This window comes from Mangrovimonas sp. sgz306409 (genome assembly GCF_059735265.1).
Genome location: NZ_JCAPEU010000002.1, coordinates 519042 through 572606 on the forward strand (window position 1 = coordinate 519042; position 53565 = coordinate 572606).

39 protein-coding genes (1 of these 39 cut by a window edge) are annotated in these 53565 nt (G+C 39.8%); 26 read left to right on the forward strand and 13 right to left on the reverse strand.

What is annotated here, in order from left to right:
* On the forward strand, positions 1 to 23 hold the 3' end of the coding sequence (locus AC6I5C_RS05685) for a zinc-dependent alcohol dehydrogenase (RefSeq protein ID WP_076662175.1). 994 nt of this gene lie to the left of the window's left edge; 23 of the gene's 1017 nt are visible here — the last part of the coding sequence; the start codon falls outside the window, past its left edge; it ends in the stop codon at positions 21 to 23.
* Between the two features lie 80 nt (positions 24 to 103).
* Here AC6I5C_RS05685 and AC6I5C_RS05690 read toward each other — a convergent pair whose 3' ends face one another.
* The 11 genes from AC6I5C_RS05690 to purH form a co-directional block, all read right to left on the reverse strand.
* Entirely contained in the window at positions 104 to 1231 is a 1128-nt protein-coding gene (locus AC6I5C_RS05690; protein ID WP_497904318.1) for a DUF6515 family protein, read from the reverse strand.
* A 19-nt stretch (positions 1232 to 1250) separates the two neighbouring features.
* Complete coding sequence (locus tag AC6I5C_RS05695) at positions 1251 to 1982, reverse strand: DUF2092 domain-containing protein (protein ID WP_497904319.1); 732 nt, start codon at positions 1980 to 1982, stop codon at positions 1251 to 1253.
* Positions 1983 to 2204: 222 nt separating this feature from the next.
* The gene (locus AC6I5C_RS05700) at positions 2205 to 3356 is read right to left on the reverse strand and encodes a BamA/TamA family outer membrane protein (protein ID WP_497904320.1); all 1152 of its coding nucleotides are present in this window, start codon (positions 3354 to 3356) and stop codon (positions 2205 to 2207) included.
* 53 nt (positions 3357 to 3409) lie between these two features.
* Positions 3410 to 4570: a hypothetical protein gene (locus AC6I5C_RS05705; RefSeq protein WP_497904321.1), complete on the reverse strand. Its 1161-nt coding sequence runs from the start codon at positions 4568 to 4570 to the stop codon at positions 3410 to 3412.
* 26 nt (positions 4571 to 4596) lie between these two features.
* Positions 4597 to 5208, reverse strand: coding sequence for a DUF502 domain-containing protein (locus AC6I5C_RS05710; RefSeq protein ID WP_497904322.1), 612 nt, complete (start codon positions 5206 to 5208; stop codon positions 4597 to 4599).
* Between the two features lie 150 nt (positions 5209 to 5358).
* The gene (gene rodA, locus AC6I5C_RS05715; protein WP_497904323.1) at positions 5359 to 6636 is read right to left on the reverse strand and encodes a rod shape-determining protein RodA; all 1278 of its coding nucleotides are present in this window, start codon (positions 6634 to 6636) and stop codon (positions 5359 to 5361) included.
* A gap of 3 nt (positions 6637 to 6639) precedes the next feature.
* Entirely contained in the window at positions 6640 to 8580 is a 1941-nt protein-coding gene (gene mrdA / locus AC6I5C_RS05720; protein WP_497904324.1) for a penicillin-binding protein 2, read from the reverse strand.
* Positions 8577 to 9083 (reverse strand): rod shape-determining protein MreD, encoded by a 507-nt coding sequence (locus AC6I5C_RS05725; protein WP_076662167.1) that lies wholly within the window; start codon positions 9081 to 9083, stop codon positions 8577 to 8579. Before AC6I5C_RS05725 ends, mrdA begins: the two co-directional genes overlap by 4 nt.
* Positions 9076 to 9864 (reverse strand): rod shape-determining protein MreC, encoded by a 789-nt coding sequence (gene mreC, locus AC6I5C_RS05730; RefSeq protein ID WP_316931770.1) that lies wholly within the window; start codon positions 9862 to 9864, stop codon positions 9076 to 9078. The genes AC6I5C_RS05725 and mreC overlap by 8 nt, the downstream gene beginning before the upstream one ends.
* A 49-nt stretch (positions 9865 to 9913) precedes the next feature.
* A complete protein-coding gene (locus AC6I5C_RS05735) occupies positions 9914 to 10942 on the reverse strand; it encodes a rod shape-determining protein (protein WP_053975958.1) in 1029 nt (342 codons plus the stop codon).
* 191 nt (positions 10943 to 11133) lie between these two features.
* A complete protein-coding gene (gene purH, locus AC6I5C_RS05740) occupies positions 11134 to 12666 on the reverse strand; it encodes a bifunctional phosphoribosylaminoimidazolecarboxamide formyltransferase/IMP cyclohydrolase (RefSeq protein ID WP_053977045.1) in 1533 nt (510 codons plus the stop codon).
* Between the two features lie 212 nt (positions 12667 to 12878).
* On the opposite strand from purH, the gene AC6I5C_RS05745 reads away from it, so the two are divergent.
* Positions 12879 to 14129, forward strand: a complete 1251-nt coding sequence (locus AC6I5C_RS05745) for an ABC transporter permease (protein ID WP_497904325.1) — start codon at positions 12879 to 12881, stop codon at positions 14127 to 14129.
* 8 nt (positions 14130 to 14137) lie between these two features.
* Here the strand turns inward: AC6I5C_RS05745 and AC6I5C_RS05750 are convergent, their stop codons facing one another.
* Positions 14138 to 14593, reverse strand: coding sequence for a GAF domain-containing protein (locus tag AC6I5C_RS05750; protein ID WP_497904326.1), 456 nt, complete (start codon positions 14591 to 14593; stop codon positions 14138 to 14140).
* Positions 14594 to 14683: 90 nt separating this feature from the next.
* Here AC6I5C_RS05750 and xrtF point away from each other — a divergent pair, with 90 nt between their 5' ends.
* The 12 genes from xrtF to AC6I5C_RS05810 all read left to right on the forward strand — a co-directional run bounded on the left by xrtF (position 14684) and on the right by AC6I5C_RS05810 (position 28579).
* Positions 14684 to 15244: an exosortase family protein XrtF gene (gene xrtF / locus AC6I5C_RS05755; protein WP_497904327.1), complete on the forward strand. Its 561-nt coding sequence runs from the start codon at positions 14684 to 14686 to the stop codon at positions 15242 to 15244.
* On the forward strand, positions 15228 to 15656 hold the full coding sequence (locus AC6I5C_RS05760; protein ID WP_497904328.1) for an exosortase F system-associated membrane protein: 429 nt from the start codon (positions 15228 to 15230) through the stop codon (positions 15654 to 15656). Before xrtF ends, AC6I5C_RS05760 begins: the two co-directional genes overlap by 17 nt.
* A gap of 57 nt (positions 15657 to 15713) precedes the next feature.
* Complete coding sequence (locus AC6I5C_RS05765; RefSeq protein ID WP_497904329.1) at positions 15714 to 16127, forward strand: HYC_CC_PP family protein; 414 nt, start codon at positions 15714 to 15716, stop codon at positions 16125 to 16127.
* A gap of 79 nt (positions 16128 to 16206) precedes the next feature.
* The gene (locus tag AC6I5C_RS05770; RefSeq protein ID WP_497904330.1) at positions 16207 to 18441 is read left to right on the forward strand and encodes a TonB-dependent receptor; all 2235 of its coding nucleotides are present in this window, start codon (positions 16207 to 16209) and stop codon (positions 18439 to 18441) included.
* A gap of 27 nt (positions 18442 to 18468) precedes the next feature.
* Complete coding sequence (locus tag AC6I5C_RS05775; protein ID WP_076662160.1) at positions 18469 to 18822, forward strand: heavy-metal-associated domain-containing protein; 354 nt, start codon at positions 18469 to 18471, stop codon at positions 18820 to 18822.
* A gap of 204 nt (positions 18823 to 19026) precedes the next feature.
* Positions 19027 to 20517 carry a sodium:solute symporter family transporter gene (locus AC6I5C_RS05780; RefSeq protein ID WP_497904331.1) on the forward strand — a complete coding sequence of 497 codons (1491 nt, stop codon included), beginning with the start codon at positions 19027 to 19029 and terminating at the stop codon, positions 20515 to 20517.
* Positions 20514 to 22013, forward strand: a complete 1500-nt coding sequence (locus AC6I5C_RS05785; RefSeq protein WP_497904332.1) for a class I adenylate-forming enzyme family protein — start codon at positions 20514 to 20516, stop codon at positions 22011 to 22013. The genes AC6I5C_RS05780 and AC6I5C_RS05785 overlap by 4 nt, the downstream gene beginning before the upstream one ends.
* Before the next feature lie 2 nt (positions 22014 to 22015).
* Positions 22016 to 22960, forward strand: a complete 945-nt coding sequence (locus AC6I5C_RS05790; RefSeq protein WP_497904333.1) for an alpha/beta fold hydrolase — start codon at positions 22016 to 22018, stop codon at positions 22958 to 22960.
* Positions 22961 to 22963: 3 nt separating this feature from the next.
* Positions 22964 to 24388 carry a hypothetical protein gene (locus AC6I5C_RS05795; protein ID WP_497904334.1) on the forward strand — a complete coding sequence of 475 codons (1425 nt, stop codon included), beginning with the start codon at positions 22964 to 22966 and terminating at the stop codon, positions 24386 to 24388.
* 148 nt (positions 24389 to 24536) lie between these two features.
* Positions 24537 to 27023 carry a TonB-dependent receptor gene (locus tag AC6I5C_RS05800; protein ID WP_497904335.1) on the forward strand — a complete coding sequence of 829 codons (2487 nt, stop codon included), beginning with the start codon at positions 24537 to 24539 and terminating at the stop codon, positions 27021 to 27023.
* Between the two features lie 10 nt (positions 27024 to 27033).
* Positions 27034 to 27816 (forward strand): alpha/beta fold hydrolase, encoded by a 783-nt coding sequence (locus AC6I5C_RS05805; protein WP_497904336.1) that lies wholly within the window; start codon positions 27034 to 27036, stop codon positions 27814 to 27816.
* Positions 27809 to 28579 carry a 3-hydroxybutyrate dehydrogenase gene (locus tag AC6I5C_RS05810; RefSeq protein ID WP_497904337.1) on the forward strand — a complete coding sequence of 257 codons (771 nt, stop codon included), beginning with the start codon at positions 27809 to 27811 and terminating at the stop codon, positions 28577 to 28579. The genes AC6I5C_RS05805 and AC6I5C_RS05810 overlap by 8 nt, the downstream gene beginning before the upstream one ends.
* A 67-nt stretch (positions 28580 to 28646) precedes the next feature.
* On the opposite strand, the gene AC6I5C_RS05815 is transcribed toward AC6I5C_RS05810, so the two are convergent.
* The gene (locus tag AC6I5C_RS05815) at positions 28647 to 29366 is read right to left on the reverse strand and encodes an NUDIX hydrolase (protein ID WP_497904338.1); all 720 of its coding nucleotides are present in this window, start codon (positions 29364 to 29366) and stop codon (positions 28647 to 28649) included.
* A gap of 373 nt (positions 29367 to 29739) precedes the next feature.
* Here AC6I5C_RS05815 and AC6I5C_RS05820 point away from each other — a divergent pair, with 373 nt between their 5' ends.
* From AC6I5C_RS05820 to AC6I5C_RS05875, 12 genes are all read left to right on the forward strand, one after another.
* Complete coding sequence (locus AC6I5C_RS05820) at positions 29740 to 31236, forward strand: xylulokinase (RefSeq protein WP_497904339.1); 1497 nt, start codon at positions 29740 to 29742, stop codon at positions 31234 to 31236.
* Positions 31237 to 31238: 2 nt separating this feature from the next.
* Positions 31239 to 32564: a xylose isomerase gene (gene xylA, locus AC6I5C_RS05825; protein WP_497904340.1), complete on the forward strand. Its 1326-nt coding sequence runs from the start codon at positions 31239 to 31241 to the stop codon at positions 32562 to 32564.
* A 40-nt stretch (positions 32565 to 32604) separates the two neighbouring features.
* Positions 32605 to 35736 (forward strand): SusC/RagA family TonB-linked outer membrane protein, encoded by a 3132-nt coding sequence (locus AC6I5C_RS05830; protein WP_497904341.1) that lies wholly within the window; start codon positions 32605 to 32607, stop codon positions 35734 to 35736.
* 10 nt (positions 35737 to 35746) lie between these two features.
* Complete coding sequence (locus AC6I5C_RS05835) at positions 35747 to 37354, forward strand: RagB/SusD family nutrient uptake outer membrane protein (RefSeq protein ID WP_497904342.1); 1608 nt, start codon at positions 35747 to 35749, stop codon at positions 37352 to 37354.
* Between the two features lie 21 nt (positions 37355 to 37375).
* A complete protein-coding gene (locus AC6I5C_RS05840) occupies positions 37376 to 39274 on the forward strand; it encodes a hypothetical protein (RefSeq protein WP_497904343.1) in 1899 nt (632 codons plus the stop codon).
* A gap of 149 nt (positions 39275 to 39423) precedes the next feature.
* Complete coding sequence (gene galB, locus AC6I5C_RS05845; protein WP_497904344.1) at positions 39424 to 41898, forward strand: beta-galactosidase GalB; 2475 nt, start codon at positions 39424 to 39426, stop codon at positions 41896 to 41898.
* 50 nt (positions 41899 to 41948) lie between these two features.
* A complete protein-coding gene (locus AC6I5C_RS05850; RefSeq protein ID WP_497904345.1) occupies positions 41949 to 44822 on the forward strand; it encodes a TIM-barrel domain-containing protein in 2874 nt (957 codons plus the stop codon).
* Positions 44823 to 44876: 54 nt separating this feature from the next.
* Complete coding sequence (locus AC6I5C_RS05855; RefSeq protein ID WP_497904346.1) at positions 44877 to 47123, forward strand: glycoside hydrolase family 3 C-terminal domain-containing protein; 2247 nt, start codon at positions 44877 to 44879, stop codon at positions 47121 to 47123.
* Positions 47124 to 47140: 17 nt separating this feature from the next.
* Positions 47141 to 48577, forward strand: coding sequence for a cellulase family glycosylhydrolase (locus AC6I5C_RS05860; protein WP_497904347.1), 1437 nt, complete (start codon positions 47141 to 47143; stop codon positions 48575 to 48577).
* Between the two features lie 9 nt (positions 48578 to 48586).
* Positions 48587 to 50116 (forward strand): alpha-L-fucosidase, encoded by a 1530-nt coding sequence (locus AC6I5C_RS05865; protein WP_497904348.1) that lies wholly within the window; start codon positions 48587 to 48589, stop codon positions 50114 to 50116.
* Between the two features lie 9 nt (positions 50117 to 50125).
* Positions 50126 to 52078 (forward strand): sialate O-acetylesterase, encoded by a 1953-nt coding sequence (locus AC6I5C_RS05870; RefSeq protein WP_497904349.1) that lies wholly within the window; start codon positions 50126 to 50128, stop codon positions 52076 to 52078.
* Between the two features lie 430 nt (positions 52079 to 52508).
* Positions 52509 to 53565: fibronectin type III domain-containing protein (locus AC6I5C_RS05875; RefSeq protein WP_497904350.1), on the forward strand; the 1057-nt coding region annotated here is incomplete at its 3' end.

Sequence of the window (53565 nt, forward strand, 5' to 3'; positions counted from 1 at the left end):
AAGTAATTGTAGACAGTATTTAATCGTTACTCTAAAGTATCGTTAAAATAAAAATCGGTGGTTTCAATAGAGAAACCACCGATTTTTTATGGAAGCAATCGTATTATTTTTCTTCTGTAGTGACATCCACTATTTCATACATATTTTTGCCGTCTACTTGTATCGGCTGGTAGTAGGTGTCTCCATATTGTACATAAGTAATGTCCCCTATTTTAACTTCTTCACCGCCTTCCGGTAATCCAGGTACAATGGTGCCCGCAGTAGCGGGAACTACCACATAACCTTCGGCATTTTTTTCATAAAAAGCGCCTCCGTAGTAATAATTGTTAGTGTTATTAACCGTGACAGTTTGAGCTTCTTGTGGAATGGAAGGGACTTGGGCGCCTACAGGAGCTTGTACTGCCACAAAGCCTTCTTCGGTTTTGAGGTAGTAGGTGCCGTTGTCATAATGATATTCTTCATGGTCATCAGTGGCAGCATCAATAATACTTACAACAATGGCGGTCGTGGCTAAAGTAGTTACAAAATAGCCCCAAGGATGCCAATAGCTTCCCCAATAAAACGGACGGAAAGGGTGGTAATAGTAAGGATGGTAGGAATAGTAAAAGTGACCTCCGTAATGATGAGGAGGTCTATGATAAGGCCTAGAGTTGTGGCGTACATAGGTGTTGTGGTGGTTCCTATTATTTACGTTAATATTAATATTGGTATTCCCGCCAGGGCGATTGTAATTGTTTCCTGGCCGATTATTATTGTTCCCAGGTCGGTTCGCATTATTATTTGGCCTGTTATTGTTGTTATTTCCAGGACGATTGTTGTTAGCGTTGTTGGTTCCTGGTCTATTGGTGGTATGGTTTTTTACATTGGATGTAGGGCGGCTCGTTGAGGTTGCAGGCCTGGTGGTTGTAGGTATATTGGTTGTGGGTTTGGTGGTAGTAGGTTTACTCGGGGTTTTGGTACTGGTACTAGGCCGTGTGGTAGGTCTGGTTGTGGTGTGACCCCCATTGATAGTGGGTTTGGAAGTGGTAGGTCGCGTAGAGCGATTGACTTTTGGGGTGGAAGCAGGCCTGCTTCTACTTGGTGTTGCTCTAGACATAGAATGTCCCCCTCCGGCAGGTCGGTGGTTGAGGCGTTGCGCAAATAGATTGGAAGGCAAACTAAGGGCTACTAACAAGGCTAAAGCGCTTAGATAGGATTTTATAGTGGAAGAAATTACAATAGATGGTTTCATAATAAAAGGCATTGCGAGATTATAACTTGGACATAACACTAATAAGTTTGGAATTGGCCGGAGCTGAAAAAACAAAGGTTTCATCGGGAATGACAGGGCTTAGGTTCCAGTTGCTAAAAACACTTTCGTATTGACGGTTGTGCTCATCTTTATGGGTAATTAAAAAGCGCTTGGGCATATTGGGCGCATTTTTGGATACCCAAATTTCAACCTTCATTTTGTCATTGTCGGCAATAACATGGTCGCAATTTTCACCTTCTACCTTAGAAGAACCTTTGTATTTAACAGATTGGAAGTCGTCTAAAATATCATCTACAAAATGAGGGTAAAAAAAATCGGCTGAAGGAAACTCAAAGTCGAAGCGTTTGTGCATGTCATCAATCATTTCTAATGTGGTATTGGGGGTTTCCAAGGTGATATAGTTATTTTCATCATAGGAATAATAGGTTAGGAAAGAACCGTCGTACCAATAGCCTTTATGACCAGTATCTCCTTGTATTTGTATGAGTAATTTGTCGGGCCCCGAGAATTGGACATCACTGCTCCGGTGATATTTTACAAGTTTGTTATCGGCATTGAGGGTGTCTATTGAGTTTTTTACATGGACACTGCAAGAGGTCAATTCACTAATGGCGTCCGTCATTTTATCCAATACGCGCACGGCTTCGGCGTCGATATCTTTGGCTTTTTGAGCATGCCCTAACAATGGAAGGGTCATAAGAATCATTACTAATAGAAGTACTTTTTTCATAATAAGAAGCTTGCAATTGAAAATAAACACGTTGGTTCTTGAAGTGGGGCTATGTCTTCGAGGACATTGGAATTTTAAAGGTACTTAAAAATTGTCAATTATTACAAGATATTTTGAAGGTAAATTATTGTTAATCAAAAAGATATGTGAAGCCTGATTCTTTTGTGTTTTCTGAATATATGGAGGCTAACTTCACTCAATATACTTTGTATGGAATTCAACTTAGAAGGCTTCCGTAAAGTTGAAATACAATCCAGAAGATTCCCTTCCTATACCAAAATCAATTCTAACATTCATGCGGGGTTGCACCTCAAAACGATACCCGATTCCAAAGTTTGGAATCCACTCTTCAATACTATCGGGATTATAGGCAATGGTACCAGATCCCAACCATGTCACCACGCCGTGTTTGCTCATGTTTCCGTCGTTCTTTAAAAACATATGGCGCCATTCCGCTAGAAAATATAGACCCGTACGGTCTCTATAATGTCCTTCAATATAACCTCGTAAACCATCGCCGCCGCCTAATTTGGTGAGTTCTTCATAAGGGATGTCGCCACTACCAAATCTACCGTAGAGTTTAAGGGCAATGGTGTTTCCCGGCCGATGGATCTGTTGGTAGGTCCTAAAGTCTAGCTCGTAGATGTTATAATCGTTATCACCTCCCAAATAATCCCCATAAAAACCTGCGGCAAAATTGAAGAAGTAGCCTTTATAGGGGTTTACAATAATGTCCCTACTGTCATAATTCAAGGTGAAAGTTAAGCCCGCATTAAAATTATCGGGTCCAAATTGATTGTAGTAGGCATCTTCGTCCATAACAGGGTTGGTTTCCAGAACCTTGGTAGAGTTAAAGTCGAATCCTCCACCAACATATAAATGCTTTATGGGCTGGTACATGATCAATGGTTTGATAATAAATTTTTGACGCTTAAAGGCTGTGGTGGAATCGCCTTCTTCCAATTGTTTGATATTTGAAAAACCTACTCCGAAATAATTGTCATTAGCCACGGAAAATTTGGCCAAGATATTCGCACGAAGTTTGTCATGCAGCCAAAAGGTCCTAAGGTTGGAGTTAAAGCCAAAATTACCCTTGGTACTTATAAAGCCCATAAAAGGGATGGATGAACGCTGTATCAGGCTGTCCTTTCGATTAGTTTTAAAGGTGTAGATCATCCCCGCACCAACCAATAGTCCATTTTCTGGGGTATAGCCGGGACCAGCAATAATGCTCAAAAATGGACGTCCTTGGGCAATAGCACTGTCTTTCTTTTGTTCCCTTTTTTCCATGTACCCTTTAATGCCTTTGTGCTGACCTTGTATCTGTATGACAAACAGAAAGGAGAGAATTGCAAATAGAAATTTTTTGTGCATAGCGTTAAATTTTAAAATTCAAAGCAAATAGGGTTATGGCATAAAAAGGGGTTTTATTGTAATAGTTCTTTATAGGATCTTTTTTTGATTCCAAAGCGGTATTGCAAGCCTGTCATTAAAAAGCGTTGGGAGTCTGCCACACCATATTCGCCACGTAACATCCAATGTTTGTTAAGTTGAAAATTGAAACCAAATTGAAAGGTGATGGATTGAACAAGTTCTTTACGAATAAAATAGTTAAAACTAGTTCTAAACACACCGCTATCATTTACCCGTTCCTGAATAGTGGTAAGGGCTTGGTTTTGGGCCTGTAATTTTATTTTCTGGCCCGGTGGTGTGGTTGGGTTGTCTATCAGCTCTTGGTTTGCTGCAATTTTATCCTCCACTTTTTGGTTAAAAGTGGCATCCAGATCTGGGAATACTTCATTGAGGTTGATTTGGCCACTGCTACCATCGGCACCTACAAAATCGCGGTACATCATTCCTATATAGGGAGCTATAAAAATGTCTTTTCTGCGTTTGCTTAACCTGAAGGAGTGTCCTAAGCGGGCAGAAAGGGTTAAATAGCCAATCTGGTCTTTAAGCAGGTCGGTATCGGTACGCGAATAATTTAAATCGATGCTGGAGAAGTAACGGTTCCATCCAAAAACCAGGGTTGTTCCTACCCCATAGGCTAGCGCGTCAAACTCAACTTCTGAGGAAAACTCAGGCAACTGAAGCATGATTTCACCGGTATCGTCTTTCCAGGTGGGTTGCAAACTTACATTGGTGCCTCCTTTTACAACAGAGAAGAGGGTGTATATGTTCAAAAAGGGCAGTACCCAAGCATCGGCCCTAAAATTGGCTCCGTTGGTGGTACCATTTACTTCTTGAAAATTTAAGGTTTCGGAATTGATAATTCCCGATAAATCTGTATCGCCAACCAAAAGTTGGAATTCGGTAATTTTCAAATCCACAAAGGCATTCACGTAATTAACATTTAAGCCGAAGGGCAATTGCATTTGGTCTGCCATTCCCCGCTCCTGAACTTTTTGTCCCCAGACGGGTAACACATAAGGGTAGGTGTTGGCAATGATACTATCTTGTGTTGTTTGATTGGTATAGGAATCTTGGGCATTACTTTTCATATTCCCAAAAACAATTAAGAAAAGAGCGGTCAAAAAGATATTTTGAACACAGAAAGGGGTATTGTTGGATAAAATTGTGAGGGTCATGGATTCTTGAATTTTTTGTTTGTGGCTTATGTTGTTTTTGAGGCTTTGATGGAAGAAAGTAATTGGCTGAAATCTGGGCACTTTCCAAAATCATGTAAGGCATTCATGGCTTGTTTCATGGTGATGGGATGATACTCGCAATTTGATTTCAGTATATATTTAATTTGCCCGGCATCCATTTTAGGAGCGTCTGGCAAATAAAGAGTAAGGTAAGAATGATGGGTGTCATCGGTTATAAAACCAATGGTGTAATGGGTGTCTTCTTTAAGGAGGACAGCTTTCCATGCACCTGAACTTTCTAACGTGTTTTCATCCAAAAGACGGTATTTGAGCATTTGGAAAGCAGGGAAATGAAAAAACAGCCGTTGTTCGGTTTTGGGGCTCCATTGGGTTAGGAATCCTCTCTGGAGCAACAGCCCCACTCCTGCGCAAATTAGGAAGAGCAACACTAGGCTCATCAAGGTCACCGAAGCGGTTCCAAACACCGAATGCAGATCAAAAATATTGGAAAGGGCTTTTGCTAAGGGCAAAATTAGTTTTAGGGCCTTTCCAAATAACATGATCAGGATAAGCGTAGGGACCATAAAAAACAAACCTCCAATAAAGATGCTTTGTGAAGATTTTTTTATGAATGACATAGTGCTGATTCTTAAGGTGATACATAAATGTACGAAAAAGATTTAAGAACCCTAAAGAATTGTATGTCAGTAATTACGACGTAAAAAGGGAAGTTGTCAGTTTATTTTACAAACTACTTGTATTTATTGGGATTGAAGCACTTATAATATTTACCACTCATTGATTTTGTTGGAGTCCAATTTTATGAAAATGAACAGTAAAATAGTGAAACCCCAAAGCCCAGAACCTCCGTAACTGAAAAAAGGCAGCGGGATACCCACGGTGGGGATGAGCCCCATAACCATTCCGGTATTAATGGTGAAATGGACAAATAAAATGGAAGCTACACAATAGCCGTAAACTCTACTAAATTGACTCTTTTGCGATTCGGCGAGGTAGAGTATTCTTAAGATAAGCGCAACAAAAAGGACGACTACCATAGTGGTGCCAGCGAATCCCCATTCTTCTCCAACGGTGCTAAAAATGTAATCGGTGTGTTGCTCTGGAACAAATTTACCAGTAGTACGGGTACCTTGTAAATAGCCCTTTCCTGTTAAGCCTCCAGAACTGATGGCTTTTTCAGATTCGTTGAGGTTGTAGAGAATGGTCCGTTTCATTTGTTCCAATTTGTCTGGGTCTTTTTCCAAACGTAACCATAGACTGATGCGGTCCTTTTGATGGGGTTTTAGAACGTGGTCATAAAAATTCCGTACCGCAAAAGAGAAGCCAATGCAAAGCGCCAAAATGGTCAAAGGTATTAATATGGAGGCTTGTTTCTTTCGCTTATAAAAATAGAGTCCCAAAATAATAAGAGCAGAGAATAGGGAAGTGGGCAGTACTCCAAATTTTAAGGATAGCACTGATAGTAGCATGATGATGACACCAATAATCAAATAAATTTGTTGAATCCCTTCTCTATAAAATACAAAAAAGAAAGAGGCGTAAACAATGGTGCTACCCGCATCATTTTGTAGAAGGATCAATAATGCCGGTATAAAAATAATGGCAATGGTTTTTAATTGGTCTTTAAGAAATTTCAAGTTAGTCTGTAGGTCACTAATGTGCTTCGCTACAGCCAACGAAGTTGCGAATTTTGCGAACTCACTTGGCTGTAAGGTCATCCCGCCAATACCATACCAAGAGGTGGCGCCATTAACGTTTTTTCCAAAGACAAATAGACCTGCCAAGGAAATGAGGGATACCAAATAAATGACACTGGCAAAACGTTCATAAAACTTGGCTTCTATGGAAAGGATGATTACAATGAGGACCAAGGTCATCATGATAAATATAAGTTGTTTACCATAAGGCTGGTCCATGTCAAAGTAATTGGTAATGTCTCCCATATGCGAAGCAGACATGATATTGAGCCACCCAAAGCCAACCAAAATCAAAAAAAGTATGATCGTTATCCAATCGAAACGTAATCCTATATTCTCTCTATGCATGCTTTATGGGTTCCATGTTGGGGGTATGGTGATGTCGTTGTCTGAATCAGGCTTGTCGCGATAGTTCTCTATCACCTGAAGGGTGGTATGCCCATTTATTTGGAAAGGTTTTCCAGAATAAGGTTTGCTATATTCGTTTTCCAAACTGTGTGTTAAAATCCAATTTTCCATATCGGTTCGGGAAATAGTGCCTTTCAAATATTTTTCAATCATAAGGCTGGCAATACGTCCGGCAAAACGACTTCCCCAATAACCATTTTCTACAAATACAGCGATGGCGATTTTTGGATCGTCTTTCGGGGCAAAAGCCACGAATATGGAATGGTCTGTCAACTGGGTTTTAACCCCATCTATTTTGGTGAAGTTCTCAGCAGTCCCCGTTTTTCCACAAATCTCTATTCCAGGAACCTGTAAAGTCTGGGCTGTTCCTTTGTTGTAAACGTCAAACATTCCTTGAATGACCGGTTCAAAATGTACTTTGTCGATTGTGGTATTATGCCGGGTAAGATATTTACTGTCTATAGTATCGTTTTCAATCTTTTTAATGATATGCGGGGTGTAAAAATACCCGCGATTCCCTATAGCGGCGGCCATATTCGCTAATTGGATTGGAGTTGTCAAAACTTCTCCTTGTCCAATGGCATTAGATAGGGTAAAAGTGGTGTACCATCTATTTTTGCCATAAGCGCGGTCATAGGTGGAGGCATCAGGAATTTTACCTGGCTGACCAATACGTAGGTCATACCCTAGGTAATCTCCTAATCCAAAACTTTTAACATGGTTACTCCAAACATCCATGCCTTGGGCGGGAGTTTCATATTTGTCCATAATGCGTCTGTACACATTGGCAAAATAGGAGTTACAGGATTTGTAAATTCCAATATCCATATCGGAAATACCGGAGTGGCCGTGACAGCCCATTTTTCTGTTCCCATAGCTATAACCATGATTACAGGTAAACCGGTCTCTAGGTGTTACCACACCTTCTTGAAGGGCGATAAGAGCATTAATGACTTTAAATGGAGACCCAGGTGGGTACATGGCTTGGAGTCCGCGATCTAAAAATGGTTGCGATAAACTGTCTAGATAAAGCTTGTTGAAGTTTTTGGAACGGTCTCTACCTACCAAAAGATTGGGGTTGTAGCTTGGAGCCGATACCATGGCCAAGATTTCACCACTGCTGGGTTCTATGGCAATAATTCCTCCACGCTTGTATTTCATCAACAGTTCTCCATATTCCTGAAGTTTGGAATCGATGGTAATGGTAATGTCCTTTCCGGGTTGGGGTAAGGTATCGTAGATGCCATCTTTGTATGGACCAATGTTTCGGTTGAAACGGTCTTTTTGTATAAATTTAATACCTTTTACACCTCGCAAGACTTCTTCGTAGGAAAATTCAACGCCTTGTTTCCCAATAAGGTCACCCATTTTGTAGTAAGGCTGTTTTGCGATTATAGCATTGTTCACTTCCCCAATATCCCCCAGAACATTGGCGCCAACTGAAGTTTGGTAATCTCTAAGAGATCGTTTTTGGATGTAAAAGCCCTCAAACTTGCGCATTTTTTCCTGAAGAATAGCGTAATCTTTTTTGGATAGTTGCGGTACAAAAACCGAAGGAAGCCTTGGCGAATAGTGATAGGCCTTGTCATAAAGACGGGTAAAATCTTCCTTGGTAATTTTTAAAAGTTCACAAAATTCTAGGGTGTCCAAAGGCTCCACTTCTCGTGGAATAACCATGACGTCATAAGACGGTTGGTTGGCAACCAATAAAATGCCGTTTCGGTCGTACACATAACCTCGTTTGGGGTAATCGTATACCTTTCTAATGGCGTTGTCTTCAAAGAGGTTGTAGGCAGTTTGGTTATAGATCTGTAAGTAAAACAACCGGGCAATAAAGATAATTCCAACAAGGAGCACCGTTGAAAAAAGTAATAATTTTCTCATCTACGTTTTCTGCTAAATAATACCGTAATCAATAGGCTTAGTATTATAGTAAAAATACTTGAGAATAACGTCTTTTGCAGGACTAAAATTATTTTTGAAATGTTAAAAACTTCCAAAGAAAACATCATAAAATGATGGATTACGGTACCAATGGAAAAATAGACCAAACGACGTCCAAATTCTGTCTGACTGAATTTGATGCTTTGGTGTTCATAAATCATCCCAAATGAGAACTTTAGGATCGCTGGCCTGATAAACGCTAAGGTGACACACGCAGCTGCATGGATGCCTCCGGAATCCGAAAAAATATCTACCAATAGCCCTAATAGAAAACTTAAGAAAATGATAAGTGATCTATTGGCTCTTACCGGGAATAGGAGGATAAATAAGATATAGGGATACGGATTGATGTATTCCAAAAAGTTAACATGATTAAGCACCAATACCTGCACCAATAGTAAGGAGACAAACTGGATAATTATATTTACATTACTGTTATTCATCTACCGATTGTTCCAAGGTTTTAATTTCTTCTGCATCGGTATTCTCGATGATATATACATGACCAATGTTAGTCATGTCATTAAAAAGTTTCACATCTATGGTATAGGTGTCCCCACTTATATCCGTGGTAAAGGAATCTATGGTTCCAATGGGGACGCCTTTCGGGAAAATAGTAGACTGTCCTCCTGTAATGATGGTGTCGCCAACCGCTACCGGGGCAAACTTAGAGATGTCTGTGAGTTGTACCAATTCATAGGATTTGGTATTCCAAACCAAAGACCCAATGTGATTGGAGTTTTTTAGCTGTGCGTTGATTTTACTCTTGGTATTCAATATGGAAAGTACCGTAGCATATTTATTGGAGGTATTTTCAATAATACCCACAATGCCTTGTGAGGTAACCACCCCAAAATCCTGTTTCACGCCATCACGCTCTCCTCTGTTGAGCATTAGGTAATTTTTGGTAGCTGAATAACTGTTTTTATAAACTTTTGCCGGAATAAACCGAAATACCCCTCCATAAAAGGAAGTATCCTTTTGGAACTCTTGAGTGGTATCGGCAATTTGTGAATTGTATAGTAAGGTTTTTAATCTTACGTTTTCTTCCACCAATTGTTCGTTTTCGGTCTTTAGGTTAAAATACTGTCCAATACCATGGGCGCGTTTATAAATGCCGCCAGTAAAGAAGTTGGCGGAGCTAATAAATTTACTTTTATGGTAGGAGTGGGACTGAATTGTTAAAGCAAGCGAGATACCAAATAAGAGCAAAAACAAAAGCACGATTTTGTTGCGTATAACAAAGTTGATGATTTGCTGCATCTAGTATTCCTTATTTTATCAATACACTTTTAAATCTAGGTAGGTTTTTAAGTGTAATTCCTGTTCCTCTTACAACGGCACGCAATGGGTCTTCGGCGATGTAAACCGGTAAATCTGTTTTAAGTGATAAACGTTTGTCCAATCCTCGTAGCATACTTCCTCCACCTGCAAGATAGATACCGGTGTTGTAAATATCGGCTGCCAATTCTGGTGGGGTTTGGGAAAGGGTTTCCATTACGGAATCCTCAATTCTCAAGATGGATTTATCTAAGGCCTTAGCAATTTCTCTAAATGAAATTTGTACCTGTTTAGGTTTTCCTGTTAACAAGTCACGTCCTTGAACGCTCATGTCGTCTGGAGGTAATTCCAAATCCTCGGTAGCAGCACCAATCTGGATTTTTATTTTTTCGGCAGTACGCTCTCCAACGTAAAGGTTGTGTTGCGTACGCATGTAATAAATGATGTCGTTGGTAAATACGTCACCCGCAACTTTTACCGATTTATCACATACAATTCCTCCCAAAGCAATCACCGCAATTTCCGTGGTTCCTCCACCTATGTCCACAATCATGTTTCCTTTTGGTTGCATGATGTCAATACCAATACCAATGGCAGCGGCCATCGGCTCATGGATCAAATAAACTTCTTTTCCATTTACACGTTCACAGGATTCCTTTACCGCACGCATTTCTACTTCTGTAATCCCAGAAGGGATACAAACTACCATGCGTAGGGCTGGAGAAAACAGCTTCTTTTTAAGCGCAGGAATGTTCTTAATAAACATACTTATCATCTGCTCAGAGGCATCAAAATCGGCAATTACCCCATCTTTTAGTGGGCGAATGGTTTTGATGTTTTCGTGTGTTTTACCTTGCATCATGTTGGCTTCTTTTCCAACGGCAATGATTTTTCCAGATACACGGTCTCTGGCAACTATGGATGGGCTGTCTACAACAACTTTATCGTTATGTATGATGAGTGTGTTTGCTGTTCCTAGGTCTATAGCTATTTCTTCAGTAAGGAAATCAAAAAATCCCATGTGCTATTTTGTAATTATTTGGGTTTATATCTATCTGCTTTTTCACATTGTTGTAAATGTAATAAAACTTGCTAAATATACAGCCTTTAATTGGTATTCTAATTATATGTAAAATAAAAGGCACTCATGTGGTACGGAGACCTACAGGAGTGCCAGTTTTTATGATAAATTTCCACAAAGTGGACGCTTTATTAGTGCTTAAAGTGACGTGTTCCTGTAAATACCATGGCCAAACCATGCTCGTTGCAGTAGTCTATGCTCAATTGGTCTTTGATGGAACCTCCTGGTTGAATTACAGCTGTAATTCCTGCGTTATCTGCAATCTCTACACAGTCTGGGAATGGGAAAAATGCATCACTTGCCATTACCGCTCCTTTCAAATCGAAGTTGAAAGATTGCGCTTTGTGTATAGCTTGGTTAAGAGCGTCTACACGGCTAGTTTGTCCCGTTCCGCTGGCACACAATTGCTTGTTCTTTGTCAATACGATTGTATTGGATTTGGTGTGCTTACAAATTTTGGAAGCAAAGATCAAATCGTCAAGTTCGGCATCGGTTGGTGCTTTGTCCGTTTTGGTTTCAGTACCCTCTTTAGTGTCGGATACATTGTTGCGGTCTTGCACCAAAACACCGTTAAGACAAGTTCTAACGTGAGTTTGGGCCAATTCAGCATCATTCTGTACCAACAGGATACGGTTCTTTTTACCTTTTAAAAGTTCTTCAGCTTCCGCAGTGAAACCTGGAGCAATTACTACTTCACAGAACAATTGGTGAATTTCTTCGGCTGTAGCCAAGTCAATTTCTTTATTGGCAATCAAAACACCTCCAAAAGCAGAAACTGGATCTCCAGCCAAGGCATCTACATAAGCTTGGTGAAGGGTGTCGCGTTGTGCCAAACCACAAGCGTTGTTATGTTTTAAAATGGCGAAAGTTGGCGCGTCATTTTTAAATTCATCCATTAAGTTAACGGCAGCGTCAACATCCAAAAGGTTGTTGTAGCTTAATTCTTTTCCGTTAAGTTGGGTGAACATGGCGTCGAAATCACCGTAGAAGAATCCTTTTTGGTGAGGGTTTTCTCCGTAACGCAATACTTTACCTTTTGTTTCACTTACTTTAAGGGCTGGGATTTCAAGTTCTTGGTTGAAGTAGTTGAAAATGGCAGAATCGTAGTGGGAAGATACGTTGAAAGCTTTGGCTGCAAAACGGATGCGGTCAGCTTCAGAAGTTTCTCCTTTTTTGGTTTGTAACAATTCCAAGAATTCAGCATAGTCTTCAACGGAAGATACACAAACTACATCGGCGTAATTTTTGGCTGCAGCACGGATCAAGGAAATTCCTCCGATATCAATTTTTTCGATGATATCTTGGTGTGCGGCTCCAGAGGCTACAGTTTTTTCAAATGGATACAGATCAACAATTACTAAATCGATTTGAGGGATGTTGAACTCAGCTAGCTCGGTTACATCGCTCTCGTTGTTCTGACGGTTCAAAATACCGCCAAATACTTTAGGGTGTAAAGTTTTTACACGTCCTCCCAAAATAGATGGGTAAGAGGTCACATCTTCAACAGGGACAACATCTATCCCAAGGTCTTTAATGAAAGTTTCAGTACCTCCAGTAGAATAAATGGTTACGTTTTGGGCGTGAAGCTCTCTCACGATTGGTTCCAAACCTTCCTTGCTAAAAACGGAGATTAATGCCGATTTAATAGTTTTGTCAGTATTCATTTTGTTCTTGTTTAGTTTCCTTTTCTTACGGAAATGACAGTTATTTTTGTAGGCTTCCATCCCAATTGAAAGCCTCATTTTTTTTAAAGTGCAAAAATACACATTCTTAAAGAAATTGCCACCTATTTGTGGAGGGTTTATTTTAGTTTTTTTGTAACACAAATACGTTAAAAACGTCCTATCTTTAAATCAGTAAAAAATCATCTCTATAAATGCTGCTTTACCTAAGGTTATTAAAAGAAAGTTTTGGATTTGCCTTAAATGCCCTTCGTAACAATAAACTCCGTACTGCCCTGTCTTTGTTGGGAGTTACCATTGGGATTTTTTCAATCATTGCCATTTTGGCTGCGGTAGATTCTTTAGATCAAAAAATCCAGGAAGACCTCTCAGGGTTGGATAAAAATACCATGTACATTACCAAATTTTCTTTTGGGCCAACCGATGTGCCTCGATGGCAACGCGAAAGATATCCGCAAACGGGCTATGATGACTATGAATTTATAAGAAGAAATGTTCCGGAAATAGCGGCCTGTGCTTTTGTGATTTTTGGAGGTAATGAAACCATACGGTATGAAGGGGAAACGGTTTCTGGCGTAAATATTACTCCAGTTACCAACGAGATTTATGATATTGAGAATTTAACCTTGGAGAAAGGCCGTTTTTATACCGAATCCGAATCTGTTACAGGGTCGCCGGTAATTGTATTGGGCTATAACTTGGCAGAGAGTTTGTTTGGAACCATAAATCCTATCGGGAAACAAATTCGTGCCTATGGGCGAAAATTGACTGTGATAGGGGTGCTGAAAAAGTTTGGGAACAATTTTGGGGATTCCCCGGATGAAAAGGCATGGGTGCCGGTAAATTTTGTGAGACGCTTTCAAACTGGAGGTGTCGATGGTGTTCCTGGAGCAGTTATTGTAAAGCCTGAAAAAGGGATAGATTTGGGTGGCTTTGAACAGGTGCTAAAACAAAAGTTTAGAAATTATAGAGGTTTAAAGGCGGATCAGCCTGATGACTTTTTTGTCAATAAATTGTCTGGGATGACCAATATGATCGATAATATTCTTGGAACCATGAATGTTATGGGATGGATCATAAGCGGTTTTTCTCTTTTGGTTGGTGGCTTTGGGATTGCCAATATTATGTTTGTAAGTGTGAAGGAGCGTACGCACCTTATCGGGATTCAAAAATCACTGGGCGCCAAAAACCGATTTATCCTGTTACAGTTTTTATTTGAAGCTGTTATTTTGGCTGTGTTTGGTGGCTTAGTCGGCTTGGTGCTGGTTTGGATAACCTCCATTATTGCCTCTCAATTTACAGGAGATTTTAAGTTTATTCTATCGATTCCAAATATGATGTTGGGCTTCTCGCTTTCTACGGCAATTGGCTTGATATCTGGAGTGATACCGGCTATTTCAGCTTCAAAATTAAATCCGGTGGAAGCTATTAGAACTGGAATGTAGTTTTCTTTTTAGGAAAGAATTTTGGAAACCTGAGCGCATACATACTCCAAAAAGCGTTCGTCTGCTTCGGTAAACGGATCTGGTGTGTTGGAGTCGATATCTATCTGTCCAATGTTTTCACCGTTTACAAAAATAGGAATCACAATTTCGGCCTTCACCGTAATGCTACAAGCAATATAATTGTTCTGTGCTGAAACATCTGGAACCACAAAGTTTTGATTGCTTACGGCTACTTGTCCGCAAATTCCTTTTCCAAAGGGAATAATCGTGTGGTCTGTTGGTGCCCCAACATAAGGCCCTAATTTCAACTCCTCCTTATCACCGTTTCTGAAATAGAATCCAACCCAGTTGTAGTATTCAACATTGGCTTCCAAAAGGGAGCAGATAGCCAATAGTTTTTCGTCTACACTTGAAGATCCTTGCATGATGCTGTCTACTTGGGGGATAAGCTGGTCGAAATTCATATTGTTTAAAAGTTTTTGTAAAAGTATTTAAAAGCGGTTATACCAAAACTTCAATTTGTATAAATTTAACAATTCAATTTTTAGGGATTAGTGAAGGAATTATTGCTGAAATACAAAGACGTTGTCAAGTTTATTGTCACCTTTTTAGCGGTGTACGCGGTGTTGGTAATTGGATATAGGATGTATTTGCAATTCAGTACAGGTGATAGCTATTACCCAGATTATATCACCAATTTGGTAGCAAGACAAAGTAGGGAGGTGGTTGAAAATTTTGGTTACGATGCTAAAATTGAGCCCCATCCAGATGAGCCCTCCATGAAAATGATTGTCAATGATGTGTTCTTGGCGCGAATCGTTGAAGGGTGCAATGCTATAAGCGTTATTATTTTGTTTGTGTCATTTATAGTGGCGTTTGCAGGAAGGTTAAAACCTACCATTGTTTATTTGTTGGTGGGGAGCATCTTGATTTATGCCGTGAACGTTATAAGGATTGCCCTTTTGGCTTTGGGCTTATATCATTATCCCGAAAGTCAGGAAGTGTTGCATTCGGTGATGTTTCCTTTAATTATTTATGGGATGTTGTTTTTGTTGTGGATTATATGGGTGAATCGCGTGTCGGTTTCAAAAAAGGAAAATGGAGAAAGTAACTAAATACATCCTGATAGCTATTTTGATAGGTCTTTTGGTCTTGATTCGTTTTTTTGAAAATGAGCTCTTCTATGATCCCTATCTGTTGTTTTTCAAAAATGATTACCTATATATGGACAACCCTAGGCAGGAAGTTTTTAAACTGACCCTGTATACAACCTTGCGGTATGTGTCGAATTCCATAATTTCTTTGGGGATTCTTTTTGTAGCATTTAAGGATTGGAGTATTGTAAAGTTTTCGGGGCTCATGTATGGTATTGCCTATGTGATTTTAATTGGCTTATTCCTGTATTTTGTCTTGTCGCCAAAACAATCACAATATTACCTGTTCTTTAATATTAGAAGGTTTTTAATTCAGCCAATAGGCTTGTTGTTGCTGTTGCCGGCGTTTTATTGCCAACGATTAAAACGATAAATGTTAAGTCTATTGTAAAGTGAAGTTTCTCTGTACTATTTTTAATACATTTGTGCTGTGAAAAAGAAGCAGGTACATAAAGTGTTGTCTGTAGCAATGGCCATTTTGGTGTTGTTGTCAACCATTTCCTTAACGGTTGTAAAGCATTATTGTGGCGATAATCTTATTGATGTAGCTGTGTTTTCCGAGGTTGAAAAATGTGGGATGGAAATGAAAGACCATACGCAGACTTCGGTAGAAAAAAAGTCTTGCTGTAAGGATGAAGTAGAAGTGGTGCAAGGACAGGACAATCTAAATACTTCCGATTTTGATAAACTCGATTTTGGGCAAAAGGTCTTTTTATCCAGTTTCGTTTATAGTTACATACATCTTTTTCAAGGGGAAACCAAAGCGCATGTTCCCCATGAATATTACACTCCCCCAAGCTTGGTTGCAGACATACAGGTGCTCAATCAGGTATTTATCATTTGATTTTGGATTACTAGCGCAATAGCGCATGGAATTTATTTTTAATGCTTCACTTGAGGCAACATAATCAATTGATATCATCATGAAATACCTTATATATATATTGATGTTTCCGGTATTCGCTTTTTCTCAACAAGAGGTTAAAGGAATGGTCATGGAAGCAAATAATGAAAATAAACATATCCCTTTGGCGGGTGCCAATGTGTACTGGCTTAACACTTCCGTTGGAGCTGTTACGGATATTGATGGAACCTTTACGGTGCCCTATGAAAAGAGTTATACCCAATTAGTGATAAGCTATGTTGGGTATAAAACAGATACCTTAACTATTACCGAACCAAAAATGATTCACCATTGGCTGCAGCCTACAAGTGAATTGGATCAGGTAACGGTAACGTCTAGAAAGCAGGCAACTTCAAAATCTTATTTGCAGGCTCAAAATACCATGGTGGTGAGCAGCGATGAATTGTTGAAAGCGGCCTGCTGTAACCTCTCAGAGAGTTTTGAAACCAATCCCTCCATCGACGTGAATTTTGCCGATGCCATTTCGGGAACACGTCAAATTAAAATGTTGGGATTGACCAGTCCGTATATTTTAATTGCAATGGAAAATATTCCAACGGTGAGAGGAGCGTCCCAAGCTTATGGGTTGAGTTTTACGCCGGGGACTTGGGTGGAAAGTATTCAAATCACGAAAGGAGCAGGAAGCGTGGTGAATGGCTATGAAAGTATTGCAGGGCAAATCAATGCCGAATTGCAAAAGCCTACAAAAGATGACAAACTATTTGTAAACCTATACGGTGCCAGTAGTGAGCGTGTGGAATTGAATACACATTTCAATACGAAGCTTAGTGACAAGTGGAGCACGGGTTTGTATTTGCATGGTAATCGTCTCAATAAGGAGCACGATGTCAATAATGATGGGTTTTTGGATATGCCGTTGTATAAGCAGATCAATGTCATGAACCGCTGGCAGTATACAGATGCTGAAAAGGGGATTGTGAGCTTTTTTAACTTTCGATATTTGGATGACCAGAAGCAAACTGGGCAGTTGGACTTTGATCCAGAAACCGATAAGTTGACTACCAACGCCTGGGGGAGTGAGATAGATACAAGACGGTTTGACTTTTCTGGGAAGTTGGGCTATGTAAATCCAGAATTACCTTGGCAAAGTTTAGGTTTGCAATTTGCGGTGAGCAATCATCAGCAAGATTCTTATTTCGGAACTCGGGTTTATGATATTGAGCAAAGCAGCATTTATTCCAACCTTATTTATAATTCTATCATAGGGGATTCACGCCATAAAATAAAGACGGGAGTAAGCTTTACGTATGATCATTTTGATGAATTGGTAGAGGCTACAAATTTTGCGAGAATAGATAATTCGGTTGGGGCCTTTTTTGAATACAATTTTGACAATCTAGAAAAGCTGAACCTTACTGCAGGTTTGCGCGTGGATCAACACAATCGCTTGGGCTTTTTTGTGACGCCTAGAGTGCATGTTCGCTATACGCCTTGGGAAAAATCGGCGTTTAGAGCTTCTTTTGGAAGAGGGAAACGTTCGGCCAATATTTTTGCTGAGAACCAAAGTCTTTTTGCCTCCTCTCGACAAATCCAAATCCTCAATTCAGGAGGGCATATTTATGGTTTGGATCCTGAAATTGCGTGGAATTATGGAGTGTCCTATCTCCAAGGATTTAATTTGTTTGGTAGAAAAGCAGATGTAACGTTGGACTTTTACCGTACCGATTTCCAAAATCAGGTAGTGGTGGATTTTGAAAATCCGCAGATGGTGACTTTCAGTAATTTGGATGGTGACAGTTATGCCAATAGTTTTCAGGCTGAATTGAACTATAATTTGTTTGAGCATACAGATGTGCGCTTTGCCTATAAATATTATGATGTAAAGACTCAATATCAAACGGGTAAAAAAGAGAAGCCGTTAACTCCAAAACACCGTTTGTTTGCAAATGCCAGTTATGAAACCCACATGAAAGACAATGGAGGGCAATGGAAATTTGATGCGACCTATAATTGGTTGGGAGAACAGCGATTTGCTTCAACAAGTAGTAATCCAGTTACTTATCAATTATCCGATTACACGCCTACCGTGGGTACCTTGAATGCCCAAGTGACAAAAGTATTTTCTCCAAAATTTGAAGTATATTTAGGAGGTGAAAATATCACCAATGTAAGGCAGGGTAATCCTATTTTGGCGGCGAATGATCCCTTTGGGCCTTATTTTGATTCAACCTATGTGTATGGTCCAATTTTTGGAAGTATGTATTATGCTGGGTTGCGTTTTAGAATTCAATAATTAATAAAAAAAATAACTTGTAGAAAGATGAAAAAACTAATAATGGGCCTAATGTTTTTGGTGGGAATTACTGCTATAGGCCAAAATAAAAATGCAAAAGCTTCTTTAGAGGTAGATGGTGTTTGTATGATGTGTAAGGAGCGAATTGAAAAGGCGTGCATACAAACGAAAGGGGTGAAGTCCGCAGTTTGGAATGTCGATACCCATGAGCTAAAGCTGATTTACGATGAGCGTAAAACCAATTTGGATAGCATCCAAAAAAATATCGTGGCCGTAGGACATGATACTAAAGAGATGACCGCAACAGAGGAAGCTTATAATAGTGTGCATGCTTGTTGTAGATATCGCGATCAAGATGTAAAAGAAGATCATCAAAACTAGAAAGCGTTAATGTTTAAATATGGAAAAGCGCAGTAATTAATTACTGCGCTTTTTTTATAGTCGCACATTGGTAAGTTGTTGTTATTATGGGTGAATTAGTTATTTTGTTAATAATTTTTGTAAAAGTCGTAGCGCTTGGATTGGGATATTGTGATTGCCTTCAGGGATTATTTTTTTTATTTGTGAAAACCTTAAATATAACTTATGGTAGCAACCGATGATTGGGTAACCTATATGTGGATTCTTTTGGCATGTTATGCTTTTGTAATTCTTTTTTTTGTAATCCGTGGTGCTAAAAAAGCAAATAGTATAGCCGATTATGCGGTTGGAAATATAGGTTTCTCTCCTTGGGTGGTAGGTTTGTCCTTGGCGGCTTCCATGACCAGTGCGGCAACCTTTATAATTAATCCGGGTTTTATCGCCTTGTATGGGGTTTCAGGGGTGATTTCGTTTGCGGTTGTCATGCCGATTGCCATTTTTGGTTCTTTGATCATGTTTACCAAAGGTTTTGCCAAACATGGCAACGTGGTAAAGGCAACCACCATGGCGCAATGGATAGGAAGACGTTATGAAAGTAAAAACTATGCGTTCTTTTTTGCGGTTACCGCCATGCTGCTCATAACTTTTATCGTGCTCATTAATGTTGGGGTAACTCAGGTGATTTCAAAGTCTTTGAATGTAGAGCCTTTTTATGTGCTTTTGGGGATTACGGTGTTTGTGTTTGGGTATATGATGTTTGGAGGGGCCAATTCCATGGTGTATACCAATACCATTCAAGCGGTCATCATGTTTGTTGTAGCTATCATATTGATAACTTCAGGTCGTGAATATTTTGAAGGAGGAGTTACTGGAATATTGAATGAACTTTCCAATATTGATCCTAATCTGTCTAAGGCTACAAATAGCCGAAGTTTTTTATTTCGCGATTATTTCGAAATCGTTGTAGTTCAAATTGTAATTGGAATAGCTATTGTGTGTCAGCCTCATATCATAACAAAATCGTTGTTGTTGAAAGATCAAACCAAAGTGAATTCGTATCTGTTTAGTGCCATTGCTGTCATGGTTGTGTTTTTTATGGTGGTAGTGGTTGGTTTGTATGCGCGCTTAACCTTTCCTGAGTTGACAGTAATGGGGAAGACTTTGAAAATGGACGAGATCATTCCAACGTATGTGGTGACCAAATTTTCGGTAGGCGTTGGTATGGTAATCGTGGTTGGGCTCATTTCAGCAGGATTGTCAACTTTAGAGAGTTTGATTCAGTCACTTTCTATAACGGTGACCTCCGATATATTGGAACCTATTTTTAAGGGCAAGGTCACTAACAATTCTTTTATGATCAATAAAATTGTAATATTGATATTAGCCTGTGTAAGTTTTATGTTGAGTTGGCAGCAAATCAAGTCTCCCAACGTGAGTGTTGCCATTTTCGCGCAAAACGGGGTGTATGCCTATTTTGCAGCAGCCTTTGTTCCGGTGCTTTTTGGAATTTTCCTGAAAGAAGTGCCCCTGAACGCTGTGTTTATTGCTAGTGTTACGGCCATTGTAGTGCATTTTGGAATTTATTATGGACGTTTAACGCCATATATGCAGGAGCCTGTAAATAACCCTGGGGTATCGGCTGCAATAGCTATTGTGGTATCCTTGATAGTGGGGTATGTTTTATATAAGTTGAATAGAAAACCTGTCTTGGTATGAATGTATTGGACTGGATAGCAAAATGGGCTGATTATACGCCTTATAAAGTGGCATTGACTTCGTATGCCTCCAATGAAAAGTATACCTATAAAGATGTGCATATTTATGCCAATAGGTTGATTGAGAAATTTCATGAGGCCGGGTATCGGGAAGGAGACAGAATTGCAGTGATTGCGGAGCATAATGTAGCTTACATTGTGTTGTTTGTGGCGTGTCAGCGAATGGGGCTAATTCTAGTGCCACTTAATTATAGAATGGCATCCAGGGAATTGAATAAACTGGTTAAGGATTGCAATCCAAGAATTTTGATTTTTAGTGAAACATTGTGTTCTCAGTTAAATGAATTGACTTTGGAAGGCATTGAAACCGTGAACATGGAACGTGTCATCGAGGCTTATAAAGAAGAGGTGTCGGTACCTGAACGCGATTATGATATTAAAGAAGACAATCCGTTGTTTATTTTTTATACGTCAGGTACAACTGGATTGCCCAAGGGGGTCATCTATACCAATAGAATGTTGTTCTGGAATAGTTTGAATACCTCCATGCAATTGGGGATTACCTATAGGGATTCTACAATCAATACCTTGCCGCCCTATCATACTTCAGGATGGAATGTGTTTATTACACCGCTCTTGCATAAAGGTGGCCACATTGGAATGATGGAAAAATTTGACGCCCAAAAAGCACTCTGTTTATTGGAGCTTGAAAAAACAACCTTGTTCATGGCATTGCCCACAATGCTGTTAATGATGCAAAAGACGGAAGTTTTCAAACGGGTAAATTTAAAGAAGTTGCGATATATCATTTCCGGGGGTGAAAAGGTAAATGCAGAATTGGTGTCCTTTTGGAAAAAGGAAAAGGATATCTATATCCGCCCAGGCTATGGTTTAACAGAAGCAGGGCCGAGCATTACATCGCTCCATCATGATATGGCTCTTTTAAAACCGAATTCCATTGGGAAATCAAACTTCTATTTGGATCTAAAAATCGTGAATGAAAATGATGAGCCTTTAGGTGTTGGTGAAATAGGGGAATTGTGTATAAAGGGAGATATTGTTACTCCTGGTTATTGGAACAATTCTGTAGTCACTAAGAGTAAGATTGTTGATGGTTGGTTGCATACGGGAGATTTGGCTTTAAAGGATGAAGAAGGCTTTCTGTATCTAAAGGGGCGCATTGACGATATGTATATTTCGGGAGGGGAAAATATCTATCCCCAGGAAATAGAATTGTTGTTGGAAAATTATCAAGGAGTTACCAAAGCTTCAGTTTTCAGTGTCAAATGTGAGCGTTGGGGTGCCTGTGGAATCGCTTTTGTGGAAAGTAAGGATAAGGCAGTGACCAGTGAAGTGCTTCGAGCTTACCTAAAAGAAAATATAGCCGATTTTAAGCAGCCTAAATACATCTTTGTTTTGGACGAAATCCCGCTTACCAGTTTAAGCAAGGTGTCTCGTAAAAAGCTCAACAAGTATTTTAATACGTTAAAATTATAGTGATGAAATCGTTCCTTTTTTTGTCTGTTTTTTGTTTATTGTCTATGGTAGGAATTTCTCAAAACAAAGCGCTTGCTATGAAGGAGCTGCTTTCAGAATATGAATATAAAACGCATTACGTCACTTTCGATAGTTTGGAAGTGGCTTATGTAAAGGAGGGTAATCATGAACAAACCCTGTTGTTTGTGCATGGGTTGAGCAGTAATGCCGATGCTTGGTCTAAAAATATTCAGGAGCTTAAAGATAAGTACACTTGCATTGCGTTGGATTTACCTGGGTTTGGAAAATCTTCGATTATTGAAACCCAATATACATCTACGTTTTTTGCGGATGTGGTGCACCAATTTATCCTTGAGCTAAAGCTTAAAAATGTGATTTTGGTGGGGCATTCCATGGGAGGCCAGGCCAGTGTGAAATTGGCTGTAAATCACCCTGAAGCTATTTCAAAATTAGTACTTGTGGCACCGGCGGGAATTGAACGCTTTTCTGAAGCGGAGGCCAATCTTATGAAAGGTGCCATGACCGAAGCGGTGGTAAAAGGAACCACCGATGCCCAAATAGAAAGGAATTATGCGCTCAACTTTTTTCAGCAACCAAAAGAGGTGGATAATATGATAGCGGATAGAAAGCGTATTAGGGATGCGGCCGATTTTGATATGCACTGTAAAGCCATTGTAAGCAGTGTCTGGGGGATGTTGGATGATCCTGTGTTTGAGGATTTGAAAAGGATTGGGCAACCCGTGTTGGTTATTTTTGGCAATAACGATAAATTGATTCCAAATGGCTATCTTCATCCTCAATTAACCACGCAAGCTGTGGCACAAATCGCCCAAGAAGAGATAAGACAGGCTGAGGTGAAAATGATAAATGACAGCGGGCATTTTGTGCAATTTGAAAAGCCAATGGAAGTGAATGTTTTTATTTCGCAGTTTGTAGAGACGCCCTAAAGAATGAAGGTTAAACTTAAGAAGTTTACAGAATTTAGTAAAAATATCTTGCCCAACGAAGCCAAATATTTGGCTTCGTTAAGTCATCAAATTCAAGATGACGAAAAAATGCAAATCCTTACCCGAATTATCGACAATGCTGTTTTGGAAACAGGTTTTGTAGATTTTGATGTCGATATTGACAAGCGAAAGTATACCTATATAAAAAATTGGGTAGACAAAAAGCTAGAGGCCATAGATGTCGATAAAAACATTGTGTGGTTGCTTCGGTTGCGCCAATTGATTCTTACCGATGCCATAAGTTATGAGGACGAAAAAGAGTTCCTTAATTTCCTACATCATTACAAGCATATCGATTATTATTTTCAGAATTTATTTGAGTTGGTAAAGGAGTATCAGTCCTATCTTCTTATAAGGATGAGATACCGAGATCATAAAATAGTAGCCGATTTTCTGCAGGCCTACAGGGAGCATTATGAAAAGGCGATTCAAATCCATGAGAAACTTTATAACGCTACCGAGGAAATCACCAGTCAATACACCTTAAATAATAAAGAAACCAAATATTGGGAAGATTGGTTGTTGGAAGTGTTTAGGTCTAACACCGTTGATGGGAAAAATAGGTATCAGGCTTTTGTATTGCTCACTTTTATGTACACCAATTACAATGAAAAGTTAAAGCTAAGATTCTTGTTTGATGAAATTGATGTGTTTTTCAGTCAAGGTGAAATGTATTCCCGTCGTTTACTTTCCAATTACTACGCCAATAGGGTGCTGATGCATTCTAAGGACAATGAGCTTCAGAAGGCTGAATATTATGGGTTTTTATCAATACGTCAGTATAATGACGATACCCTAATGTATCTCAATAACCTTGTGGCTATTACGTTGAGGAATAAGAAAACCCAACTCGCTTTTTCTTTGCTGGAAGAGTACAAGCCATTGTTTGATACCACGCATAACAACCACCAGAAAAATAGTTATGTATCCTATAAAGTTAGGGTGTTGACAGATCTTCATAAATACCATGAAGCAGAAACTTTGGCTAGACTGTTTTTAAAACATAATAAAACGGAAGTATTCAACCATAGATGGCATCATTTCTTCACGTCCTATATCAATGTGTTGGTTATTCAGGAAAAGTATGCCGAGGTTTTAAAACTGACCAAGAAATTCAATTTGAAGGAACGAGAAATTGAACGCAAGCGCAAGAGCAATTATGTGCCTAATATTTCGTGGAGTATTTCCTTGTCTCGCTATATGGAGGGAGAGATTAATTCCAGTAAGTTATTGGAGGAAATTAAGGAGCCAATTCAAGGAATTGAAGCGACTGATAACCAAAAATTGTTGATGACTCAAGTCATCGATAAGCTGTCAAATAACCTTCCTGAGGCTTTTTTATATCTAAAGTCACACATGCAATTATAATGGGGGTTTTTATTTAAAAATGTATGTTTTGTGTGTTTTGATGAGAGTTGATGTTTAAAAGTCGCAGCAAAATGCTAAAAATCCAGATAGGCCATTAAATTATTTTCATGATAGATTGCGGTAATCTAATTAACTATTTATGAAAACAATGAAGAAATTTTTTGCACTTATCGCTTTGTTACTTTCTTTTTATGCTTCTGCTCAGGATTCTGGGAGTATTAAAGGATTGACTCTTGATGAGAACAATGTGCCAGTTTCTGGTGCAACGGTTCATATTGAAAGTTTGAACAAGGGGGTGGTTTCTGGCTTTGATGGAGCGTACATTATAGAAAATGTTCCAGCGGGCACTTACAATGTTGTGTACTCTTATTTGGGGTACGAAACAATTACCAAATCAGTCTCTGTAGTGGCGGGACAAACTGTTGAGGTTAATGTGGTTTTAGCGGAGTCTACAAGTATGCTTTCGCAAGTGGTGGTGACGGCCAACAAAAAACCTCAAAAAATGACAGATGTGCCGGCAACGGTTAACGTGATAACTTCCAAAGACATTAAGGAACATGTAGGTTTTAATGTTGGAGAATTGGCTGCTCGTGAAAAAGGGGTTGATTTTGTGAGAACCGGGGTTTTGGGAACAGGAATCAACATTAGAGGATTCAACTCAGCCTTTAATTCTAAAAACCTTCAGGTGACGGATGATAGATTATCCACCTTGATTGCTACTGGTTTGCCATTAGGAACATTTGCTACGGTAACTACAGACGATATCGAGCAAGTTGAAATTTTGTTGGGACCAAACGGAACACTTTATGGGCCTAATGCCCACAATGGTTTGATTAGTACTAGAACTAAAAATCCATTTACTTCAGAAGGGACAACTTTGGCCTTGGGAGGTGGAAACCAAAATGTATTCACAGCCCGTGCTCGTCATGCGCAAGTGGTTAGTGATAAGTTTGCTTTCAAGTTCCATTTTGAAAGATCTCAAGGAGAGGATTTTGAATATGTGGATAGTGTGTATGTAGGAACTACAGCTTACAAGGAATTGGAATTGGATAGAGATTTTGATACTCAAAAATATGGAGCTGGTTTGTATTTCAGGCCTACGTCTAGTTCAGAGCTTATTGGGTATTATGGTCACAGTAACAACAATAATTTAGCGGTTACAAACGCTGGAAGAAATCAAATTAAGGATTGGAGTATTGACGTGGCTCAGTTAAAATATATTTCCAAGCATTTCTTTGCAAACGTAAACTATACTTGGAGTAATACTGACGATACTTATGCTATTAATCAAAGAACACAAAACTATGTGTCCTTCATAAATAATGGTTTTTCGGAAGAAGAGGCTTTGGCAAGATCATATACGGAGCAGTGGTATCCAACAGGACCGGATACCGGTATTGTATTGCCTAGAGGTGCAGTGTTCAAAGATGCTTCCCAACGTTTCAATTCGGAATTGCAATACAACAATAGCTGGGGGAATTTTGACTTAACTGTTGGTGCGCAGTACCAATTGGATATGGCCGATTCTAAAGGGACATATCTTTTGGATGAAGGTGGAATTGACATTGGCCAAACGGGTTTCTATGCGCAAACGGAATATAGCATTCCAAGTTCAGGATGGGGATTCCTTCTTGGAGCCAGATTGGATAAACATGATTTGTATGGTTCCAATTTTATTCCAAAGGCGGCTATTACTAAGGCGCTTGGAGAAGGACAACTTAGGGTGACTTATGGAAAAGGAATCGCTGTGCCGTCTATTTTGAACTTAAAAGGAAACCTTTTTGGCGGTTTGGTATTGGGTAACGGAGAAGGGTTTACCTTGTCTGATGGGAACAAAGTGTCTCCTTTGGATGTAGAGTCTATCAATACATATGAAATTGGATACAAAGGAAAAATCGCCAATAAATTATTTATTGATGCCAATGCCTATTACAACCAATCTGAAAACTTTATCAGTCCACTTAGAACGATTACGGATGCAGCCAATGGTGTTGTGGTAACGCATGTGGGGGACAAGCCAATTGATGAGGTGGTGCCAGGATCTACCGGAGCTGTAATTTTGACTTATCAAAACTTCGGTAAGGTGGATACCTATGGATTTGATGTTGGTTTGAACTATTATTTTTCCGATGCATTTAGAGCGACTCTTAACTACTCTTACTTCGGGAGGGATTTAGATAAAAATGATCCTGCCAATGATGGTAACTTGGATGGACAAGTATTGGAATCTGAATTGCCAGTGAACACGCCGGCAAACAAGTTGGCTCTAGGATTGCATTATTCTAAAAACAAATTCTATGGATCCATTTTTGGAAGATGGGTGCAGGATTACGATTTCTTCTCAGGAATCTATACAGCAGCCGAAACTCAAGATTTGAATGGGGATGGTGTTGATGATGTTATTGAGAACGCTAGAAATGGAAGGTCTTGGAACTATGGTCCTCTAGGGGGCTTTACTGTAGATGCCAATGTAGGGTATTATATCACAGATGAGCTTTCTGTTGGGGCAAGTGTAACCAACTTGTTCAATGCTGAGGTTCGTGAGTTCGTGGCCTCTCCTGTAATAGAGACTTTATTCTCTGTGGAGTTGAAATATCAAATGAATTTCTTCAAGAAAAAATCGGCTACTAACTAATCCACTGCAAATGCCTTTTTTGAGAGTAAATAATATCGACCTGAGCTATGAGGTGGCAGGAGAAGGAAATGTGCTTTTGTTACTCCATGGTTTAGGCTCAACAAAACAAGACTGGGATGCGCAAGTCCCGGTCTTTTCAAAGGAATTTAAAGTAATCACGGTGGACCTTAGGGGGCATGGGGAAACTTCAAAACCAGAAGCGGGGTATGGGGTTGACTTTATGACCGAGGACATTAGGCAATTTCTGGAGCAGCTAAATATTGGGAAAGTCACTATTGTTGGATTTTCCATGGGTGGTGCCGTTGCGTTTCAGTTTGCGAGCCAATTCCCTGAAATGGTGGACAAATTGGTAATTGTAAATAGCGGTCCAGATTTTAATGCTATGGGTGAGATAGGTGACCAGATGGTTGCTGAGCGAACCAAATCCTTAAATGAATTTGGGATCGGTCCTTTAGCGGAACAAATTGCTTTCAATATGTTTCCTGAAGAAGGTCAGGAAGACATGCGAGAGGCTTTTGAAAAGCGTTGCAAACAAAATGATTTGAATGCTTATTACCAGTCTTTTGTTACCTTGATGAAATGGGGGCTGGGAGAAGAAATACAGAAGATCAAAGCTAAGACTTTAGTAATTGCTTCAGATATGGATTATACGCCTGTTGATTTTAAAAAAGCCTATGTCAATGAGCTTCCAAATGCAGAATTGGTTGTAATCAAAGATTCAAGACATGGGGTGGTTATGGATCAAGCAGGGGCTTTTAATTATGAACTTTATAAATTTTTGATGCATGGATAAAGTAGCGTTGATAACTGGAAGTACCAGTGGTATTGGGCTTGGTATTGCGAGACAATTTGCTAAAAATGGCTATCATATAATGTTTCATGGACTGGAAGTGAATGGGGCAGAGATTGCTAAAGGAATTTCTGAAGAATTTAATGTAAAGACCTCTTTTTCCAATGCAAATTTATTGGATGCGGAGGAGGTGAAACAATTGGTTCGGGATGCTGTGGCGTATTTCGGGACGATCCATGTGTTGGTGAACAATGCCGGAATTCAATTTGTGTCTCCAATAGAAGAATTTCCTGATCAAAAATATTTGAATATCATAGCTATTAATCTTAATGCAGCTTTTTTTGCCAGCAAGGAAGCTTGGGTGTATATGAAGACGCAGAATTTTGGAAGAATCATTAATGTGTCTTCTGTGCATGGTCTCAGGGCGTCTGAATTTAAAGTGGCCTATGTGGCTTCGAAGCACGGCGTGATTGGGATGACCAAAGTGTTGGCATTAGAAGGAGCGGGCTCTAATATTACGGTGAATGCCATTTGTCCTGGGTATGTAAAAACGCCTTTGGTTGAAGGGCAGATTCAGGACCAAGCAAAGGCTCATAATATGACGCCTGATGAGGTGGTTGCCAAGGTGATGTTGAAAAAACAGGCGGTGAAAGAGTTTGTGCCTGTTGAGGCTATTGCCGATATGGCATTGCTTTTGGCTAAAGAATCTTCTACTACTATTACTGGTTCCGCATTTACCTTAGATGGAGGCTGGAGTGCACAATAAATTTTGTTTGAGTTGATTTTGTGAATTAGGGCCTGAACTGAAGTTCAGGCTCTTTTTTGTACAAAGATTAAAACTCGAAATTAAATCCTTTTTCCGTGAGCTTTTTATAGATGGCGTAGTCAAAACGATATAGTTTGGCTGCTCTATGGGAAACATCTTGTTGTTTTTCGTCCAAGGCTTGTAGGAGCTTCATTCGTAAAACTTTTCTTCGGAAATTGGACTTGTCCATTTCAATACCTAAAATCTGCTCGTATAGCTGCATAAGTTGCAGAAGTGTGAATTTTTCAGGTAAAAGATTGAAGCCTATGGGGGCTTGTTTTACTCTATTTCGTAATTGTTTTAGACTGAAATTAATAATCTTATTATGGTCGTAAATAAGCTCCGGAATATCCGCGACATTGTACCATTTGGCATCCGAGGCGGTAAATCCGGCGGTAATGTTGTAGTCTTCAATCTTGATAAGGGCATAATAGCCTATGGTAATAACTCTGCCCAATGGGAAACGGTCAGGATCACCAAAAGCTTTTAACTGCTCTAGGTAGATGTTGTCGAGCCCTGTAAGCTCTCTTAGTAATCGGTGGGCGGCGTTGTCAATGCTTTCCTCTTCCTTAATCCAACCTCCAGGTAGGGCCCACTTTCCTTTGCTGATACCCTCGGCGTGTTCAACCAATAAAACTTTAAGGCTTCCTTTGTCAAAACCAAAAATAACGCAATCGATTGTAATGGAGTTCATCACAGAGCGTTCGATTACCTTTCCAGACTCTTCGTCAATAAATTTCTTAACCATTGGCATGATGCTGTAAATGTCGCAAAATAATTTTATGGCCTGGGAATATGTAAATGTCCTTTAGACCATAAAATGGCAAAATAAGATATTTCAGGATGAATCGAAAAAGAGCGTGTACAAAAAAGAATGTTAAAACCCTTATCGATTTGACTTCAAAGATATTACGAAATACTCATTTAATTAAATTTTTTTTAAGAAAATTGAAAAATAAACATTAATTTTTTGTTAAATCCAACAATCTTGCGTATACTTGTAGTCAAAATAACCATAAGAATTGTTTAAGAGCAGGGTTTTTAAAATGAGGGGGTTATGATGAGGTTTGGGCAAATACTAATAGTCTTTTAAACTATTTGAAACTAAAATATATCTATCCATGTACTTTTTAGGAATAGATTTAGGTAGTTCTTCAATTAAGATGTCCGTATTCGATGGGGATAACGGACGTGTGTTGAAGACAATTTCTGTACCTGATTTTGAAACAGAAATCAATGCGCCTCAATTGGGGTGGGCTGAACAAGATCCCAATCTTTGGTGGGAGTATATCAAAGGCGGAATTTCACAATTTAAAAACAAGCACTCTATAGATGTTAAGCGAATCGTTGCTATTGGTATAGCTTACCAAATGCACGGTTTGGTGTTGGTGGATGAGTTTTTAAACCCAGTGCGTCCATCTATTATCTGGTGTGATGGAAGAGCAGCTGAAATTGGGAGGCAGTATTATGAATCCATCGGGACTGAGGTTTGCCAACAGCAAATATTAGGCTCACCTGGTAACTTTACGGCTTCTAAGCTTAAATGGGTGCAACAACACGAGCCAGAGGTGTTTGCTAAGGCGGCTTATATGATGCTTCCAGGGGACTTCATCGCGGCTAAATTTACGGGGGTGCCTCAAATCAGTACTTCAGGTTTGTCTGAAGGGGCTTTGTGGAATTTTAAGGAGAATAGATTGGCAACCGAGATTTTGGATGGCATGGGCTTACCATTGAGTAAAATTCCGGAAATCGTGCCAACATTTGGTGAGCACGCCACTATTGATGCCGCTGTTGCGGCCGATTTGGGATTGGATCCAAAAGTGAAAGTTGCCTATCGCGCGGGAGATCAGCCAAACAATGCCATGTCTTTGAATGTCTTGAATCCAGGTGAAATTGCGACTACTGCTGGAACTTCGGCAGTGATTTATGCTGTTTCGGATCAAAACCATATGGACCAGCAAAACAGGGTGAATACCTTTTTGCATGTGAACAATACAGAGCTTCAAAAGCGCAACGGCGTGCTATTGTGTATTAATGGTTCTGGGATTTTGTATCAATGGTTACGAAAAATGATGTCTTTAGGAAGCGATGAATTGGTTTCTTATGAACTTTTAAATAGTGCAGCAGCAAAAGCTGAAATAGGGAGTAAGGGTTTAAGGTTCTATCCTTTTGGTAATGGCGTAGAGCGCATTTTTGACAATAAGGAGGTGAACTCTGGAATTGAGAACTTAAACTTCAATATCCATAATTCCAATTATTTGGTAAGAGCGGCCTGCGAAGGCATTGTATTTGCTATGAATTATGGGTTTGATGTCATGAAATCCATTGGGGTTTCAGGCAACATCGTTAGGGCTTCCAAAGGGAATTTATTCTTGAGCCCGGTATTTAGAGAAATTTTTGTGAACACAACCAAAACTTCATTGGAGCTTTATAACAATTCGGGGTCTGAAGGTGCAGCTAGAGGTGCGGCTTATGGCTTTGGATTTTATAAAACTTTGGCGGAGGCTTTTGGTGATTTGGAATGTATTGAGCAGTTGGAACCTAACAAGGATTTGGCGGCACAGTATGAGGACATATATTTTAATTGGAAAGAACACATTAAACTTCAAGAAATTTAATTATGAGTACAAATAGCCAACAGGCTTACTTTAAAGGAATCGATACTATTAAGTATGAAGGAAGAGAGAGTGATAACCCACTAGCTTTTAAATGGTATGATGCCAACAGAATTGTAGCAGGGAAGCCGCTTAAGGATCATTTGCGTTTTGCAATGGCCTACTGGCATACACTGTGTGATAAAGGAGGAGATCCTTTTGGTAAGGAAACATCAGTTTTTGCTTGGGATAAAAGTGAAGATGCGGTGCAGAGAGCAAAAGATAAAATGGATGCCGGTTTTGAGTTTATGTCAAAAATGGGAATACCATTTTACTGTTTTCATGACGTAGATTTAGTAGACGAGGCTCCAACCTTGGCTGAATTTGAAAATAGAGTTCAGCAAATGGTGGAATATGCGAAGCAAAAGCAAGCCGATTCCGGAATTGAATTGCTTTGGGGAACTTCCAACTTGTTTGGAAATCCAAGATACATGAACGGAGCGTCTACCAATCCAAATTTTGATGTTGTAGCCTATGCGGGAGCCCAGGTTAAAATAGCTATGGATGCCACCATTGCCTTAGGTGGACAAAACTACGTATTCTGGGGTGGCCGCGAGGGATATATGAGCTTGCTAAATACCGATATGAAACGTGAGCAGGAACATATGGCTCGTTTTTTAACCATGTGTAGAGATTATGGACGTAGCCAAGGATTTAAAGGGAATTTCTTAATTGAGCCAAAACCAATGGAGCCATCAAAACACCAATACGATTTTGATGCAGCTACCTGTGTTGGGTTTATGAGACATTATGGTCTTGAAAAGGATTTCAAATTGAACTTGGAAGTGAACCATGCAACTTTGGCAGGGCACACATTTGAGCATGAATTGCAGGTTGCGGTTGATGCCGGATTACTTGGAAGTATCGATGCTAACCGCGGAGATTATCAAAACGGTTGGGATACAGATCAATTCCCAATTGATGTTTATGAGATTACTCAAGCGATGCTTGTGATTCTTGAAGGAGGTGGTATCCAAGGTGGAGGTGTCAACTTCGATGCGAAAGTGAGAAGAAACTCCACAGACCTTGAAGATAGGTTCATCGCCCACATTTCTGGTATGGATATTTTTGCTAGAGGGTTGATATGTGCAGATCATATTTTACAGAATACCAACTATAAAAAGTTAAGAACAGAACGTTACCAATCATTTGACTCTGGTAATGGCGCTAAGTTTGAAAAGGGAGAATTGTCCTTGGAAGAGCTAAGCAAAATTGGAAGAGCAAATGGGGAACCACAGCAAATAAGCGGCAAGCAAGAATTGTTTGAGCAAATCATTGCGAACGCTTACTAATTAACATTTAAATTAATCAATTAAACTAACGTTTTTCATTATGAGAAGTAAATTTTATGACTCTTCTGGAGTGTTGGCCATTTTGGTGGCAATTTTACTTTGTGCATTCAGTACACAATCCATGTTTGCACAAAGTGAAATCACTGTGTCCGGAGTAGTAAAAGATGTTGCCGACGGAATGCCAATTCCAGGAGCATCGATTATTGTAAAGGGCAACGAAACAAAAGGAACCTCCACAGATTTCGACGGAAACTACTCGCTAACGGTATCGCCAAATGCGGTGTTGGTAGTGAGTTATGTTGGATACAAAACCCAGGAGGTAAGTGTTCAAAACAGAACCACAATTAACATTCAATTGGAGACTAATGTTGAAGAATTGAGTGAAGTGGTAGTGGTTGGGTACGGTGTTCAAAAGAAAGAATTGACCACAGGTGCCAATCTGCAAGTTGATGGGGAAGCCCTTCAAAAGCAAAGTACTACCAATGCGCTTCAAGCTATGCAAGGGCAAGCGGCAGGGGTACAAATTACCTCTACTTCTGGGCAACCAGGGGAATCCATGAATGTAGTAATTCGTGGTTTGGGTTCTGCGGGAAGCAATTCGCCATTGTACATTGTAGATGGTGTGCAAACCGGAGATATTTCGTATCTTAACAATGCCGATATTGAAAGCATCTCTATCTTAAAAGATGCGGCTTCTGCGGCTATCTATGGGTCTCAGGCAGCTAACGGGGTAGTATTGGTTACAACCAAAAAAGGTAAGGTAGGAAAAGCACAAATCACTTTCGACCAATTTTATGGGGTACAAACGCTGGCTAAAAAGATAGACATGCTAAATGCTACGGAGTATATGACCATGATAAATGAAGCTAGAATCAATTCTGGAATGGCTAGACAGTTTTCTGATGATGATATTGCCAATGCCGGAAACGGTACTGATTGGATGGACGAAATGTTCGAAACAGCTCCAACAGAAAATTATACCTTGGGTGTTTCTGGTGGATCTGAAACTTCTACCTATTCATCCTCTTTATCTTATTTGAACCAAGCCGGTATTGTCGGAGGTAAAGATTATTCTTACTACGAACGTTATAATTTCAGATTCAATTCGGAGCATAAATTATACGGTGATAGAGTGAAGTTTGGTGAAAACTTCAGTTTCGCTTGGATTAACAATAATGGTATCGGTGTTGGAAACCAATACAACAACGCTTTAAGAGGTGCGTTCCAAACCAATCCATTGTTCCCAATGTATGATGCCAATGGAGACTTCTTTAACTCTTCTGGATATAGCGATCCATGGTTACAGGGAGTGTCTAACCCATATGCGCAAATGGTGTATTCTAACCAAAATGAAAATGACACCCAAAAATTGGTAGGGAATGTGTATTTCGATTTTGAGTTAGCTAAAAATTTGAATTTTAGAACGAATTTGGGGATAGATTACTATGCCAGTCAAGGACACAGTTTTTCGCCAATTTATGAATTGTCTATTTATGCTTTTAGTAATTTAAGAAGTGTAAGCCAAAACATGAGCAAAGGCAAAAGCATGATATGGACTAATTTGTTGACATATGATTTTGATTTGGGTGAAAACCATCATTTCGAGACAATGTTGGGTACGGAAGCCTTTAAATATGATGGTCATTTTATGTCTGGTTCGAATGTAGATTTATTGTATGATGATCTGAACCATGCATGGTTAAGCAATGCTACCAATGCCGATGGGACACAGATTTCTTTATCTGGAGGTCCGGCAGCCATCGCCAAGAGAATGTCATATTTTGGACGTTTGAATTATAACTACAAAGGGAAGTATTTATTGAATGCTACTTTTAGAGCCGATGGATCTTCGCAATTTGCTAGAGGAAACCGTTGGGGATACTTCCCATCTGTATCAGCTGGTTGGGTCATCAGTAAAGAAGATTTTATGGGAGATGGCGATTCTTTCATGAACTACTTCAAGCTTAGAGGAAGCTGGGGACAAGTTGGTAACCAAAATGTTGGAAATTTCCAATTCTTAGGTTTGGTAAGAACCCAAAATACCAACTATAGTTTTGGAGATCAAGAAGGTGTGTTAACCCCAGGTGCTTATCCATACAGATTACCAAACGAAAATTTGCAATGGGAAGCAGCCGAAGAGTTGGATTTTGGATTTGATGCCAGATTCTTAGATTCTAAGTTAACCCTTGCTTTCGACTGGTACCGTAAAACTCAAAAAGATTGGTTGGTGTTGGCCCCAATTCCAGCAACAGCGGGAGCTGATGCCCCTTTTATTAATGGAGGTAGTGTTGTGAATACAGGGGTTGAAGCCGTAATAGGTTACAATAATCATGTAAACGAAGACTTCAGCTATAATATAAGCTTCAACGGTGCATACAATAAAAACGAAGTTGGTGAAATTCCAACGGAAGACGGGATCATTCACGGTTTGAGCAACCAGCTTTGGGATAACTCTCAAGAATTTTATAGAGCCGAAGATGGACATCCTCTTGGGTATTTCTGGGGTTATGAAACGGCTGGCGTATTCCAAACCGAGGCTGACATCAATAACTATGTAAATGCCGATGGTAACTTGTTGCTGCCAGATGCACAACCAGGTGATTTAATTTATGTAGATACCAATGGAGATGGTGTGATTAATGGGGACGATAGAACTGAAATAGGGGATCCAAACCCAGATTTCACTTATGGATTCTCTTTAGGATTTAACTACAAAGCCTTCGATTTCTCTTTACAGGCCAATGGAGTTGCAGGTAACCAAATTGTACAGTCGTACAGAAATACGGCAGCCAACCAAAACTGGACGGGTGCTATCTTGGATCGTTGGCATGGGCCAGGGTCTTCAAATACCTTACCTAGACTAACCGTAGATAACAGAAACTACAACCAGTTTTCTGATATTTTTGTTCATGATGGGGATTTCTTAAGAATTAGCACCATGACTTTAGGATATGATATTGCTAGAGGTGCCAAAAAGAAAAATTTCTTTGCTGAGCAATTCCGTTTATACTTCTCCGTATTGAACCTTTATACGTTTACAAACTATAATGGTATGGATCCTGAGGTAGGATTTGGAATTTCTGATAACAATTACAACTTCTCCTCTGGAGTAGACGTAGGGTATTATCCTAGACCTAGAACCTATATGTTAGGGTTAAACGTTAAATTTTAAAAATTGAATCATGAAAAGAATTAATAAATATATTGTTGCTCTGGGAATGCTGGCCTTGGTAGGTTGTTCCGATGACTTTCTAGACACGGCACCCATAACAGATACAACAGACGAGAGTTTTTACCAAATTCCTGAGCATGCCTATTCGGCTTTGATAGGATGTTATGATGGCTTACAGGTAGTTACTGGAGCTTCTGGAAGAACATTCTACACGGCATCAGAAGTAATGTCCGATGACTGCTTTAGTGGTCTTGGGTATTCGGATAATCCAGATTATCAAGCTATTGATGAATTCGATATGAATGTGGCCCCTGCCTATCAGGACTTGTACAACGACACTTGGATTAAGTATTACCAAGCACTATATCGTTGTAATGTGTTGTTGCAAAGAATCGATCAAATAGATTGGACTGGACAGGAAGCATTGAGAAACCGTTATGTGGGAGAAGCGCGTTTTATCAGAGCGTATTTGTATTTTGACATGGTACGCCTTTGGGGAAACATTCCTTTGTTGACAGAGCCTTCAACCGAAAACATTCCACAGGCAGATCCTGCAGATGTGTACACGGTGATTGCTGAGGATTTATTGTATGCAGCCGAAAATATTCCAAATGAAGCTTATAATGCGGTGCCTAATGGTCGTGTAACACGTTGGGCGGCTAAGGCCATGTTAGGACGTGTGTATTTATACTACACAGGATACTATGGAGCTTCAGATTTGGTTGGTTTGGTATCTCAAGCTGATGCTTTGGCACATATGGAAGATGTAATTGCTTCTAGTGGTCATGCCTTGGTGCCTAATTTTGCCAACTTATGGCCAGCGGCTAGTACTAATGAAGAGGGAACAACTTATGCCGGTGAAGCCAATGAGGAAATTGTATTTTCTGTAAAATACACTTATACTAGTGACTATAACGGCAATACAGACGGTAACCACTGGATGGTGTTGTTTGGTATGCGTGAGTTTATGAGCTTCCCTTACGGTAATGGATGGGGAATTACAGCTACTGAAAAATTATACGACTTGTATAACGATGGAGATACCAGACGTTTTGCAACGGTAATAGCAGTAGATGAAGAAGGTATTCCTTTTGATAACTTTGAAGGACAAAGAGAATATACGGGCTACTACAATAAAAAGTACACCCCTATGTCTGCCTATGATGAAGAAGGTAACCTAGTAAGTACTACTCAGATATTTGCAACTGGAGATTTCCAAATTGAGCAATACCAAGACTATTTCGCTATTAGATATTCTGATGTATTGTTAATGGCTGCCGAACTAGGAAGCGGTAGCGGACAAAGTTATTTTAATGAAGTAAGACAACGTGCCTATGGAAACAGTTTTACTCCTTTGGCTCTTAATCCGCAAAATCTTTTGAACGAAAGACATAAGGAGTTTGCTTTGGAAGGTATCAGATATTGGGATTTAATGCGCCAAGGCGTAGGTGCTGCTGCCGCAGAACTTGAGGAGAGTACCTCAGTATTAACTGGTAATATTCAGGAAACTAAAATTATTTCTGGGGCTAACTTCCAAACCACTCAGGGATTGTCGCAAATTCCTAATACACAAATTACATTATCGGGTGGTGTGTTGCAACAAAACACTGGTTGGTAATTAACTAATTAATAGAAAATTATGAAAAGTACTATTAAAATTTTTATGTTAATTGGGATCTTAATGACCTTCTTCACTTGTAGTAATGACGACAATGAGTTGGGAAGAATATTAGATCCTTCAGAACTTGACTTCACGGTAGTCCAGGACTACTCTATAGATGAAGGAGGTAATACGGTTATTTTAATAAACAATACCCCAGAAACGGTGCCTGTATGGGATTACGGTACAGGAGTTTCCAATAGAGCAATTGATACTATTCGTTATGCTTTTGCTGGTGAGTATACCATTAAGTTTTCTGCCGTAACGGATGGTGGCGTTGTGGATGCTGAGCCTATTCCTATTACAGTTACAGAAGATAACCTTAACTATGTGAACGACCCTCTATGGACATTGCTTTCAGGAGGTGTAGGAAACTCTAAAACCTGGTTGTTGGATGTAGATGCAGACGGTGTGTCAAAATATTTTGCTGGACCGATGTTCTTCTATGGAACCGATAATGGCTGGCTAGAAGGTGGTGAAGATGGTTGTTATGGAGATGACTGTTGGAACTGGTCGCCAGATTTAAACAGTATTATGGGATGGGGATTCTCTGGACCTGCAGATTTTGGTGAAATGACATTCAGTTTACAAGGAGGTCCTTACATGACTGTAAACCACCTTACATTGCCTCAGTACGGAGAACAATCGGGAACCTATTTCTTGGATAAAGATAACTACACATTAACGACTTCAAATGCTAGCATTTTGCATGATGCTATTTATGAAGATTGTGTGAGCAACTGGAACTCATTGGTAATTCTTTCCTTAACGGAAGATACCATGCAATTGGGGGTTATTAGAGATTGCGATCCTGCTATGCTTTCTTTTAACTTTATTTCTCAAGAGTATAGTGATAACTGGGTACCAGAGGAAACAGGACCAGAAGAACCAACTTTGCCAGGTGGATGGGAAGATATTATTTCTGAGATTACAACCACAGCTATTGAGTGGAAATTATCAGAAAGCAATCCATTAGATTGGGCAACTTTAGGTGGTAATATGATGAATGGATGGCAAGCTCCTGAAGATTATCCAGATTGGTTAGGCACTCCGGATCCTGCTGTTTATGGAGATTTTTCTATGACTTTAAATTCTGTAGATAATACAGTGGCATTTGTATCTCCTGATGGAACTACAACAGATGGTACCTATGCAATCAACAACTCTGGAATTTACTCATTCTCTGTTCCTGTACCTTCATTCCAATTGATAAATTGGGCCTATTTTGGTGCCGATGCCAATAATGAACTACGTATTTTACGTATAGATACAGATCCTAGTGGTAATGTATCCGATATGTGGTTAGGGGCTCTTGATGATGTGAATAACCCAACGCAATATACGGCCTTCCATTTAGTGCCAAATGTTGGTGGCTCCGGAGGTGGAGGAGATGTTGAAGGAACTGAAATTCCTGTAGACAACTCCAAAATAGTTTTTGGTGATTTAGAAACCAGCGGAAAATTCCGTATTGAAATCTATAATCAATATGGTAGTACATCTGCTGATTCGCCAATCGATCAGACTTTAATACCTGGAAACAATACCATGGAGGTTACATTTACCTTGAGTGGCATTGATGGTAATTTGGTTGAAGGCGCTTCAGGAAGCTATAACGCAGCTATCCTTTATTTTGATACTTCTTGGGCTAGTGGAAATACACCAGCTGTAGCGGTTACAGGTGATGGAACCTATACAGTTTCTATTAATTCCTTACCAGGAGGAGACTGTGGAGTGTTTACTATTGATATTCCAGGTTTAGGAGATCCTGCAAATTCCTATCAAGTAGATGATGGTGAAGGTAACATGATTACTATGTACGGTGAAGTTGTGGATGTAAGCGCCGTTTCTGCAACCGTTGAAAGTATTGTAATTTACTAATCTATCACCATCGGTTTTAGCCGATAAAAACTGAAAAATCATGACAATTGCAATTGTCATATTGAATTAAAATGATGGTAAGAAGCAGTGTGTTTTACTGCTTCTTACCTATTTATAAATAGTAACACAAACAAAATCCAATTAGAGCAATGTTCAATTTTTTTTCGCTTAAATCGATACCTGTATTTTTAACAATTTTGGTTGTCTGCGCTTCTTGTCAATCGCCAAAAGTTTCTGGTGAAACCTCCGCAAGAGAAGTGAATTTTAGCAATAATTGGCAGTTTTATTTAGCCGCTCAAGCATCCGATTCCATTTCGGAACACACCAATTGGCGTACTCTTAATGTACCTCACGATTGGAGCATTGAAGGCGAGTTCAAAAAAGACCATCCTGCCGATTTAGGTGGCGGGTATTTACCAGGAGGTTTAGGTTGGTACAAGAAAACATTTACAGTTGAAGATGCCAACAAAATGACGATTATCCATTTCGACGGTGTGTATATGGACAGCGACGTATGGATTAATGGTCATCATGTAGGAAATCGTCCCAACGGTTATATTGGGTTCGAGTACGACCTTACACCTTACTTAAAATACGATGGTCAGGAGAACGAAATTTTAGTAAAAGTTGATAATTCCAAACAACCTAATTCCCGTTGGTATTCCGGATCTGGAATTTACCGAAATGTATGGTTGAAGACCATAGACAAATTGCATGTAGATACTTGGGGAACCTTTATTACGACTCCTAACGTGTCAACAGAGCGGGCAGAAACTGTTTTGGAAATCAATCTTAAAAATGAGGATGCCGAAGCAAAAGAGGCTACTGTAATTACAAGCATTTATAAAGGCAATGTACAAGTGGGGACAGCTACTGCTTCAGCAAGTATCAATGCAAATGAAAGCAAAGTGATTACTCAAAATATCACGGTAGAACAACCGCAATTATGGTCTGTGGAACATCCCGAAATGTACACCGCCAAAACCGAAGTTCAGGTTGCAGGACAAACAGTTGATGTGTATACAACACCTTTTGGTATCCGAACTTTTGAATTCGATTTGAACAAAGGCTTTCTGTTGAATGGGGAACAAGTAAAAATTAAAGGGGTTTGTAACCACCATGATTTAGGGCCTTTGGGTTCAGCTGTAAACACACGCGCTTTAGAGCGACAATTGCAGATCATGAAGGAGATGGGAGTGAACGGCATTAGAACTGCCCATAACCCACCAACACCTGAACTATTGGAATTGTGTGATACCATGGGCTTCATTGTGATGGATGAAATGTTCGACATGTGGAATAACACCAAATCGCCTCATGATTATGCCAATTACTGGAAAGAATGGCATCAAAAGGATTTGGAAGACTTCATTATTCGTGACCGTAACCACCCGAGTATTTTTATGTGGAGTGTAGGTAACGAAATTCAGGAGCAGTGGAATGAACAGGGAGTTACAACGGCTAAGGAATTAAAGGCGATTGTTCGAAAGTTAGATACTACTAGACCAATTACAGTGGCCATGAACCCACCGGTAAACATGCCAAATGCCGATGTAACGACACAATTCGATGTAGAAAAGGCGAGTTTAAATCCAGTAGCTGCCTCAGGTGTATTGGACTTGATAGGTTACAACTACGCACATAATACCTTTCCTTTTCACCAACAGAATTTCCCAGAGACACCGTTTATTGCAACGGAGACAACTTCGGGATTACAGACCAGAGGGTATTACGATAAAAAGTCAGATACTTTAAAGCGTTGGCCAGTGCGTTGGGATATTCCTTTCGATGGCGGAAATCCTGGAAACACCGTGTCGGCTTATGACCAGGTGAGCACCCCTTGGGGCTCCACCCATGAGGAAACTTGGAAGATCATTAAAAAATACGATTTCCTTTCTGGAATGTACATTTGGACAGGTTTCGACTATATAGGTGAGCCTACGCCGTATGTATGGCCATCTAGAAGTTCTTACTTCGGAATTGTGGATTTGGCAGGCTTTCCAAAAGATGTCTATTACATGTACCAAAGTGAATGGACCGATAAGGATGTACTTCACATTTTTCCTCATTGGAATTGGACAGAAGGGGAAGCCGTAGATGTTTGGGCTTATTACAACAATGCCGATGAAGTGGAATTATTCGTCAACGGAACATCACAGGGCATTAAGAAAAAGGAGGGAGACGATTTGCACGTGATGTGGCGAATTCCTTTTGAAGCAGGAACAGTGAAAGCTGTTTCCAGAAAAGATGGTCAGGTAGTTTTGGAAAAAGAACTAAAAACAGCAGGGGAAGCAGCAACGGTTAAATTGACTGCCGATAGACAAACCATTACGGCAGATGGCAAAGACCTGTCATTTATTACTGTAGATGTGGTGGATGCCGATGGAAATTTTGTGGCAACAGCGCAAAATCAATTGAATTTTTCAATAGAAGGAAACGGGGAAATCTTTGCTGTAGGCAATGGTGATCCAACCAATCATGAATCGTTCAAAGGGAAGACTCACAAAGCTCTAAACGGAAAATGTTTGGTAGTAGTGAAATCTACAGATAAGGCCGGAATTGCCACTCTGAAAGTGACTTCGGAAGGCTTGCAAGAAGCGACAATTACGGTGACAACTAAGTAGAATTTAAATGTATTTCAAATCATAAATTAAAGGAAGAAAACACAATCACAATGAAAAGAAACAAAATATACCTGGGTTTATTAACGGGTTTGCTTTTTGCCTCTTGTGCTAAGGAGGAACAACTGTATCAGAAAACGACTGATGGTATTGTTGTTAATGTGAAGCAGGCCAACAACACCGATGTACATAAACTGCGACTGCAAGTTTTAGGGGATGAATTGATTCATGTGTCGGCAACTCCCGATCAGGAATTTCCAAAAGATTCTAGTTTAATTATTCTTCCAAATATTAAGACGGTTCCGTTTGACGTTGCGCAAACCGGCGATTCCATTACGCTTTCAACAAAGGCTCTAAATGTGTTGGTGTCTAGCATTGATGGAGGAATTACATTTAAGGATAAAAACGGAAAGGTAGTTCTGTCAGAACAAGCTGGAGGCGGAAAAACCTTTGAGCCTATAGAAGTTGAAGGAACAAAAGGTTACAGCGTTCGTCAAATCTTCGATTCGCCAGAAGATGAAGCCTTCTATGGTTTAGGACAGCACCAATCCGATGAATACAATTACAAAGATAAAAGCGAAGAGTTATTTCAATATAACACTAAGGTTTCCGTGCCATTTATTGTGTCTAACAAAAACTACGGATTGCTTTGGGACAGTTATGCTTTGAGTCGTTTTGGTGACAGTCGTCCCTACCTGCAATTGAATGAAGTGTTTAAACTTTATAATAAAGAAGGCAAGGAAAATGCGTTAACGGGAACTTACAAAACTGCTGATAATGGCGGGCAAACGATTGTAAGGGATGAGCCGTCTATTTTCTTTGAAGATGTTAAGAGCATTAAAAATTTACCGGCCAACTTCCCGTTAAAAAATGCTGAAGTATTATATGAAGGGGACATTGAAGCTGCTGAAAGTGGTGAGTTCAACTTTATCTTGTACTACGCAGGATACATTAAAGTATACTTAAATGATGAGCTTTTGGTACCTGAGCGTTGGAGAACGGCTTGGAATCCTAACAGCTATAAGTTTACCTTCAACATGGAAGCTGGTAGGCGTGTGCCATTGCGTATAGAATGGCAACCAAACGGAGGAAGTTCTTACTGTGGTTTACGTGTGAGAACGCCACAACCTGAAGTTGAAAAAGGAAACCAAGTTTGGTGGAGTGAAATGAACAAAAAAATGGATTATTACTTTGTTCACGGAAACTCTATGGACGAGATTATTAAAGGTTACCGTACCCTTACAGGAAAATCCCAAGTGATGCCAAAATGGGCTATGGGATATTGGCAAAGCCGTGAGCGCTACAAAACCCAGGATGAGATTTTGAGTACTTTGAGAGAGTTTAGAGCACGTCAAATTCCTATCGACAATATTGTATTGGACTGGAACCACTGGGAAGAAGACCAATGGGGAAGTCATGAGTTTGATAAAGCTCGTTTTCCAGATCCAAAGGGAATGTTGGATTCTATCCATGCCATGAACGGGAAAATGATGATTTCTGTATGGCCTAAGTTCTACCAAAATACAGAACACTTTAAGGAATTCGATCAAAAAGGATGGATGTACAGACAGGCTATCAAGGATAGCATTCGCGATTGGGTAGGTCCTGGATATATTGGATCCTTCTACGATGCCTATTCTGCAGATGCCAGAAAATTGTTCTGGAACCAAATTTATGAGCATTACTATCCATTGAACATCGACGCCTGGTGGATGGATGCCAGTGAGCCAAACGTTTTGGATTGCACCGATATGGAATACCGTAAGGCATTGCAAGGGCCAACAGCTTTAGGACCTTCAACAGAATACTTCAATACATATGCCTTGATGAATGCCGAGGCTATTTACAACGGACAACGAGATGTTGAACCGAATAAGCGTGTGTTCTTGTTGACAAGATCTGGTTTTGCGGGCCTACAACGTTATTCCACTGCTACTTGGAGTGGGGATATCGCAACCCGTTGGGAAGATATGAAAGCACAGATTTCTGCCGGACTTAACTTCGCGGTAAGCGGAATTCCTTACTGGACCATGGATATTGGTGGGTTCTGTGTGGAAGATCGTTATGTAGCGGCTCAATTGGATTATAACAAATCTGGACAAGAGACTGAAGATTATAAAGAATGGAGAGAGTTGAATGCGCGTTGGTATCAATTTGGTGCTTTTGCACCATTGTACAGAGCACATGGTCAGTATCCATTCCGTGAAGCTTGGCACATTGCTCCGGAAGGGCATCCTGCTTACGAGTCAATTTTGTATTACACAAATTTACGTTACCGCTTAATGCCATACATCTATACCTTGGCAGGGAAAACCTATTTCGATGATTATACCATCATGCGTCCATTGGTAATGGATTTTGCTTTGGATAAGAAAGTTGAAAACATCAGTGATCAGTTCATGTTTGGACCATCCTTAATGGTGAATCCAGTTTACGAATATGGCGCACGCAGTCGTGAGGTGTATTTCCCAAGCACTTCCGGTTGGTATGATTTCTACACAGGAGCATTCATCAACGGAGGACAGTCGAAAACAGTAGACGCACCTTATGGTCGTATTCCATTGTTCATTCCTGAAGGTTCTATTATTCCTGTAGGTCCAGAGATTCAGTATACAGATCAAAAACCAGCCGAAACTATCGTATTGTATGTATACCAAGGAAAAGACGGAAGCTTCAATTTATATGAAGACGAAGGTGTAAACTACAACTACGAAAAAGGTAAGTATGCTCACATTCCATTCCAATATAACGAGGCCGAAGGGACTTTAACCATTGGTGAACGTCAAGGAGCGTTTGAAGGCATGCTTGAAAACAGAACATTCGTGATTGTACCTGTTAACAAAGACAATCCAAAGGCATTTACTTATGATGCCGAAGGACAAACTGTAGAGTACAACGGGCAAGCACAGACCATCAACTTAAAATAAGTTGTAGACAATTTAGAGACATCGTCAGTTCAAATAGAATAATAGATATTATACATGAAACACAAATTAATATATACCTCTGTTGTTGCAGCGTCTTTGTTGGCAACTTCATGTAAGGAAGAAAAGACATCCGAGCCAGTAGTGGCCGAGAGTGCCAAAGTGGAGACCACCTATAAAGGGAAACCGGTAACCCACGAATTCGATGCTAAAATCGATTCGTTGATGGCACAAATGACTTTGGAAGAAAAAGTAGGCATGTTGCACGGAAGCACCATGTTTGCCACGGCTGCCGTGGAGCGTTTGGGAGTGCCAGAATTGACCATGGCCGATGGGCCGTTGGGAGTTCGAGAAGAAATCTCAAAAGACAACTGGTCAGCTGCTGGTTGGGACAATGACTTCGCGACGTACTACCCAGCGGGTGGTGGGGTAGCGGCAACTTGGAATCCTGAGTTGAGTTATGTATTTGGAAACAGCGTAGGGGAAGAGGCCATTGCAAGAGATAAGGATGTGTTATTGTCGCCAGCCATTAACATTATTCGTACACCGCTTGGAGGAAGAACCTACGAATATTTCACCGAGGATCCGTTTTTGAACAAAAAAATGACGGTACCTTTTATCGTTGGGCTTCAGGAAAATGATGTAGCAGCATGTGTTAAACACTATGCGGCCAATAACCAAGAAACCAATCGTGATTTTGTAGACGTTCAAATTGACGAGCGTACGCTTCGTGAAATTTACTTGCCGGCTTTTAAAGCGGCTGTGGAAGAAGCCCATGCTTATAGTTTTATGGGAGCCTACAATAAATTTAGAGGCGATTATTTATGTGAAAATGACTATATGCTGAACAAAGTCCTGCGTGACGAATGGGGTTTTGAAGGAATCGTTATTTCCGATTGGGCTGCGGTTCATGATACCAAAAAGGCTTTGGAGAATGGAACTGATATTGAAATGGGAACACCAAAACCATTCAATGAGTTTTACTTTGCAGATGCCTTGATTGAAGCAGTAAAATCGGGAAAAGTTGCCGAAGCTCAGGTAGACAAATCCGTACGTAGAATTATGCAGGTAATGTACACGCTTAAGAGCATTGACGATAAGGGACGTGCTACTGGAAGCATTAATACCGAAGCACATTTTCAAGATGCTTATAAAATTGCATCGGAGTCTGTGGTACTTCTTAAAAATGACGCCAATATGTTGCCAATTAAAACCGAAGGTTTGAAAAGCATTGCGGTTATTGGAAATAATGCAACCAAGAAAAATGCTTTGGGTGGATTTGGAGCTGGTGTAAAAACTAAGCGTGAGGTAACACCTTTGGAAGGATTGAAAAACAGATTGCCAGAAGGTATTGAAATCAACTACGCCGAAGGGTATTTGGAGCGTTACTCAAAAAATGAGAATGACCAAAAACAGGAAGTAACCTTAAAGGGCCCAATCACGGTGGATGAATTGGATCCAGCGAAGTTGGAAGAAGCCTTAACAGCTGCTAAAAACTCTGATATGGCTATCATTTTTGCAGGGTCTAACAGAGATTACGAAACCGAAGCTTCAGATCGAAGAAACTTGAACTTGCCATTTGGTCAAGAAGAGTTGATCAAAAAAGTAATGGAGGTAAATCCTAATACTATTGTGGTGATGATTGCTGGAGCGCCTTTCGACATTAAAAATGTGAGTGAAAACACCAAAGCCTTGGTGTGGAGTTGGTTCAACGGTTCCGAAGGTGGAAATGCACTTGCAGATGTGTTATTGGGCAACATCAACCCTTCGGGTAAATTGCCTTGGACGATGCCAGTGGCTTTAAAAGATTCTCCTGCACATGCCACTAACAGCTTCCCAGGGGACGATGTGGTAAAATATGAGGAAGGTATTTTGGTAGGCTACCGTTGGTTCGATACCAAAAATGTAGCGCCTCTATATCCGTTTGGATATGGATTGTCGTACACAGATTTTTCCATTTCTGGTGTAAAAACAAATGCAGAGGCTTATACAGAAAATGAAACCATTTCAGTAGAAGCAGTTGTAAATAATACCGGTGTAGTTGATGGTAAGGAAGTAGTTCAAGTGTATGTTTCTAAACTGGAATCTAAAGTTGAGCGTGCAGCCCAAGAGTTGAAAGGTTTTGCCAAAGTAGATGTTAAGGCAGGGACTTCTCAAACGGTAACTGTTCAAATTCCTGTAAAAGAGTTGGCATTCTATAATGTAGCTACCAAGTCATGGGAAGTTGAAAAAGGTACTTACCAAATTCGAGTGGGGAACTCCTCAAGAAATATAGTTGCAGAACAAACAATAACAGTTAACTAATATTCAAGATTTTAACTATGAAAACAATTAATAGCATTTTTAAGGCTATGGCATTAATTATAATGCTGGTAGGCTTTACTTCCTGCAATAGTGATAGCGATGAAGATAGTGGAGGAAGTGTTAATTTTACTTTGAGCACTGATGAGCTGAGTTTTCCTTCAAGCGGAGGAGAAGCAACTTTTAATGTGTCAACTTCTCCAAATATTACTTGGGGAGTAAATACTGAGGCTGATTGGTTGACTCTTTCCAATTCTTCTAGTTTGGGTAATGGAAGTGTTACAGTTCAAGCTGCAGTAAGCGATGTGGAAACAGATCGTACAGCTGTTATCAAGGTGTATACTTCGGAGTCTAGTCAAGAAATTCAAGTGACTCAGGCAGGTTCAATTTTATCAATTGCTCCAGATTCAAGTCAGATGAGTGAGTATACTTCTGTTCAGTTAACTGATGTTATGGGCTTGGGATGGAATGTTGGTAATTCTTTGGAAGCAGTAGGCGGTGAAACCGCTTGGGGAAATCCATTGATCAATCAAGATTTAATAAATGGAGTTAAGGCTGCAGGATTCAATACTATTAGAATTCCGGTGGCTTGGAGTAATTATATCCAAGAGGGAGATGATAATTATACCATTAGCAATGAAGGCTTGACCCGTGTAGAGGAAGTGATTAACTATGTGTTGGATAATGATATGTTTGCCATCGTGAATCTTCACTGGGATGGTGGTTGGATGCAACCTACTTATGAGGATCAAGATTATGTAAATGACAGATTGGCTAAAATGTGGCAGCAAATTGCCATTTATTTTAGAGATTACGATTACCACTTGGTATTTGCTGGATCTAATGAAGTAATGGTAGATGGCGACTATGGAACGCCAACGGAAGAATATTATACCGTTCAAAACAGTTTCAATCAAACTTTCATTTCTACAGTTCGTGCCACAGGAGGAAGAAATGCTTACCGTTATTTAACGGTTCAAGGCTTCAATACTAACATTGATCACACCGTTAATTTTGCGGTACTTCCAGAAGATACAGTTGCAAATAGAATGTTGATGGAAGTACACTATTACGACCCTTATCAATTTACTTTGGATGTCAGCACAGACGAAGTTTGTCAATGGGGAGCAATTGCTACAGATCCTTCTGCAACTTCTGGATGGGGTGATGAAGATTGGTTGGAAACCCAATTCACTAAAATGCAGACGAATTTTGTGGACCAAGGTATAGGTGTCATTTTAGGTGAATATGGTGCTAGTTATAGAGGTGAAGTGGAAGGTGCAGAAGTTTACAGAGCCTACTATTACAAGAAAACAACAGAAGCTGCTTTAAATCATGGTTTAGTACCAGTGGTTTGGGATAATGGATATCCTGATAATCACCAAATGGGATTGTTCAACAGAACTACGGGAGAAGAGTACTTTCCAGATATCATTGATGCCGTTACGAATAATTAAAAGATAACAATGAATAGGATTAGATTAACAAAGATAAGCATCAGCCTTTTGGTGCTTATCTTTGTGTTTACAGCATGTAACAACAGTAAAAAGGGACCTCAAAAAGAGGAAGTTTCGACACCTCATTATGCTGCCAATTGGGATTCCTTATCAGCTTACCAAGAAGCTCCGGAATGGTTCCGTGAGGCCAAGTTTGGAATCTATGCCCATTGGGGGGTATTGTCGGTACCCGCATTTGCCAACGATTGGTATCCTAGATTGATGCACGTTGAAGGTAGTATGGAAAACAAACATCATGTGGAAACTTACGGGGAACCATCAGAATTTGGTTATCATGATTTCGTACCCATGTTCAAGGCGGAACAGTTTGATGCTGAAGCTTGGGCAGACTTGTTCCAAAAATCTGGGGCAAAATTCGCAGGAATCGTAGCTGAGCACCATGATGGGTGGTCCAATTGGGATAGTGATACCAATCCGTGGAATTCTATGGATAAAGGGCCACATCGCGATATTGTTGGAGAATTAGGTGAAGCTATCCACGGAAAGGGAATGAAGTTTGTTACCTCATTCCACAAGGCCAGAAACCTTCAGATTTTTCAGCAGGATTCTACAAAATGGTTGGATGATACCTCTTACTTTCCATACAATCCAAACATGCCAACATCCTCTAATGACCCTGAGTTGAGCATTCTATATGGAAACATTGAAAAAGAGGTGTTTTACAGCAATTGGTTGGCAGAATTAAAAGAAGTAATTGACAACTACCATCCAGATTTAATTTATTTTGACGGTAAGCTTGATAAAATCCCTGATACCTACAAAGAAGAATTTGCCGCCTATTATATCAATCAATCGTTAGCTCGTAACCAAGAAGTGGTCATTACCCATAAGGAAGGCGAGTTACCAAAATCGGTGAGTGTAGAAGACTTTGAAAAAGGGCGTATGAACAAGATTACCGAAGATTATTGGTTAACCGATGAAACGGTGTCTGTAGGAAGTTGGAGTTATACCCATGATTTGGGATTGAAAACTGCCGATGAAATCATTGATCTGTTAGCCGATATTGTGAGTAAAAATGGTGCGATGATGTTGAATATTTCTCCTATGGAAAACGGCATCATTCCAGAAAACCAACAAGAAATTTTATTGACTATTGGGGATTGGCTGAACACCAACGGAGAGGCTATTTACGGGTCTTCAACGTGGAAAGTGTTTGGGGAAGGGCCAACCAAGCAGGAGAAATCAGGGATGTTTTTGGATAAATTAACCTATACAGCTCAGGATGTGAGGTACACCAAAAAAGGAAATACTATTTATGCCATTGTACTGGGCTGGCCCGGTAATGATACGCCAATTACCTTATCGTCTGTAACGTCAAACGTGTTAGGTGAAGATGGACTTTCCATTGAAAAAGTGAGCATTTTAGGATTGGACCAAGATATTCCTTTTTCACTTGAAGAAGAAGGCCTGAAGTTGACTACACCAAGTGAAACGATCGATGACAAAGCATTTGTAATTAAAATTGAAACTAAAAAATAACGAAGGAACATGAAAAAGTTTGTATTGCCTTTTATTTTGTTGTTGAGCATTTTTGGCTATGCCAAGGTTGAAATGCCTTTATTGTTTGCAGATGACATGGTCTTGCAACGCAACAAACCTATTCCTGTTTGGGGATGGGCTGATGCCAATGAAAAAATAGAAGTATCCTTTAACGGACAAAAAGTTAAAACCAAAGCGGACAAGGATGGAAAATGGTCTTTGGAATTGAAAGCGGAAAAAGCTGGAGGGCCATTCACCATGATAATTAAGGGGAAGAATACCATTCAAATCAAAAATATTTTGGTTGGAGAAGTATGGATTTGCAGCGGGCAGTCCAATATGGAGTTTGCTGTGAGTGGTGTTACCAATGCCGAACAGGAAATGAATGACGCCGACTATCCTCAAATCAGACAGTTTTTGGTGGCACAGGATATGAGTGCCCAGCCAAAGTCGCATTTAAAACAAGGAAATTGGACTGTTTCCAATCGTGATAATGTTGGGGATTTTACGGCCGTGGGCTTCTTCTTTGCTAAAAAGCTGTATAAAGAATTGAATGTTCCAATTGGATTGATCAATACCACTTGGGGAGGAACCTGTGTGGAGACATGGACGAGCAAGGAAGGTTTGTCAAAGAGTGATGAATTTGGTAAATATATTTCCAATCTTCCAGACCTTGATTTGGAAGGTGTTATTAAAGAGCAAAAGGCAGTTATAGCCAAGAAAATTGGAAGCATCCAAGGCAAAATATTAAATGAAGAAGAGTTGGGCAAAGTGACTACTCTAGAGTTTAACGACAGTAATTGGCCAACAATGATTCTTCCAGATGCATGGGAAAACCAACAATTGCCTAATATGGATGGGATTGTTTGGTTTAGAAAAATCTTTGAAGTACCAGCTCATTTGGCTGGAAAACCTTTTATTTTGAATTTGGCAAAAGTTGATGATGTTGATGTTACCTATGTAAATGGCGTAGAAGTGGGGAGCAACAGTCAATATGACGTAAGCAGAAAGTACAGCGTTGATAAAGGCGTGCTAAAGAAAGGAACCAATGTAGTGGCTGTAAAAGTTACCGATTATGTTGGTGGTGGTGGAATTTATGGAGACCCTGCAAATTTGAAAGTTACGGTTGGTGATATCGATATTTCTTTGGCAGGGGCATGGAAGTTCAATGTAATTGATGTGCGTTATGAATTTTCACCTAATAATTATCCTTCATTATTGTATAACGCGATGCTGAATCCGTTGATGCCTTATAGTTTCCAAGGTGTTATTTGGTATCAAGGGGAGGCAAATGTTCATAGAGCTGAACAGTACAAAAAGAGTTTTCCTTTAATGATCAACGATTGGAGACAGCATTGGGGGCAAGGTGAGTTTCCTTTTTATTTTGTGCAATTATCGAGCTTTAACGAGTTTAATGGAAACAGCAATAGCGGAAGTCGTTGGGCCGAGTTAAGGGAAGCTCAGTCTTACACGGCTCAAACTGTTTCAAATACAGCGATGTGTGTGACAACAGATATTGGTAACGCCAAGGATATTCACCCAACAAATAAACAGGATGTGGGCAAGCGATTGGCGGCAATTGCTCTTCACAATGTATACGGTGAAAATATAGTGTGTGAAAGTCCTATTTATAAATCAATGCAAGTGGAGGGTAATCAGGTTACCGTAACTTTTGAGCATATAGGTAGTGGTTTGATGACTCCAGACCGATATGGCTATGTAAAAGGATTTGAGGTTGCAGGACAAGATCAAAAGTTTTATTATGCCAAAGCTTATATCAAGGATGATAAGGTGGTTGTTTACTGTAATAATGTAATAAATCCTGTTGCCATTAGGTATGGATGGGCAGATGATGCCGGCGATTGCAATTTGTATAATGAAGAAGGATTTCCAGCATCCCCTTTTAGGTCCGATACTTGGAAAACCATTACTGCAGATGGCACATATGAAGTGATGAACTAAGGTTCATCAGTTGACCATAATGAATACATTTAAAACCCGCTTCAATATAGGTTGAAGCGGGTTTTTTGTTTGCTAAAAGTAGCACCAACTAAAAAGAATGGGTGTTTAGAGTATTTTTATACCTTTTCTGATGCATTTTTTGAAAGGTATTTACATTTAAATTAAGGGGTTTCTTAATTAATTTTTAAACCGTAAAATGCTTTAAGTCAATTAGTTGTAATATTAGTAGTGTTAAATTGTATTTTGTCGTTTTTTTATGAAATAGAAAGTAATATTTTTTATTAAACCTCATATATGAGTATCTTAGGGGGTATCTCCTTTAGATATAATGCAGACTTCTTAAGCACAGATTAATAGCACCGAAGAGTAGAAGATTAATAGCATATTTTTCTTCATCGGGGCGTATTATCTTTTTTAATTAATCTAGGCTATGAAAAATTTTTGTGTTTTTTTGTTGTACTTGTCTGTATGGTCTGCTTTTAGTCAAAACCTACATGATGATGCAAATGCCGCTTCTATTTCAAATGAGGCAAATGCTACCACAGGATGGAACGGCAATGCAAATATTACTTCTATTACAGATGATCCCTTTTCTGGAAATTTTGCGATAAGTATTGCTGCTACAACTGCAAATGGTTCTGGAAAGGAAGGGAACTATACTTTTAATGCTATTGTTGGTGAAACCTATCAAATTAGTATTTGGGCGCGTTTAGGACCAACTAATTTTCAACCAGCTTTTGCAAATTGGTTTGGTTTCAATGGCTTCACAACTACTTTAATTACTACTCCTGGATGGACTGAATATACATGGACTCTTGTTGCCAATAATGCAAATCCTATTATAAGACTGTACGCTGCTCCCTGGTCTGGTGCTCAAATTGGAAATTCGGTGGTGATTGATAATGTCAGTATTTTATTGGTGGATAATGAGGTCCCTACGGCTCCTACTAATCTTAATGCTACGAATGTTACGGAAACTGGGGCGACCATTAATTGGACAGCCGCAACAGATAACATTGGCGTTGTGGATTATGAAGTATTTCAAGATGGTGAGAGCGTTGGATTAAGTGGAGGTGGACTTACTTTTAATGTTACAGGTTTAATAGAAAATACCTCCTATGATTTTACGGTTGTAGCTATTGATGGTTTTGGGAATTCTTCAATAGAAAGTGCGGCACTAGAGGTAACAACTTTGACGTCTGCAGATAACGAAGCGCCGACCTCTCCCACAGGCCTCAATGCGACCAATGTTACAGAAACAGGGGCGACTATCAATTGGGGGGCTTCTACGGACAATGTTGGTGTGGTGGATTATGAGGTATTCCAAGATGATGTCAGCATCGGTTTCAGTGGAGGAGCGCTGACTTTTGATGTTACAGGATTGGCGGCCTCTACTAGTTATGATTTTACGGTGACCGCGATAGATGCGGCCACCAATGCCTCTGTACCCAGTACGGTACTGGAGGTAATAACTTTGACGCCTGTGG

Excerpts from the sequence above, each read along its gene's own strand:
- AC6I5C_RS05760 (WP_497904328.1), top strand. The coding sequence starts at position 15,228 with ATGGAGAAAGTAACTAAATACATCCTGATAGCTATTTTGATAGGTCTT.
- AC6I5C_RS05815 (WP_497904338.1), bottom strand. The coding sequence starts at position 29,366 with ATGGTTAAGAAATTTATTGACGAAGAGTCTGGAAAGGTAATCGAACGC.
- AC6I5C_RS05695 (WP_497904319.1), bottom strand. The coding sequence starts at position 1,982 with ATGAAAAAAGTACTTCTATTAGTAATGATTCTTATGACCCTTCCATTG.
- AC6I5C_RS05785 (WP_497904332.1), top strand. The coding sequence starts at position 20,514 with ATGAATGTATTGGACTGGATAGCAAAATGGGCTGATTATACGCCTTAT.
- AC6I5C_RS05795 (WP_497904334.1), top strand. The coding sequence starts at position 22,964 with ATGAAGGTTAAACTTAAGAAGTTTACAGAATTTAGTAAAAATATCTTG.
- AC6I5C_RS05810 (WP_497904337.1), top strand. The coding sequence starts at position 27,809 with ATGGATAAAGTAGCGTTGATAACTGGAAGTACCAGTGGTATTGGGCTT.
- AC6I5C_RS05690 (WP_497904318.1), bottom strand. The coding sequence starts at position 1,231 with ATGAAACCATCTATTGTAATTTCTTCCACTATAAAATCCTATCTAAGC.
- galB (WP_497904344.1), top strand. The coding sequence starts at position 39,424 with ATGTTCAATTTTTTTTCGCTTAAATCGATACCTGTATTTTTAACAATT.
- AC6I5C_RS05770 (WP_497904330.1), top strand. The coding sequence starts at position 16,207 with ATGAAATACCTTATATATATATTGATGTTTCCGGTATTCGCTTTTTCT.
- AC6I5C_RS05865 (WP_497904348.1), top strand. The coding sequence starts at position 48,587 with ATGAATAGGATTAGATTAACAAAGATAAGCATCAGCCTTTTGGTGCTT.
- AC6I5C_RS05830 (WP_497904341.1), top strand. The coding sequence starts at position 32,605 with ATGAGAAGTAAATTTTATGACTCTTCTGGAGTGTTGGCCATTTTGGTG.
- AC6I5C_RS05750 (WP_497904326.1), bottom strand. The coding sequence starts at position 14,593 with ATGAATTTCGACCAGCTTATCCCCCAAGTAGACAGCATCATGCAAGGA.
- AC6I5C_RS05820 (WP_497904339.1), top strand. The coding sequence starts at position 29,740 with ATGTACTTTTTAGGAATAGATTTAGGTAGTTCTTCAATTAAGATGTCC.
- AC6I5C_RS05855 (WP_497904346.1), top strand. The coding sequence starts at position 44,877 with ATGAAACACAAATTAATATATACCTCTGTTGTTGCAGCGTCTTTGTTG.
- AC6I5C_RS05700 (WP_497904320.1), bottom strand. The coding sequence starts at position 3,356 with ATGCACAAAAAATTTCTATTTGCAATTCTCTCCTTTCTGTTTGTCATA.
- AC6I5C_RS05775 (WP_076662160.1), top strand. The coding sequence starts at position 18,469 with ATGAAAAAACTAATAATGGGCCTAATGTTTTTGGTGGGAATTACTGCT.
- AC6I5C_RS05735 (WP_053975958.1), bottom strand. The coding sequence starts at position 10,942 with ATGGGATTTTTTGATTTCCTTACTGAAGAAATAGCTATAGACCTAGGA.
- AC6I5C_RS05840 (WP_497904343.1), top strand. The coding sequence starts at position 37,376 with ATGAAAAGTACTATTAAAATTTTTATGTTAATTGGGATCTTAATGACC.
- xylA (WP_497904340.1), top strand. The coding sequence starts at position 31,239 with ATGAGTACAAATAGCCAACAGGCTTACTTTAAAGGAATCGATACTATT.
- AC6I5C_RS05850 (WP_497904345.1), top strand. The coding sequence starts at position 41,949 with ATGAAAAGAAACAAAATATACCTGGGTTTATTAACGGGTTTGCTTTTT.
- AC6I5C_RS05745 (WP_497904325.1), top strand. The coding sequence starts at position 12,879 with ATGCTGCTTTACCTAAGGTTATTAAAAGAAAGTTTTGGATTTGCCTTA.
- AC6I5C_RS05725 (WP_076662167.1), bottom strand. The coding sequence starts at position 9,083 with ATGAATAACAGTAATGTAAATATAATTATCCAGTTTGTCTCCTTACTA.
- AC6I5C_RS05835 (WP_497904342.1), top strand. The coding sequence starts at position 35,747 with ATGAAAAGAATTAATAAATATATTGTTGCTCTGGGAATGCTGGCCTTG.
- AC6I5C_RS05860 (WP_497904347.1), top strand. The coding sequence starts at position 47,141 with ATGAAAACAATTAATAGCATTTTTAAGGCTATGGCATTAATTATAATG.
- AC6I5C_RS05705 (WP_497904321.1), bottom strand. The coding sequence starts at position 4,570 with ATGACCCTCACAATTTTATCCAACAATACCCCTTTCTGTGTTCAAAAT.
- AC6I5C_RS05805 (WP_497904336.1), top strand. The coding sequence starts at position 27,034 with ATGCCTTTTTTGAGAGTAAATAATATCGACCTGAGCTATGAGGTGGCA.
- AC6I5C_RS05800 (WP_497904335.1), top strand. The coding sequence starts at position 24,537 with ATGAAGAAATTTTTTGCACTTATCGCTTTGTTACTTTCTTTTTATGCT.
- rodA (WP_497904323.1), bottom strand. The coding sequence starts at position 6,636 with ATGCATAGAGAGAATATAGGATTACGTTTCGATTGGATAACGATCATA.
- purH (WP_053977045.1), bottom strand. The coding sequence starts at position 12,666 with ATGAATACTGACAAAACTATTAAATCGGCATTAATCTCCGTTTTTAGC.
- AC6I5C_RS05790 (WP_497904333.1), top strand. The coding sequence starts at position 22,016 with ATGAAATCGTTCCTTTTTTTGTCTGTTTTTTGTTTATTGTCTATGGTA.
- AC6I5C_RS05780 (WP_497904331.1), top strand. The coding sequence starts at position 19,027 with ATGGTAGCAACCGATGATTGGGTAACCTATATGTGGATTCTTTTGGCA.
- AC6I5C_RS05870 (WP_497904349.1), top strand. The coding sequence starts at position 50,126 with ATGAAAAAGTTTGTATTGCCTTTTATTTTGTTGTTGAGCATTTTTGGC.
- mrdA (WP_497904324.1), bottom strand. The coding sequence starts at position 8,580 with ATGAGAAAATTATTACTTTTTTCAACGGTGCTCCTTGTTGGAATTATC.
- AC6I5C_RS05710 (WP_497904322.1), bottom strand. The coding sequence starts at position 5,208 with ATGTCATTCATAAAAAAATCTTCACAAAGCATCTTTATTGGAGGTTTG.